This window comes from Rhodoblastus sphagnicola (assembly GCF_002937075.1).
Classification (GTDB): domain Bacteria; phylum Pseudomonadota; class Alphaproteobacteria; order Rhizobiales; family Beijerinckiaceae; genus Rhodoblastus; species Rhodoblastus sphagnicola.
Map to the genome: position 1 here is coordinate 1 of NZ_NHSJ01000060.1, position 45000 is coordinate 45000.

Consider the following 45000-nt stretch of genomic DNA (forward strand, 5'->3'; position numbering starts at 1 on the left):
AGGATGCCTCACGCATTCGCAAGAACCCGGACATCGCCGCCCGCCTGCGATCTTTCGCGTACAACCTGCTCAGGGCCGCTGGGTGCGACAACATCAAAAACGCCCGCTGGCGCGCCGCACTCGATCTCAATCTAATCCTCGCTATGCCTCAACTGTATTGAGAACTGAACAGCCCTGCCCCAACCCCTCGCCGTGAGGCCTCCAAATCGATTTAGTAAATTCCGTACGCATCTTTAGTGCGCGATTACGGTGGTCGAAGTGGTGGTGGTGATCGGCGTCGGCGTCGTGATCACGGTAGACGATCCCGTCCCGCGTATGGCGGAACTCAGCGCAAAGCCGTTCGTCGCGTAAATCACGGGATCGTTCACTGTCGCTAGAGTCGTGCGCACGAACGTGAGAAATTTCGTGGCTTCCACGGAGGTGGCGTTGGCGCAGTAGATGACATCCTTGTTGCGCATGGGGAATTTCTGCGCGAGGAAGTAGCCTGAGGGGTCGCGGAGATCAATTTTGTAGATCACGGGGATGACGCGATCCTCGAATCTGTCAACGTCCACGCCGAGTTGGCGGGCGGCCTCCCGGGTTTCACCCCGATAAAGGAACACGGCGGAGGGATTGGCCTGTGCGTCGTTTAGCCCGCCTTGTTTCGCAAGTGCTTCGGCCAGTGAAAGGCGCCAAGCGTCGAACCTGAACTGCCCCTGGATCCCGCTGGCTCCGAAGGCGACGAAAGTCTGCGGCTCCTGGTAGACGAAGACGATGTCGTTTGGCAGCAGATAAATATTGTTCGAAGCATCGTCCATGAGCGCGCCCATCGGGATGCTGACCCGGCGGCCGTTGCGCTCGAGCGCGACATTGACGTCGTAGCCCTGGCTCCCCGGTCCGCCCGCGCGGGCGATGCCGTCGAGGATGCTTTCTCCGGAAGGGCTTGCGGGAAACCGGCCGGCCGCGCGAACATCGCCGAGGACGCTGTAAAGCGAAGTCCGCTGTTCGGCGAGCGAGACCACGACCTGGGGTTCGAGAGCGCGCGACTTGAGACGCTCGACGATCTCGGTCTGGATCTCGGAAGGAGTCCGCCCTTTGGCCCGTATCGATCCACTGAAGGGAACGGAAATATTGCCCCGATCGTCGACAGCCTGATTCGGAACCGTGACGAAATTCCCTGCCCGAACGCCCGCGCTCGAAGTGAAGAGCCCGCCTGCGGCGGCCTCGAATATGGTTATGCTGACGATGTCGCCGACCCCGAAGCGAAAGACCTTGGGTGGTGTATGTCTGGCGAAGGCGGTTGACAGCCTCGGAGTCAGGCGCCCGAGAACATCGACGGTTGCGGGTGTGACAGGAACGACAGCGTATGCAAGCATCGCCGGGTTCAAGCTGTCCTGGGTTCCTCCGGCGTCCACATCCGACGCCTGAGGACCGCTCACAGGCGTGATCGCGCATCCGCCGCAGCAAGACAGCGCGAGAACGCTGGCGCAAAGCATTGCTCGCTTATCTGAAAACAGGCTGATCAGCATGGCTCTATTCTTAAAATGAAATTCTCACAGAGACTCGCATGAACGAAATGAGTCTTCCAGCAAAGAAATTCAGAAGACGGACTTTAACGCCGGATGTTGCTGGATTGCCACGAAGTGAGCCCGGATGGCGGGCTCGAAGAAAGACAAGTCAACTAGACTTCCCCAAAGGAGTCATCGGAATGATAACGGGTGTAATGCCTTATGTCGTAATAGTCCCGGCAGTTTTGATCGTAGTCCGCCATCAGCTCGGTGTCAGCCTTGTTGAGCACAGCGCCGACGATGTTTTCATAGACGTTAGGCGCCGAATGAAGGGCCTGCTTTACAACCTCGATCTTCGTTCGTCCCCATTCGATCACGAGAAGATGGCAATCCGTGAACGAGGCTGTCGCGCGCGCGTCGACCAGAGGTATCAGCGGCGGCATATCGACGATGACAAAATCATAGGACGCGCGCAGCCGTTCGAACAGCCTTCTCGTCGCCTCGGAAGCAAGCAGTTCGCTGGTATGAAACAGGGGCGCGCGCCGGACCACGGGGAGGAAAGCGAAATTGGTCTTGGGATCCCGCCAGATCGCCTGCTCCAGCGGCGTCCTGCCGGTAACGACCTCTACGAGGCCGCACGCGGCGTTGGGACTCAGCCGGGCGGAAAGCGACGGACGCTTGAGATCGCAGTCGACGATGATGACGCGCTGGCCGGAATGCGCGATGAGCCGCGCGAGAGAAGCCGCGATCGTCGTCTTGCCCTCGTCCGGCAGCGACGAGGTGATGCCGATGATTTTGTTAAGAGACTTGCTCGGGTTCAGGTCGATTCCGATCTTGGCGTACCTGATGGCTTCCGCGAAGCGTGACATGGGCATGCCGACGACGATGGAATCCACGGAGTGCGGCGTGGGCACCGCGCGGGTGGGATGACTGTCCGACTCCGCCGCTTCTTCGCGCGGCCCGGAGGTCGCATGCGCCGGCATGCGCGGCACGACCGAAAAACACGGAAGTCGCAGGCAGGTTTCGACTTGCGCCGGCGTCCGGAAGGTCCGGTCCATCATGTCCCTCAACAGACCGATCGCGGCGCCAAGCGCCAGGCCGCCGAACGCGCCGACCAACAGGATGAGTTTCGACTTTGGCTTGCTTTTGCTCGCCGGCGGCAGCGCCGGATCGACCACGCGGGCTTCCAATATTGGAAATGACTCCTGCTGGACCGCGGCCATGTAGCGCTGCTGGAAAGTTTCATAGAGAGACCGATAGGTCTTCGCGTCGCTCTCCATTTTCCGCAGGGTGATCTCCGCGGGACTGTTGACATGGGTAGTCGAAACGACGTTGTTGAGCTGCTTTTCGAGCTCCTGCTGCCGCTTCTTGGCCAATTCGTAATCGCTCCGGCTTGTCTCGGCCAGACGGCGCACTTCATCGTTGATTGACTTGCGGATGTTGCGCATTTGTATGCGCAACTCTGAAATGGCCGCGTGAGTCTCGCCGTAGCGGGGAACCCATTCGCTCTCTCGCCTCTGCAACTCCAGATATTGGGAGCGAAGGGTGTTGATGATTGGATTGGCGAGGGCGTCCGACGCGGCGACGCCCAACGAATCCAAGTTCTCCGCATTGGATAGCGATACGGACTCGTACTGGTTCAGGCGGGCAAGTTTGTCTGCGGTTTGCGCGCGCGCTTCCATCAGGCGCGCATTGAATTCCGCGATCTGCTGCTCGTCGATCGACTTTCCGCCGCTTGAAACGATTTTGTGCTGCATCTTGTATGCGTCGACCGCCTGTTCGGCCGCTCCGGCTTGCTCTCCCAGTTCGCGCAGCCTGTCCTGAAGCCAGGCGATCGCGCGGTGGTTGGCCTCGAGCTTGGAGTTCAGCTGATCGTTGATGTACGCGGCCGCCACCGCATTGGCGATCTCGGCTGCGCGCGACGGGCTGCTTGAAGAAAAACTGACTTCGAGGATGTTGCTGAATCCGGCGCGGTGCGCGTCCACCCGGCCATCGAACGCGCCAATCAGAAACTCGGTCGATTCTGTGGCGCCAGCCTCGGTCTTCGCCGGATCCGGGGGCGAGAAATACTTGAGAAGCGTCCGCAGGTGCGACGCCAAAGCCGATTCGGCGCCGACGAAATCGGGATCTGCGGCGAGATTCAGCTCCTTGATGACGGCGATCGCGATCGCCGATGATTTCAACACTTGTATCTGCGTCTCGATTTCGGTGGGCGTGAGAACGGGATCTGCGAGAACGAATTCTTCCTTGACGAATTGCGCCTTCGAATTTTTCAACAGGATTTGCGCCTGCGCGGTGTAGGTCGGCGGCGTGAACCACAGATAGGCGCCGGCCAATGTCAGCGCGATGGCGACCGACGCGAGCATGAGCTTGTACTGGCGTCGCAAGAGTCCAAGCACGAAATTCACGATTTCGCCGATCCCGCCCTCGCCGGCGGCGTCGGCGGGTTGAAGTCGAGCCGCTCGCGGCAGATCGCTCTGAAGCATCCGACGCCTCTCCATAGTTCTCATCACCCGGCGTTGCGGGAGGTCCGCCTGGACGCCGCTTCGCGCATGATGTTACCGGCGATATTTAAATCATTATATCGATTTGAATCCAGCTGTCCAACTCAAATATGAACGCTTTCATAATGGCGCGCAGACCGAGAAGATGATCTAATAACCTTATGCAAATCAACATAAACGGCCTTCGGTCGGACGTTATGGAAAGTGTGGTTGCCGGCGGCTTGTTAATGTGATTAATTGATAATATGATTTAATATGATAACGCCGAGCTTGCTGGCTGTTCCTGCGTCGGAGGGGAGTCCGTCATGTTCAGGGAAAACGCGATCGAAGTGCGTTTCGGCGCCAGAATCGACGCTATGACCGAGGTGGACCAACGCGCCGAAAGGCGGCGACGGCGTTCATCGCCGGGCCGGCGATGCCGTTAAGGTCGACGCTCCAGCCAGGCGGGAACTCCGGCGGGATGAAATTTCGCTCCGCGATCTCGCGAAGGCTGACCCATCAACGGAGCGCGCGATGAACATAAAGTCCGACGAATTTACGCAGCCGGAGCGCGGGACGGAAACCCGCGAGGCGCGCAACAATTCCCGCCTGGTGGACTACGCCCTGCGCGGCCTTGACGCCTGCTGGCTTCCCGAACAGGGGTGCTGGTCGCACATCCACCATCTCGACGGGCGCAGCCCGCCCAACGAATCCGTTCCGCACAGCGACGTGTTTTACACGCTCAACGTGTTGCTCGGCATGTCGCGCGTCGCCAATCTCCCTGACAGTCTCGACTTGTCCGCGATCTACGAGCGAAACGCCCGGCGACTGCCCCACCTGCCTGTTCGCAAATATGCATATGGCATGGCGCTGTGGGCGGCGGCGGAACTCGGCTTCGACATTCCCGAAGAGGTTGCGCGCGAGGTCCACGGCATCCTGACGGACGAGGCGGCCTGGCGCGCGTTCCATGCCCAGGACCTCGGCATGCTGCTCACGGGAGTCGCGGCCCAGGTCCGTGCGGGTCATGCGGAGTGGGGATCATTCGCGGCGTCGCTGTTTCGATACCTGAAGGAGGATTTCCGCAGCGATTCAGGCCTGTTCCACGACACGCCGGGCGGGCTGCGGCGTCGCTTCGCTTCGTTCGCCACACAAGTCTACCTGTCGATCGCCTGCTTCCAGCATGGAGAACTCGCAGGCGATCCGGAGGCGATCGCGCTGGGCGTCGCTTGCGTCAAGAAATTGATCGCGCTGCAGGGGCCGCAGGGCGAGTGGCCATGGTTCTTCGACGCGGCGACGGGTCGTGTGCTCGATTTCTACGAAGTCTATTCCGTCCACCAGTACGGCATGGCGCCGGCGCTGCTGGAATGGGCGGAGCGCCACGATGTCGCCGGCGCTACCGAGGCGCTGGTCCGCGGCTTCAGATGGGTGCTCGGCGACAACCAACTCGGGTGTTCGATGCTCACGCCGGATGGCTTGACCATACGGTCGCAGATCCGCGAGGGCGAACGCGAGACCAAGGCGCCGCGCATGCTGCGCGCGGTCGCGAATATGGCGCTTGGACGCTCGTCGCGTCTGATCGACAGCAGCGGCGTCGCGCTGCGCCTCGAATGCCGCAGCTATGAACTCGGCTGGATCTTGTGGTCATTCGGACGCCGCGCCGACCTGCCGCAACTCACGGATCACGCCGCGTTCAAAGCGCCGCAAGCGCGCGCCGGCCATCATGATCCACAGCGCTAGAGGAGATCGAGATGACGAATATCAAGAAGACGCTCGGCTCCTTGATTCCCTATCCCGCCATCCTCGCCGGCCGGAAGGTGTTCCATTACGGGCGGCGGCGTTGCCTGGTCTGCGCGTCGCACTACAGGTCGCGTCTCGACAGTGGCTATGGCTTTCCTGTCCTCGAGCAATTGCACGTTGCCGGCGGATTGATGCGCCGGGCCGACGTCTGCCCGATCTGCCATTCCGGTTCGCGCGAGCGGCTGATTTGGTTCTATCTCACCAAGGAATGGAAACTGTCGGACGACGCCCGGGGCCGGTTGCGCGTGGCGCATTTCGCGCCCGAGAAGGGGCTGTCCCAGCGCTTGCAGCAACAGTTCCCGGACACCTACCGAGCCTATGATTTCGCCCCGCAGCGGTACCGACACCTGCGCAACGTCGAATTCCAGGACATTCAGCAACTCTCGCTTGCGAGCGCCTCCGTGGACCTGTTGATCTGCAACCACGTTTTGGAGCACGTGTTTGATCTCTCTGCGGCCCTGCATGAGGTGCGCCGGGTCCTGTCGGCCAACGGACGGGCGATCATGCAGACGCCAATCGCCCTCAAGCTGGATCAGATGCGTGACGGCGGGCAGCGTGCAAGCCCGGCCGAACGAATCGCGCTTTTCGGCCAGCATGACCACGTCCGGCTGTTTACCAGGCAGGGCTACATCGATGCGTTAAACGCCGCCGGGCTTTCCGTCACGGCCTACGAACCGTTTCAGGAGCGTAGCGAGGAAGCGACCGCCTGGGAGCTCGACCCGTTCGAGACGTTGTTCGTCATAAGCATCTAGATGCGTGAATATTTGTTTCACTGGTGGCGCACAGCCAATCAGAAATGTAATGCGAGCTGTTCATGAGCGCGTCTGCCTCCGCTGATATATCTCCTGATCTCAGCGTCTTTATCGTTGCGTACAATTCCTGGCATCACGTCGATACATGTTTGTATTCGTTGCAGAAATATTGCACGCGTGACGATATCGAGATCATTCTCGTTGACAACGGGCAGGATGGCTCCGGCGAGCGGGCGGCGGCGAATTATCCGAAGGTTAAAGTGCTGCCGCCCATCGGCAATGTTGGTTTCGGCGCAGGCAACAATTACGCATTTCGACATTCGAAGGGTGAGTATATCTTGTTGCTCAATCCCGACACGGAGATATGCGACAACTCGATCCTTGTGCTGTTGAACTTTCTCAAACAGGTCTCGGGTGACGTGATCGTCGGCGGTCGGACCACGTTCAACGACCGGCTCGACAACGGGAACCAACTGCGCTTGCCGAGTATAGCGGTCTTGTTCAAGGAAATGCTCGGCGCGTCGAAGACCCATCTGAAGATCGCCAAGCGGCCCGGCCAGACTGAGCCCTATCGCGTTGAGGTCGTCTCCGGCGCCTTTCTGATGACGCGGCGGACGACATGGAAAAAGCTCGGAGGGTTCGACGAAGGCTTTTTTCTGTATTTCGAGGAAGTTGATCTTTGCAAGCGGTTGGCGGCGGTTGGCGGCGCAGCCTGGGTCAAGCCCGATTGCATGGTGCGGCACGATGTCGGGTCGGGCGAGAAGGTTGGCGAAACCCGCATCATGCTCCAGTTGGCCGGTGAAATGCATTATATCCGCAAGCACTTCCCGCGCGGCCGCGCGGCCGTGGCCTTCGTTTTCGTCTATTTGACCGTCCTTCGTCGCTTCCTCAAATACGCGCTGTTGAGCGCGGTTGATCGCGGGTGTCACGCGGGGCGGCGCGCGTTCGCCAAGGCCTTGACGAACCCTTCCGCATGGCGTTTCGGCTATGCGCTGAAGGAGCGGGATTAATCGACCAGGCTCGATTTAACATTGAATAAAAATTAATCGCGACAAAGCGTTCGCTCATGATGCGACTCGCGCTTGAACAATCCCGCCGGCCCGGCTAGCGCTCAGCTAATACATTGCTTAAAAAGATATTTCTCCGAAGATCGCTCGATCCGTGATTGCCGCGGAATAACCGTGCGAACTTTTTATTGGATTTGATTGTAAATTTTATTGGATTTGATTGTGAAGCGGTATTTAATGTAAAACAAAGCGCAGGCGGCGCCGCAGTCCCGTGGGGTCGATTCCGTCACCTCGGGCAAGGCCGCCGGCCAGACGACCGCCGACGATCAGATGAAGGTTCCTCAAGAAGCGAGCTGCGATTGGCGTGTTCGGCGATCAAAATGGCTAATCGAGACCGTGGAGACTCGTTATGAATCAGATTTCAAAGATTGAAATAGACGACACGTCAATTCGCGAGCCGATTCGCAACTTTCTGCTCGATAATTTCCTGCTCGGATCAGGGGCGGAGCTGGAGGATGACACTCCGCTGATGGAGGCTGGAATATTGGATTCGACGGGCGTCGTCGAATTGGTCTCTTTTATTGAGGATACATTCGAAATTATGATCAGCGATCATGAAATAACCGCTGATAATTTCAACTCCATTTCGAAGATGGCGAATTTCGTGTGGAATATTTCGAAATGACGCAGCGCGGGAGGCTTTTGTTCGAGTATTTGCGCGACTCTGCGGCGCAGTTCCCAGGCAAGCCTGCCGTTATTGTCGGCGACCAGGCGCATAGCTTCAGGGAAATCGACGAGGACAGCGACCGTGTGGCCGAAGCGTTGCAGCGCCTGGGCGTGAGGCGGGGCGACCGGGTAGGAGCCATCCTCGAAAACTCGATCGAGTTGGTGGTGGCAATGTGGGCGACGCTCAAAGCCGGAGCGGTGTTCATTCCAATCAGTCCGCAGGTCAAGGCCGAGAAGCTCGGCTTCATGCTCGCCGACTCGGGCGCCACCGCCTTGTTCGCGACCGCATCGTTGGTTAGGCGCGTCGAGGAGGCCGTTGCAAGCATCTCTTTTCCCGGCGTGATCGTCTGGGTGGGCGACAAGGTCGCGACGACCGGGGTCCAATGGATTGAAGTCTTGACCGGCCTCCCGCACCCCCTGGCGGATCCCCAGCTCATAGATCAGGACCTGTGCTTGATCATCTATACCTCGGGCTCGACCGGCAGCCCGAAGGGCGTGATGATGACCCACCGGAATATTTGTAACAACGTCTGGTCGATCTCGACTTATTTGCGCAATCAGCCGGAAGACGTCGTTTTGTGCGTGTTGCCGCTATCGTTCGACTACGGCTTGTTTCAGATCCTGACTGGGGCCCGCGTCGGCTTTACGGTCGTGCTCGAGCGGTCGTTTGCTTTTCCCTACGACGTCCTCAAGCGCATCGGCGCGTATCGCGTGACCGGCTTGCCGGGCGTGCCGACCATTTTCGCCAAGATCCTGGAGTTCGCGCCGTTCGATCGCCTCGACCTCACGTCGCTGCGTTACTTGTCGAACACCGCGGCGGCCTTTCCCGCCGCGCACATCCGCGCGCTGCGGACGCTTCTGCCACAGGCGACGATCTTTTCAATGTACGGTCTCACTGAGTGCACACGGGTCTCCTATCTCGATCCGTCGCGACTCGACGCGAAAATCACCTCCGTCGGGCGGGCGATGCCGAACTCCGAGACCTACATCGTCGATGAACACGCAAGGCGTTGCGGTCCGAGGGAGATCGGCGAACTCGTCGTAAGAGGCGCCAGCGTCATGCGCGGCTATTGGCGGCGTCCCGAAGAAACCGCCAGGACTTTGCGCGACGGCGACATCGCTGGCGAGAAGGTGTTGTTCACCGGCGATTTGTTCTGGATGGACGAGGAGGGCGACCTCTACTTCGTCGGGCGCCGCGATGATGTCTTCAAGTGTCGTGGCGAGAAGGTGAGCCCGCGGGAAGTGGAAGCCTGCCTGTATGAGCTTGACTGGGTCGCGGAGGTCTCGGTCGTCGGCGTGCCGCACCCGAGCGACGGCATGGCGATCAAGGCGCATGTGGTGGCGCGCGCGGGGCGAGCCGCGTCCGAGGACCAGTTGCGGAAACACTGCATGCGTCGGCTTGAGCCGCTCCTCGTTCCGAGATTTTTCGAGGTGGCGGAAGCGCTCCCCAAGACCGATTCGGGGAAGATCAAGACGGCCGAGTTACGGCGAAAGGGTTGACCGGATATGTGCGGCATTGGAGGCGTCATGTCATCCGCCGCCGAGGCGGCTCCGACCTTCGGCGAAATGCGGCGCATGGTCGCCATGTTGTCGCACCGCGGGCCCGACGGCTACGGGCTTTATCGCGATGACCAAGTTGGCCTCGTCCATTCCCGGTTGAGCATCATCGATCTCGCGGGCGGCGCCCAGCCGCTGTCCAACGAGGACGGTTCTGTGTGGCTGACCTTCAACGGCGAAATCTTCAATTACATCGAGTTGCGCCAGAACCTCGCCGAGTTGGGCCATCGCTTTTCCACCAGCGGGGACAGCGAAGTCATCGTCCATTGCTACGAAAGATACGGCTCGCGCGCCTGGGAGATGCTGAACGGCCAGTTTGCCTTTGCGCTATGGGATTCCCGACGTCGCCTGTTGTGGCTGGTGCGCGATCGGCTTGGCATACTCCCTCTGCATTACGCGCGCGCGCGCGGTCACGTTGTGTTCGCCTCCGAAGCCAAAGCCATTTTCGCAGGCGGCCGGATCGCGCCGCGCGTCGATCCCGAGGGATTGTGCCAGGCCTTCACCACCTGGTCGGCGATGGCGCCGCGCAGCGCGTTTCAGGACATCCGCCAGGTTCCTCCGGCCACCGCGCTTTGCTTCGATTCCGCGCTTTGCGCGCGCGAACAGACCTACTGGCGCGTTCACCCGGCCCGGCCCTCCTTTGCCAAGGGCTCGGCGGACGACGCCCTCGAGGCGCAGTTGAAGCGATCGGTCGCGCTGCGTCTGCGCGCGGACGTGCCGGTCGGCGCCTATGTCAGCGGCGGGCTGGATTCTTCGGTCATCACCAGCCTGGCGGCGGAAGCTCGTGGCCATGTCGAGACTTTCGGCATCCGATTCGCAGATCCGCGTTTCGACGAAACCAGGGAACAGCGCCTCGTCGCCAAACATCTTGGCGTCCATCACCACGAGTTGCTTTGCAGCGCCAGCGACATTCGCGACGCCCTGCCTGAGACGGTTTGGCATTGCGAGACGCCCCTGTTGAGGACGTCGCCCGTGCCCCTGTTTCTTCTGTCGCAAGCGGTGAAGGCGGCGGGCGTCAAGACCGTGCTGACGGGGGAAGGCGCAGACGAGCTGTTGTGCGGCTACACGATCTTCAAAGAGGATCAGATTCGGCGGTTTTGGGCGCGTTCGCCCCAGTCGACCATGCGGCCCGCCCTTCTGCAGCGGATCCATCATTACGTCGGCGCGGAGGGCGCCCGTCAGAATGCGGTGTGGCAGAGCTTTTTTAGCCACAAGCTGCTCGAAACCGCGCATCCGTTCTATTCGCACTTGATCCGTTGGCGTAACACCGCCTGGACCTTGCGACTTCTCGCGCCCGAAATACGTAACAGCTTGCCGCTCGAGTCGATGTTCGCGGACATGGCGGCCGAATTGCCTCCGGACTGGAGCGCCTGGGACCCGGTCACGCGAGCGCAATATATCGAGATCCAGGGATTCATGTCGTCCTACCTGCTCTCTTGCCAGGGCGACCGGGTGGCGATGGCCCACGGCGTCGAAGCGCGTTATCCGTTCCTCGATCCCGATTTCGTCGATTTCTGCTTTACCCTGGAAACGACCGACAAGATGATCGGAACCCGCGACAAGATCGCGCTTCGTCGGGTCGCCCGGCGGCGTTTGCCGCCAGAAATCTCGGGCCGGCGAAAGCAGCCGTTCCGGGCGCCGATTGCCGCCGCCCTTTTCGACCGGGACGAGGCAACGTTCGAGGACGCGCTCTCACCGTCGAATCTCGCCGCCAGCGGGTATTTCGATACGACCGCCGTCACCCAATTGCTTGCGAGGGCGCGCGCGCGCGGCCGCAGTCTCGGCGAGCGGGAAGAAATGGGCCTGATCGGCGTGTTGACTCTGCAGCTGCTGAACGACGCGTTCGGACCGCAATTCCGGCAGCGCGCGCTTGAAGCCGAAGCGCTCTTGGCGGGCATGCGCTGCGACGTGTGGGTCGACCGGGCGATCGACAAGCCCTCCATCCCGCCTCCTCACTCTGTGTTGTCGGCGTTTGAAGTCAGGCATTAGCAAATGGATGACCACGTGAACGAGAATAAGCCAACAGCGCCACATCAGAGCGCCTTGGCGATCGACTGCGCCTCGGAGGCGGATCGCATTGGCGCATTCATCGTGGCGACCCTGCGCAAGCTTAACCGCCGTGGTTGCGTGCTGGGTGTCAGCGGCGGCGTCGATTCCGCAGTCTGCGCCCATCTGGCCGCTCGCGCCGTCGGATCGGACCGCGTCCTGGCCCTCCTCATGCCGGAACGGGATTCGACGAAGGAGGCCGGAGCCCGCGCGCGACGTCTCTGCGACAGCCTGGGCATTCCGCATGTGGAGGAGGACATCACGGACCCACTCGAGGCGATCGGCTGTTACCGCAGGCGCGACGAGGCGATCCGGAAACAATTTCCCGACTATGGCGCGGGATGGCGGCAAAAGATCGCGATCGTCGCCGGAAAGACTTGGATGCCGCAATTCAACCTGATCGTCCAAAGTCCCGACGGACAAATATTTGAGCGCAGATTGCCGGTCGACGCCTATCTGCAGATCGTCGCAGCGACGAATTTCAAGCAGCGCCTTCGCAAGTCCATGGAATATTATCATGCGGAACGATTGAACTACGGAGTGCTGGGCACGCCCAACAAGCTCGAATACGATCTCGGTTTTTTCGTGCGCGGCGGAGACGGATTGGCGGATTTCAAGCCGATAGCCCATCTTTACAAGACTCAAGTCTATGCCTTGGCCGAACATCTCGGCGTTCCCGATGAAATTCGCCGTGAGCCGCCGAGTACGGACACCTACAGCCTGACGCAGAGCCAGGAAGAATTCTATTTTGCGCTCTCCTGGTCGGACGCTGACCGTGTGCTGCATGGGATGTCCGAAAAGCTCAGCGCCGCCGAAATCGCCATAGCCGTCGGGCGCGACCGGAGCACGGTCGCACGCGCCATACAAGAGTTCCAGGGCAAGCGCCGCGCCGCCTCCCGCGCCCTGGCGCAGGCTTACGTTCTCGGCGGGGGAGCGTCGTAGTCAACGGTCTCGACCAAGATGATCCCGCCAGTTGGTGCGGCCTTGCAATTTTTCCTCTGAAGGTAAATTTCCCAAAGCTAACGTTCAAAAATGAACGCCTGCGCGCAGGCGCCAGTTGTCGAAGCCGGCTATCGCAACGATTTCCAGGACAAAGAAGATTGGCCCGCCTTTTGCTTAACCCGGGTTAGGGTTGCGTGACAAAGGCCGGCGGGAGCGATCGAAACCGGCGCGCGCCAAAGCGCCTCGCTCGTTCGGGCGTCACGTGCATTATCGCGAAGACTCGAACGCCCGGCCCGGGCTGACGTTTTCGCCCGACGCATATGCGTCCGACGCGGCATGAGCCGTTTCCGAGAATGAAACGTCAGGAGACCGCCATGCGTGCAGAAACAATTCTCAACACCTGCGTCGCCGCCATGCGCCTGGAAGGCTGCGGCTCGGAGGCCATCGCCTTCATGCTTGTGGAAAGCGCAGTCGATGCGCTGACAGCGACGGGTCTGCGTCCGGACTCGCTCGATCGCGGCGTCCAACATCTGATCGACGCCATGCAGGACCGCGCCGCCGATCTGCGCGCCGTGCGCAACACGCCGAACCTGATGCTGGTGGCGGCGCAAGCAAGCGCCTGACGGGCGGGCGAACGCGAAGCAACGGGATCCGGCCGGACATTACGTCCGGCCGGATCTGGAAAGCGCCGAACGCGCCGCTATTTGAGCTCCGCCTCGCTCAACATGCGCAAGAATACCCGAGGTCCGCGGCATTGGCGAGGAAGCGGTCGGCGCGGGCCGCGCGCGGCACGGGGCCTTCCGCCGCCACGCTCGGCCGTGCGTCCAGCGCGGCGACATAGGCGTCGGGCAGACCGTGCGCGCGCGCGGCGCTCGCGATGCGGGCGAGGTTTGGCGCGCTGGGCGGGTTGGTGAAGCCAAGCTCCGTCTTGCGATAGGCCAGCGCCGCAATCGTTTCGCCGTCCGCCGTCGTCACATTGACGGGCGAGTGGAAATAGGCGCCGGTTCCGTCGAGCCTCACCCCCTGCCAGGCGTCGAGCCGGTCGAAAGCGCGCGCTGGAACCTTCCACACCACGCCCCAAACGTGTGCGCCGACTTGGCGCAAAATCGTCTCCTCGCCGCCGTCCCAGCGTTCGTCGCGGCCGAAAAAGCCCAGCGCGTAATCGGCAAGGCGGGCGGGCGCGATTTTCTCCGGCATGAGGCCGCAGCGCCCGGAGATTTGCGCGGGATCCATGGCGCCGCCATAGGCGAAGAACAGCACGGATTCGCGGCTGGAGAGGTCCGCGCCGACGTCATTGATCTCAGGCATGAGAGTCAGCCTTTCGCGATTGGGATGACAAGGGCGCGCACGCCGGCGCCGCGTGGCGTGATCTCCGCCGCCAGACCGAGCGCCGCGATTTTGGCCGAAAACCAGCGCGGCAGGTGATCGCATAAAATTTCCAGACTGGAGAAGCGGCGCGCCTCCAGCAGCGGCGCCAGCACATCCACCGAATTGGCGTCGCGGTAGCGCGCGAACACGGCTTCAAGATCGATCCGGAGCCGGCCGTCGGGCAGCGATTCCGCCAGCCTGTGCACGGCGTCGATGGCCTCGGGCGTGAGGTGGCGGCGCGTCGGGCCGCCTTCGCCGGCGCTACAGCCGCCGGGCGAGCAGAACAGCGCGGCGAAGGCGCGCTCCCGCGCTTCCGTTTCGCGGTCGCGCGCCAGTTCCGCGTCGCGTTGCGCGAAGGCGTCGAGATCGAGCGCGGCGAGCGGCCCGCGCGCCTTCCAGACGCGGAAGCCCTCCTCTTGCAACAGCGAATAGACCAGCCCCCGGTTCCCCCCGGACACGAAGGCGTGGCCCGCGCCGAACCGCTCGATCACGCCGCGCAAGAGTTTTTGGATCGAGGCGAGATTGGCTTGTGCTGAAATGGCGAAGGCCGCTTCGTCCACGACGCGCCAGCCGTCAGCGGCCCTTTCGAACAGGCGCAAGGTTCCGGGCGTCTGGACATCGGCGATCTCGTCGCGCGCATCGACATGGGCGATAATCTTCATGACGGTTTTCCTGAATCGGGAGGCGGGCGCGCCGCGCCCGCCCATCGTTGGTCACCACACGTTGAGCAGCCATTCCTTGCGCTTCTTGTGCTCCATGTCCGTGAACAGCGCATTGGCCATCTGCTCGGCCAGCCAGGTCGCGCCGCCATAGCCGACCACCGGATAACGATAGAGTCCGGCGCGGTCGTAGGTGGGGAAGCCGACGCGCACCATGGGGATGTCGTAGTCGATCGAGACGAAACGGCCCTTGGAATGACCGAGGATCAGGTCGAGTTCGAGACCCTTGTTCTTGATGCGGTCTTCCAGATCCCAGAAGTCGGCGTTGGTGACGATCTCCATGGGATAGTCGACATGCTCCTGCAACGCCTTGATGCGGGGGTCGTTGACGTAAGCCGAATTGTCGTCGCCGAGCAGCAGCAGTTGCGGCTTCATTTCCAGGTCGAGACAGAATTCGGCCAGACCAATCACCAGATCGGCGTTGCCGTAGATCGCGACCTTCTTGTCGGCGAGGAACATATGCGCGAGATCGGTGATGGCGTCGAGCGCGACGCCGCGCTTGCGCACCAGCGAGGCCGGGATCGGCTTGCCCGTCGCTTCCGACAGTTTCTTCAACAGCGCGTCGGTGTTGCGGATGCCGATCGGCGTCGGCCCGACGATGGAGGGAATCTTGAACTTCTTTTCGAGGAACTGGGCCGCCTTGCCGCCCTCATAGCGGTTGAGCGCGAAAGTGTGGGTCGCCGAACCCGTGGACACCAGATCCTCGATGGTGGTGTTGCCGTGCGAGACTTCGCTGCCGTCGGGCATGATCGGGGAATCGAAACTCTCGATCTCGAACAGCACGGTGGCGTCGATCTGCATCTCCGCCAGCAGCGATTTCAGCTCGGTGACATCGCCGGGATTGACCCAGCCGGTGATGAAATTTATCTTGCCGTTCGACGGCCCCTTGCGCGCAAACTTTTTGACGAAGTCACGCACGGCGACGTCATAGCCCGACACCATCGAGCCGACGAAGGACGGCGTGTGGATCGGCAGCAGATGCACTTCCCGGTCGGGGTATTTTTCTGCGAGCAGCCCCTCTTCCAGCTTGGTGATGACGCCGTCGATATCGTCGCCGATCACTTCCGTCGAACAGGTGGAGATGATCGGAATGACCTTGAGATGCGGATAGCGCGCCAGCAGCACGTCCACGCCTTCCTCGACGCGCCCGCAGGCGCCGAACACCGCGCCGTCCTCGTGCAGCGAGGACGAGGCGATTTCAAAGCTCTCCTTGAGATGCTGGGAGATCAGCAGGCGCACGAACATCACGCAACCCTGGCCGCCGTGGACCAGGCCGATGCAATCCTTGACGCCGATCGAGACATATTGCGCGCCGGCGGGCTGGCAGGTGAAAATCGGATTGATCGTGCCGATCCGGTCCTTGACTTTGACTTCGCAGTTCATGGCAAAAATCCTCAATAATTCTGGACCGTCAGCTCTTCATTGAGCGAGCCGTCGATGGTGAGCCAGTCGATGCGGGCGTGCAGGATTTTCAGCAGGGCGAGCACCTCGTCCTTGCCCATGCCGGCGAGCCAGACGCAGTGTTCGCGGAAGGCGCGGGACAGCAGCACCGCATCGACCCAGTAGCACTTGTCCAGCGGCGTTTCGTTTTGCACCTCTTCGCCGACGAGCAGTTGCGCAGTCTTGCCGAGAATGCCCTCGTTCTGCTTGCGGCGGTCCCAGCCGCGCGAATTGAACTGCCACAGGCAGTTCTTCATGATGTAAGTCTCCATTTCGGAGACTTTTTCGCGCGTCGCGGCGTCGAACCCGGCGAGCGGATCGGAGGCGTGCAGCTTGGGATAATTCGCCCGCGCCGAGGGTTTTTCCTTCTTGAAACCGGCCATGTCAAAACTCCTCACTCGGCGGCTTGGGTGGAGGTCTTGCGCGCGAACTCCGGATAGTCCGCTTCGGTCTTGGCGCGCAGGGCGGCGATGGGATCGAACTTCCCGGTGTAGCCGGTCAGGGGCGAAGCGCGGTCGGCTTCGGGCAGGGTGGCGTCGGAGAGCATGCGGCGCGTGACAAAGCCCTTGTCGGTGGCGTAATCGTCCTTGGAAATGTCGATGCCCGACAGTTGGTGCATCGGCGAATAGACCGCGTTGTAGATGTCGCGGGCGAAGCGCACCCAGCCTTCAAAACCCTTGTAGGGGCCGTTGTGATAGGCGTGGGCGTTGAGATAGGGCACGCGCATTTTCTTGGCGACTTCGCCGGGACGCTTGCCGGTGAAGATCACGTCGGGCTTCAGCCGCAGCAGCGCCTCCTGGCCCTCAAGCTCGTTGGGATCGTCGATGGCGAGCGTGCCGACGCCGGCGCGGGCGATGCCTTTTTCCATGTCGCCCTGGTGGCCGAACTTGGTGTAAACCGAGACGACCTTGACGCCCATTTCCTCCTGGATGGCGTTGGCCCAGTGCCACAGTTTCGAGCCGCCCGGCCACAGGCAGACGCGCTTGCCTTGCAGGCGCGCGGCGTAAAAGTCGAGTTCGGGTTTCCAGCGCGCGGTCTCCGCCGCGATGATCGCCTCGGCGCGGTCCTCGATGCCGAAGAACAGGCCGATCTTGCGCAGGGAATCGCCGAGCGCTTTAAAACCGAAGCCGTCAATGTCGAGGCGCGGAATGCCGTAGCGGGCGCGCAATTCGTCGCAGATATATTCGGCCGAGCGCGCGCATTCCAGCACGTTGAGATGGGCGCGGTGCATCCCGCGCAACTCGTCATAGGAGCCGTTGCCGGTGAAGGTCGACAGCACCTGGATGCCCATGCGCTTGAAGTAGTCCTGCATCACCTCCTGGTCGCCCTGGATGTTGTATTCGCCGACATAGTTGATGACGTAATCGGAGGTGATTTCCGGCTCGACGGTGCCGACTTTCTGGTTGAGCCAGGCGATGTTGATCTTGTGGTGGCCGCCCGATTGCGACGGGCCGGCGAAGCCCGGCGAATTGCACACGAAAATATCGACGTCGGGCCGCTCGGCCATCACCTCGTCGGCGACGGCGTTGATGTCGTCGCCGATCAGCGCGGTGGCGCAGGTCTGATAGATGGTCATGCGCTTGATTTCGGGGAAGGCGTCGAACGCCTCGTGGATGTTCTGCTTGAGCAGGCTCTCGGCGCCGAACACGATGTGCTTTTCCTTCACATCGGTGGCAAACGTGTATTTGAGCTGGAAATTGTTGTTGTCGGAGATGTAGCGCTTGGTCTGCCAGGTGTCGTAGGTGCAGCCGACGGGGCCGTGGCTGATGTGGATCACGTCCTTCATCGGCGTGCCGATGACGTGCTTGGCGCCGCAATAGGCGCAGCCGCGCTCGGAGATCGAGCCGGGAATGGTGTTGAGATAGCCTTTCGGCAAGCAGGAGGTGAGATCCTCGCCCTCGCCCTTGACGACGGCGTGCTGTTTGCGTTCCGGGATCACCTTGGAACAGTCGAATTCATGATGAGGCATGACGTCTCCTTTTTTCACGCGCGAGGTCGGGCGCTGTGGTTCGGCTTTTGGGGAAAGGGAAGCCGGAGCTTCCCTCGTGGCGACGTCAGTCGCAGATGCCGTATTTCACGACCATGGCTTCGAGTTCGTGCATGGCGAGCGGGGTCGGAATGACGAAGTCGTCGTTCTCCAGGATCTTGCGGCCGAGTTCCTGGTATTCATTGGCCTGATTGACCTGGGGGTCGAATTCCGTGACGGTCTTCTTGTTGAACTCGGCCTTCTGCACGATGTTGTCGCGCGGCACGAAATGGATCATCTTGGTGCCGATCGCCGAGGTGAATTCCTGCAGGAATTCCTTCTCGCCATCGACATTGCGGCTGTTGCAGATGATGCCGCCCAGGCGCACGCCGGACTGCTTGGCGTATTTCACCAGGCCCTTGCAGATGTTGTTGGCGGCGTAGATCGCCATCATTTCGCCGGAGGCGACGATATAGACCTCCTGCGCCTTGCCGTCGCGGATCGGCATGGCGAAGCCGCCGCAGACCACGTCGCCGAGCACGTCGAAGAAGACGAAATCCAGATCCTCGGTATAGGCGTCGTTTTCCTCCATCAGATCGATGGCGGTGATGACGCCGCGCCCGGCGCAGCCCACGCCCGGCTCGGGGCCGCCGGATTCGACGCAGCGGATGTCCTGAAAGCCGGTCTTGACCACGGTGTCGAGCGTGACCTTTTCCGCGCCATGGATGCGCAGCGTATCCATCACGGTTTCCTGCATCTGCCCGCCGAGAATGAGGCGGGTGGAATCGGCCTTGGGATCGCAGCCGTGGATGAAAATCTTCTGGTTGTGGAAATAGGCGAGCGCCGCCGCCGTGTTCTGGGTGGTGGTGGACTTGCCGATGCCACCCTTGCCGTAAATCGCAACCTTGCGGGTCATGAGGAACTCCTTTCGCGCCTGGCGATCGTCGCCATCGCATGACCCGTTATCGCAACCGATGTGCCAGTGTTCGTCTAATATTCGTTATGAGGGCGAGAATTATGCAGAAGTCGCGCGTTAGGATTTAAGTATTTGATTTAAAAGTATTTTATATACTGCCGCGCTGGCGGAACAGCCCTGGAAATTCGCTGCGAATGTGAATCCCCGCACGGATTTACACGAAGGTAAAAAGTCGTCGCGCCGCGTCTTTGGAGAGGGAATCTCCCTGAAGGTAAATTCTGGAAGATTTTACCTTTGGGTTTATTTTGCGCCTTCGCGCGCGCAAAGAAAAACCGCCGGCGCGAGGCCGGCGGTTCATCGAGGAGAAATCAGATTTGCTGCGGTCAGTTCGGACCGTCGTCTCCGCCGGCGCCCGCCGCGCGAAACATCTTGTAGTTGACGCCGTAGCGCTCCATGCGCTTGCCCATCATGCGCCGGGTCAGGCCCAGTTCGCGGGCGGCGTCGCCGATATGGCCGGACGAGTTTTTCAGCGCCTCCACGATCATCTCATATTCGACCGAATGCAGTTTGGATTCGAGGCTGACGCCGAAGGTCGTGCCGCTCTCCTTCGACGTCTGCAACGACGGCGGCAGGGTGTAGGCGTGGATGACCTCGTCCTCGCACAGGATGACCGCGCGCTCCATGATGTTTTCGAGTTCGCGCACATTGCCCGGCCAATGATAGCTCATCAGCATGTTGAGCGCGGGCGTGGAAATCCGCTTGACCGCCTTGTTGTTCTCGGCGGCGAAGGCGGTGACGAAATGATCGGCCAGCGTGATGACGTCGCTGCCGCGCTCGCGCAGCGGCGGCACAGTGATCGGAAACACGTTGAGGCGATAATAGAGATCCTCGCGAAAAAGCCCTTTCTCGACCATCTCCGCGAGATCGCGGTTGGTGGCGGCGATGATGCGCACATCGACCTTGATCGACTTGGAGCCGCCGACCCGCTCGAAGGTGCGCTCTTGCAGGATGCGCAGCAGTTTCGCCTGGATCGGCAAGCTCAACTCGCCGACCTCGTCGAGAAAGATCGTGCCGCCGTCGGCCAGTTCGAAACTGCCCTTTCGCAAGCTCAGCGCGCCGGTGAAGGCGCCGCGTTCGTGGCCGAACAATTCGCTTTCGGCGAGTCCCTCGGGCAGGGCGGCGCAGTTCGACTTGATGAACGGACCTTCGGCCGCCGCGCTGTTGAAATGGATGGCGTTGGCGATCAACTCCTTGCCCACGCCGCTTTCGCCGAGAATGAGCACCGTGGCCTTGGTCGCCGCGACCTTTTCGACGAGATCGTAGACGTCCTGCATCGGCTTGGACGCGCCGATCATGTTGTCGGGCCTGAACCGCTGCCCGAGCGTGTTGCGCAGCCGCCGGTTCTCCTGCTCCAGTCGGGCCTTTTCCAGGGTTTCGAGCAGGTAGAGTTCGGCCGCCGGCGCGATCATCGCCGCGATCATGGTGAGGATTTCGACGTCCTGCACGCGCAGCCGCGCATTCAGATAGCTCCGTTCGGCGGCCAGGGCGCCGACCACTTTTTGCGCGTGGATGATCGGGATGCAGATGAAGGCGGTTTCGGCGCGGCTTTTCCTCTCCTTGTCGAAAATTGTTTTCGCGCCGCGCCGGCTGCGCGCGATCAGGGTTTTGCCTGATGCGACCACCTTGTCGATGACGCCCTCGCCGGGCAGAACGGCCCCGCGCGCCTTCTCCTCCTCGGACAGCCCAAAACTGTCATGGACGAAGATGGTTTCGCTGGCGCGGTCGTAAAGCGTGAGCATGCCGCGCCGCATCTTGAGTTGCTGACGCATGACCGCGAGGATCAGCGGCAGCGAGCCCGCGAGATCGGCGCTGTCGGTGATGATCCTGCTGATCTGGGACAGGGTTTGCAGCACGCCGACGCGGCATTCGCCCGTGAAGCAATGGCTGAATTCGTCGACGAAATTGTTGATGTCGATGTCCGCGGCTTCGCGGTCTTCAAGGCGCATGGCTGTTCCCGCCTCAGCCGGGTGAGTCCGGCCGTGAGGATGTCTCAGCAAGTGCGAGGCCAGACGCTCATCTTTTTCCGGACGGGCGCGCGGGCGCGAATTCTGGCCGATTCCACCGGGGCGCGCGAGGTCGCGCGCGCCGCCTTGAGCTGGTCTGAAATATACCGATTAAGTACATTGTACCTTTTTGTCGAATTTTCGAGTCCGCTCCGCCGTTCGGTGCGCGCGACTCGTCGGTGGGGGGGGGACTCGGGCGAATTCACCGCGCGGGCCAATTCGCCCGGAAAGTTACCGTGCGGGACCGGTCTGTTTTCGCGCTTGCGCCGGCTTCGCCCTTCATTTCCTCGACGGACGCCATGGCGCGGCTCTTGCGATGATCAGATCAACGCGCGTCGGGCGTCGACGCGGATTTCCAAGGGAATTTTCATGCGCCAGGATCAGACTTTCTCCAAGCCGGCCAGCGAAAGCGAACGCGCGCGCATCATCGCCGAGACGCTCGAAGCCTTGCGTGAAAAGTTTCGCGCCGATGGCGGCGACATCGCGCTGGTCTCCATCGACGGCCCGCGCGTAAAAGTGCGGCTCGCCGGAGCCTGCGTCGGCTGCGGCGCGGCAAACGAGACGCTGGGCTTCGTGCGCAAGCAGCTTTCGCTTGCCCTGGGCGGCGGGCCCGTGTCCGTCATTCCGGCGCTGGACGCGGAGCCCGCCTGATCAGGGTAGCGTTTTCAAGCGAAGTGGAGTCCGGTTCGCGTTAAGAAAACGCGCAAAGACTAAAAATTCAGAGCGCGGCGAACAGGTTGTCGTTCAGCCGCCGCGCCGCCGCCAAAAAGGCCGGCAACCGGCGCGCGGCCTCGGTTTCAAGGCTGGCCGCCGCCGGCCCCAGCGCCGCTTCCAGGCTCGCGGCATAGGCCGGAATCGCCTTCCATTCCGCGACCGTCTTCGACGTGATTTCGACGTGGTATTGAAAGCCCCAGGCGTGACGGCCGTAGCGCATCGCCTGGATCGGCGCGGCGGCGTTTTTCGCCAGCGCCACCGCGCCCGCCGGCAGGCTCTTCACCTCGGCGCCGTGCCATTGAAAAGCTTCCATACGCTCGGGAAAGCCTGAGAAAATCGGGTCGGCGCGGCCTTCGGGCGTCAATTCGACTTCGACAAAGCCGACCTCTGCCGCCGCCATCGGCCCGACCGGCGCGCCAAGCGCGCAGGCCAGCAATTGATGGCCGAGGCAGATGCCGAGATAGGGGCGGCCGAGATCGACCACGAAATGGGCGATCGCCGCCTTCTCGGCGATCAGCCAGGGCAGGTCGCCTTCCTGCCAGACGTCCATCGGACCGCCCATCGCGACCAGAAAATCGAAATCTTCAAGCGGTGGAATCGCCTCGCCCTCGTCGAGTTCGACGGTCGTGACATCGTGGCCGGCTTCCCGCCAGAAATCGGCGAGCGTGCCGGGATGTTCGACGGAAAGGTGCTGGAAAACCAGAATGCGCATGGCGTCACCCAATTGAATAGCCGGAGAGATCGGGCGCGGCGACGCCGGGAGAATTGCGCGGATCAGGCTCGGGCGCGCCGACGGTCAGGCGGATCGGCAGCACGCCCGCCCAGACCGGATGGGCGTAATCGGATTCGTTGTCTTCCGGCGGCCCGCTGCGAACTTTTGCCGAGGCCTCCTCGATCTTCAGCGACAGGATGGCCGTGGCCGTGATCTCGCTTTCCGTCGCCGGGCGCAGCTTGTCCCATTGGTCCGGCGCGAAGCCGTTGACAAGCCGCGTCAACAGCCGGATTTTTTCCTTGGGATCGGTGACCGCCTCGGCCTTGCCGAACAGCATCGCCGAGCGATGATTGACGTTGAAATTGAAAGCGGAGCGCGCCAGCACCAGACCGTCGAGGATTGAAACCGTCAGGCAGACGTCGGCGCCTTCGGTGGCGCGCATCATGCGGCCTTTCGCCGCGCCGTGCCAGTAGACGCGATCGCCCTCGCGCCATTGCAGCGTGGGGGTGACAATCGGCTGTCCCTCGTGAAGATAGGCGATGTGGGCGACGGGCATGGCGTCGAGAATGGCGTCGATGGTCTCACGGTCGTAATGGGCGAGGTGGCGATAACGCTTGACGAGGGTTCTGGCGCTCGGGGCGCCGGCGTCATTGGACGAAGTCATGGAAAAAGTCCTGGGAAAAGGTCCTGAAAGGAAGATGGAACGCAAACAGCAAAGCATAAAGCGAGCCACGCGCCCGGCGCGGCTCCGGGGCCGTGGTCGTGGCGAGCGCTGACATGACCCCACCGTTCGGCCCCAACATCGTCGGACTGCCGGCTGCGTTCATCGCCTCCGCCGATTACGCCCGCGCGCCGCGTGAGCTGCGCATCGCCGGCGTGCGCGAGATGAACGCGCCGCTGTTCGAGATGCTCGGCTTGGCCCGCGACATCGCGGAGGCGAGCGAGGCGCTGGCGAAATACATGAGCGCGATCTTCGGGCTGGAGCCGCGGCAATGGCGCGACGCGCCGAGGAAGAACGCAGCGTCGTTCCGGCATTCGTTCGTGCGCCTGCTGCTTGGCTGGGAGCACGACAGCTCCTCACGCGAAGCGGCGGTGCTGAAGGGGTGGGTGCACAGCCGCTTTGGCCTTCCGCCCGCACACCATGGGGAGAAGATCGCCGACATGTGCGATCCGTCCTGGACGGCCTATGTCGCGGACAACATGGGGAGCGGCTATCACGCCAATTCCATCTACGCCCAGCTCGATCTGCTCTACGAATATGTGCAGTGGGCGCTGCGCACGCTCGTCTGGCCGGGCCAAACCCATCTGCGGCTCTATCGCGGCGTCGACAGGTTCGGCGAGCAGATCATGCGGCGAGAGACCCTGCTGCAGTTACGGGTGAACAGTCTGTCCTCCTTCACCACCGACCGCGCGACCGCCGACTGCTTCGGCTCGATGGTTGTCTCGGTGCAAGCGCCGCTGACAAAAATCCTGTTCGCCAACACGCTGCTCGCCTTCTTTCCGTTCCGCGCCGAGCGCGAAGTTCTTCTGATCGGCGGCGACTATCCGGTGGAGATCGAACCGCCAACGGTGTGACCGTTCTCGCCACCGACAGGCCGCGCCGTCAATTGAGACGGAACGGGATGACCGTGCTGGTTGAAAACCGCCCGCCGGGTTGGGGGCGGCGTGTGAATCGAAACCATGATGGCGTGCGTGGCGCCGTCGAGAACGCCGGAGCCGGACGACAGGGTGACGGACCGGCTGAGGCGACGCGACGAAATAAACGCTGCGCTTACGGGCGCCGTCTTCTTGCGCGGAGCGATGACGTAATTCCATTCCGGATGGAACGGATCGAGGGTGATGTTGAGGGCGCGCATCTCGTCGTCGCTCACCTTCACGCCTACGATTCAGTTGTTTCGTCGCGTCGCCTAACGGCGACCGGCAGGCCGCCTGAAAACATCAAAGTCAGGGGACGGAAACCCGAAGGGTCGCAGCAATCGCCTGCGCGTTCGGTTCGCGACAGCCGTCAGCGTCAGCGGGACACCCATTCAGCGCGCCTTCGAATAATAAATAGAAGGTCAAGCAGCAAAATTTTGTGTTTTTCTGTCGGTTGTGCGTATAGTATGTGCCTATGATTCTGAGCGTGTAGCAATAAAGTTATAACCGCGGCGCGGGTTCTTTTTTTGTGGCGACTTCTTGAACTGGATCATGCGCCTCAATAAATCCGTGGTTAGTATAAATAAATATTTTCATGCCCAACTCATGAGACACAAATCGGGTGTTGGCATGTAACTTGTCCGAGCCTTGTTCCTCGTAAACGAGGAGCGTATCGCGCTCGAGAAGTTGAGAGGCGCCTCTCAAGGCGGCTTCTTCGACGCCTTCGACGTCCAGTTTCAACACAATCCGAGGGCTGCGTTGTAGTAGCGGTGAGCGCGATAGCAGCCCGTCAAGGCTCACGCGCGGAGCGCGTTCGGCATTTGGACCCGCTTGGGCGGCGTCGACGATCGCAAGCCCTTCGTGGGTCGGGCTTTCGAGCCACCAGGGCGGTGGCGATCTCGTTCGCCTTGGCTTCGTCGTCGATTGGCGTCTGGACGATGCAGAATGCGCTCAAAGCCATCCGGTCGTTTCCCTGCGAACGACATCCTCAAGGACGTCAATCGCCGCCGCGCCATCGTTCAGGCAGGGCACGAGGGCGAAATTCTCTCCGCCGGCCTGAAGAAAGGCATTCTGGTTTTCCACGCCCAGTTCTTCCAGGGTTTCCAGGCAATCCGCGAAAAAGCCGGGCGCGATCACCATGATATTCTTGGCGCCTTCGGCCGGCAGGCCTTCGACCGTTTCAAGCGTATAGGGCTGTAGCCACTCCTTCGGGCCGAACTGCGACTGAAAGGTCATGAGCATCTTGTCGCCAAGACCCGTCGCTTCGCCGAGCAGGCGGGTGGTCTTGGCGCAGTGGCAGTAATAGGGATCGCCCCTGTCCGAATAATCCTTGGGAATTCCGTGCCAGGACACGATGATCCGGTCGGGCGAAAACGCTGCTTTCGCCATCCGGTCGCGCAGGGTGGAGGCCAGAGCCTCGATATAGACCGGGCGCTCGTAAAAGGGGGCGGCGATGCGCAGGGTGGGCTGCCAGCGCATTTTCTTCAGCGCGTCGAACGTTTTGTCGGCGACGGTGGCGGAGGTGGCGGCGCAATATTGGGGGTAGAGCGGCACAACCAGAAGGCGGTCGCAGCCTTTGGCCTGAAGCGCGAGGATTTTTTCCGCGATGGCCGGTTTGCCGTAGCGCATGGCCCAATCGACCACGATTGTGTCGCCTGCGTCGGAAAGTCGCGCCGCGAGCTTTTCCGTTTGCGCCCTTGTTACTGTTTTCAAAGGACCTTCGTCGAGTTCGCGATTCCAGATCGCCTCGTAATCCTTTCCCTTCTGCGTGGGTCGTTTCGACAGAACCATCAGATGGAGCACGGGGAGCCAAAGCACGGGCGACGTCTCGATCACGCGCCTGTCCGACAGGAATTCCGCGAGATAGCGCCGCATCGGCCAATAGGACGTACCCTCGGGCGTGCCGAGATTGACCAGCAGGACGCCGATCTTTCCGTAAGGAGGCGGGTGGTTTGTCGAAGGGATCATGGCTAACTTGTGATTTTTCGTTTATTGTTCATCCGATAATGCGGCGTGGAAAGCAATGGATCAGCCGAACTGGCGTTTGATCCTCGTCAAGGAGCGCCCGGTTGATCTGTGTCAAAGAGGGAACATGAGCAGTCTTTCGTCCAGTCTGGTCCTAGCCGAAAAGTCGGTCCCTCGCTATACGAGCTATCCGACCGCCCCCCATTTTTCCGACGCCGTGGGCGCGGAAACGGCAGAATCGTGGTTGCGCGCGCTCGACCCGCGGTCGCGGCTGTCGATCTACGTCCACGTTCCCTATTGCCGGGAACTATGCACGTACTGCGGTTGCCACACCAAGGCGACCCTGAAGCCCGAACCCCTCGACGCCTATGCCGCGACGCTTGAGCGCGAAATCGGCCTGATCGCGGATGCGACGCCTGCGCGCACCGTGACGCACGCCCATTGGGGCGGCGGCACGCCCAGTCTGCTTGGCGGCGCCCGTCTGCTGGCGCTGACGGACGCCTTGCGCAGCCGATTCGCCTTCGCGCCCGGCGCCGAAATTTCGATCGAACTCGATCCGCGCCATGTCGATCGCGAATTGACCGATTCTTTGGCTGCGGCCGGCTTCAACCGCGTCAGTCTCGGCGTGCAGGATCTCAACGATCACGTGCAGCAGGCGATCGGCCGCGTCCAGCCTTTCGAGGTGGTCGAGCAATGCGTGGCTCATCTGCGCGCCAGCGGTTTTCGCGCAATCAATCTCGACCTTATGTACGGCCTGCCGCTCCAGACCGAAGAGGACGTGATCCGCACCGCCGAATTGGCCGCTTCGCTGAACCCCAGCCGTCTCGCGATCTTCGGTTACGCCCATGCGCCCTGGTTCGCCAAGCGGCAGCAGTTGATTGACGCCGCCTCCCTGCCTGGCGCCGCCGAGCGCCTTCGTCAGGCTGCGATCACGCATGAGACCCTGGTCTCCAAGGGTTATCAGAGCATCGGCCTCGACCATTTCGCCCTGCCGTCGGACCCGATGGCGATCGCCGCGCGCAATGGAACGCTGCACCGCAATTTCCAGGGTTATACGGTCGATCAGGCCGACGCCTTGCTTCCTTTCGGCGCGTCTTCGATCGGCAAGCTGCCGCAGGGCTACATCCAGAACGCCCCCGATGTCGGCTCCTGGCGCCGCGCCATTGAGGCTGGCCAGTTCAGTGTGGTCAAGGGCGTCGCCTTCACCCGTGAAGACATCGCCCGCGCGGCGGTGATCGAACGGCTGATGTGTGATTTTAAGGTTGATTATGGCGCGATAGCGCAGGACATGCTCGGGAATGCTTCGGCCTTCGATAAGGCTGAAGAGGAATTGTCGCAGCTGGTCCGGGAGGGTGTTGCGACGCGGGAGGGGCGGTCGGTGTCGCTGACCGACGCCGGTCGTCCCTTCATGCGTCTCGTCGCTGCGGCCTTTGATTCTTATCTGCATGCGCGGGCGGCGAAGCACAGCGTCGCCGTCTAAGGCAATCACCCAACTCAGGGCTGGCTGCGATTCGATGGGATCGCAGCCAGCCCTAGCCGCCGCGCGCAAAACCGACATAATGGCCGGCGAATCTCTGTTGCATCGACGGAGCGCTTAAGGCCGCATGACCCTCACCGATAAACTCGTCTTCTCCCGCCGCGCCATCCTCGCCGCCGCCGCGACCTTTCCGTTGCTTCGGGGCGCGCACGCGCAACAGGCGCGTCTGCCTCACCGCAGTCACGGCCTTTCGTCTTTCGGCGATCTGGCGCTGCCGGCCGATTTCTCCGCCTTTCCCTACGCGCGGCCCGACGCGCCCAAGGGCGGTCAGTTGATCCTTGAGGCCGGCGGAACGTCCTACGATTCGCTCAACGGCTTCATACTCCAGGGCAATCCGGCGCAGGGCGTGAGCCTCATCTACGACACGCTGATGGCTGGCAGCCTCGACGAGGACAATGCCGTTTACGGACTCGTCGCCGAAGCCGTGGAATATTCCGACGACAAGAGGACCTATCGATTCTTCTTGCGAAAGCAGGCGCGCTTTCACGACGGATCGCCCTTGACCGCAGCGGATGTGGTGTTTTCGCTGAATGTTCTTCGCGACAAGGGCCACCCGCTGATCCGGCAATTCCTGCGCGATCTCGATCGCGTCGAAGCCGAGGCCGCCGACCGCGTTCTGGTGGTTCTAAAAGAGGGGTTTGGCCGCGACTCCATCCTCAATATCGTGGGTCAGCCGATCTTTTCCGCCGCCTATTACGCAAAGCGCGATTTCGGCCGCGCCGGGCTGGAGCCTCCGCTGGGCTCCAGCGCTTACAAGATCGGAGCTTTCGAACAGGGCCGCTACATTTCCTATGAGCGGGTCAAGGACTATTGGGCCAGGGACTTGGCCGTCAATCGTGGGCAGGGCAATTTCGACCTGATCCGCTACGACTATTTCGGCGAGCGCGCCGTCGGTTTCGAAGCCTTCAAGTCGGGCGCGGTCAATCTGCACGAGAGTTTTACCGCGTCGGAATGGGCGACCGGCTACGATTTCCCGGCCGTGCGCGACGGACGGGTGAAAAAGCAGGAGTTTCCGGACCGGCGCAGCCCCGGTTTTCAAGGATTCTTCTTCAATATGCGCCGCCCGCTGTTCAAGGACGCCCGCATCCGCGAGGCTTTGGGCCTCTGCCTCGATTTCGAATGGTCCAACCGCAATCTGTTTTACGGCGCCTATACGCGCACCGTGAGCTATTTCGAGAACACGGAAATGAAGGCGGTCGAGCCGCCCTCGCAGGAAGAATTGGCGATCCTCGAACCCCTGCGCGGCAAAATTCCGGCGGAAGTGTTCGGAGCGCCGTTCGTTCCGCCGACATCCGACGGTTCGGGGCAGGACCGGGCGCTGCTACAGCGCGCCAACACGCTTTTGAAGGAGGCCGGGTGCCAGCGCAAGGGTTCGCAACTCCTGCTGCCGGATGGCGCGCCGTTCGCCTTTGAAGTGCTGGAATTCAACAACGCGCTCGACAAGGTCGAACAGCCCATGTTCAAGGTCATGCGCCTGCTCGGCATAGAGGCGAACCTGCGCGTGGTGGATTCGGCGCAATACAAGCAGCGCCTCGACAATTACGATTTTGACATGATCACCGACCGCAAGATGACCGGCGGCGTCCCCGGCGACGAGCTTTTGGCTTATTTCGGCTCGTCCTCCGGCAAGTCGCCGGGCGGCATGAATCTAGCGGGCATCGACGATCCTGCCGTGGATGCTCTGGTGGAGCAGGCGCTCAAGGCTAAGTCGCGCGCCGAGCTGATTGTGACTTGCCGCGCCCTCGACCGCGTGCTGCGCGCCGGCCGCTACTGGATCCCGCACTGGCATGCGCTATCGCGCCGCGTCGCCGCCTGGGATTGTTTTGGCCATCCCGAAACGACGCCGCGCCTCGATCTCGCCTATTCCTCGCTGTGGTGGTGGGACGCGGAAAAAGCCGCCGCGGCCAAGGCCAAGGGCTGATGGCGGCTTATATTGCGCGCCGCCTGCTGCTGATGATCCCGACGCTGTTTGGGATTCTGGCCCTGTCTTTTCTCATCGTGCAATTCGCGCCCGGCGGACCGGTGGAGCGCGTCATCGCGCAGATGCAGGGGCAGGATTCCGGCGCCACATCGCGGTTCGGCGGCGGCGCGCAATCCACGCTGGCTGGGGCGAGGGCCGGCGCGGGCGCGGAATTCTCCGGAAAATATCGCGGCGCGCAAGGACTCGACCCCAAATTCATCGCCGAGCTGGAAAAACAGTTTGGCTTCGACAAGCCGCCGCTGGAGCGGTTCTGGCTGATGATCCGCCATTACGCGTTGTTTGATTTCGGGCGGTCCTATTTTCGCGACGCGCCGGTGCTGCAATTGATCCGCGACAAGCTGCCGGTCTCGATGTCGCTGGGTCTGTGGATGACCCTGCTGTCCTACGCCATTTCCATCCCGCTGGGCATCGCCAAGGCGCGGCGCGAAGGCGAGCGCCTGGACACCTGGACCTCTGCCGTCATCATCGTCGGCTACGCCATTCCAAGTTTTTTGTTCGCGATCCTGCTGATCGTTCTGTTCGCGGGCGGCTCGTTCTGGCAAGTCTTTCCGTTGCGCGGGCTGACCTCCGACGATTTCTCCCAGCTTTCGCTGTTTGGCAAGATCAAGGATTATCTCTGGCACATCGTCCTGCCGGTGTCGGCGCTGGCGCTCGGCAGTTTCGCGACGACCACCTTTCTCACCAAAAACGCCTTCCTTGAGGAAATCCGCAAGCAATATGTCACCACGGCGCGGATGAAGGGTTTGACGGAAAGCCGCGTGCTCTATGGCCATGTGTTCCGAAACGCAATGCTGATCGTCATCTCCGGCTTTCCCGGCGCATTCCTTTCCGCGTTCTTCACCGGTTCGCTGCTGATCGAGACGATATTTTCCCTCGACGGCCTCGGCCTGCTGTCGTTTGAATCGACGCTCAATCGCGACTATCCCGTCGTCTTCGCCAATCTCTACATTTTCGCCTTGCTCGGCTTGTTCATCAATCTGCTCTCCGACCTCACCTATGCCTGGATCGATCCGCGCATCGATTTCGAGACGCGGGAGACGTGATGTTCAAGCTCACGCCGATCACGCGCCGGCGCCTGCGGGCCTTCGCCCACAATCGTCGCGGTTATTGGTCGCTCTGGCTGTTCCTGCTCGCCTTCATCGTCTCGCTCGGCGCGGAATTCATCGCCAACGACCGTCCGATCCTCGCCTGGTACAAGGGCGAAGTGCTGTTTCCGGCCGTCCGCGACTATCCGGAGGAGAAATTCGGCGGCTTCCTCGCCGAAACCGATTATCGCGACCCCGTCATCTCCAAGGAAATCGAGGCCAATGGCTGGATGATCTGGCCGCCGATCCGCTATTCCTACAACACCCACAATCTCAGCTTGCCGACGCCGGCGCCCGCCGCCCCGACCTGGATGCTCACGGACGCGCAATGCGTCCACGGCAAGACTTTTGGCGGCGGTCCCGCGCAAAACTGCCGCGACATCGAATGGAACTGGCTCGGCACCGACGATCAGGGTCGGGATGTGGTGGCGCGGTTGATCTACGGCTTTCGCATTTCCGTGCTGTTCGGGCTGCTGCTCGCTTCGATCTCCTCGGTTGTCGGCGTGGCCGCCGGCGCGGTGCAGGGCTATTTCGGCGGCTGGACCGATCTGCTGATGCAGCGGTTCATCGAAGTCTGGTCGTCGCTGCCGAGCCTTTATCTGCTGATCATCCTGTCGGCCATCGTCACGCCCAGCTTCTTTGTGCTGCTCGGCATTCTCCTGGCTTTTTCCTGGGTCAATCTCGTAAGTGTCGTGCGCGCCGAGTTTTTGCGCGCGCGCAATTTCGATTATGTGCGGGCGGCGCGGGCGCTGGGGCTGAGCAACAGCAAGATCATGATCAAGCATGTGCTGCCCAACGCCATGACCGCGACGCTCACCTTCCTGCCTTTCATCCTGAGCGCCTCGATCACGACGCTGACGTCGCTGGATTTCCTCGGGTTCGGCTTGCCGCCGGGTTCGCCTTCGCTGGGCGAACTGCTGCTCCAGGGGAAAAGCAACCTGCAAGCGCCCTGGCTTGGCCTTTCCGGCTTCGCCGTCATCGCCGTGACCCTGTCGCTGCTGGTCTTCATCGGCGAGGCGCTGCGCGATGCCTATGATCCACGAAAAGGGCTTTGATGGACGCGCCCCTGCTTCGCGTAAAAAATCTCTCTGTCTCGTTCGGCGATGTTCCGGCGGTGCGGGAGGCCTCGCTCACGCTGGCGCGCGGCAAGACGCTCGGTATTGTCGGCGAATCCGGCTCCGGAAAATCGGTCACGGCTCTGGCGATCGTGCGGCTGTTGGCGCCCGGCGCGCGGATTGTCGGCGGTTCGATCGATTTTGACGGACAGGAATTGACCACGGCGCCGGAAAACGCGCTGCGCGATTTGCGCGGCGTGCGCATCGGCATGGTGTTTCAGGAGCCGATGACCTCGCTCAATCCGCTGCATGTGATCGAAAAGCAGATCGGCGAAGCCCTTGAGGTGCATGGCATGGCCTCGCGGGAGCGCCGCCGCGCCCGCGTGCTCGAACTGCTGAAGGAAGTCGGTCTGCAAAACGCCGAGGCGCGCATGGGCGCCTATCCTCATGAATTGTCGGGCGGGCAGCGCCAGCGCGTGATGATCGCCATGGCGCTCGCCAACAACCCCGACCTGCTGATCGCCGACGAACCGACAACGGCGCTGGACGTGACGGTGCAGGCGCAGATCCTCGACCTGCTGCGCGACCTGCAGGCCCGCCACGGCATGGCCATTCTGTTCATCACCCATGATTTGGGATTGGTGAAGAAGATGGCCGACGAGGTCGTGGTGATGAATGGGGGGCGTGTGGTTGAATCCGGCGCCACGGCCGAAATTTTCGCCGCGCCGCGGCACCAATATACCAAAATGCTGCTGGCCGCCGAACCCCAGGGCGATCCGCCGCCCGCCGACCTTTCCGCGCCTGACGTGCTTTGCGCGGAAAATCTGCGCGTCTGGTTTCCGGTCAAGACCGGCCTGTTGCGCCGCGTCACCTCCTATGTGAAGGCCGTGGATGGCGTGTCCGTCCGACTGCGCAAGGGACAGACTCTCGCCGTGGTCGGCGAATCCGGCTCGGGCAAGACCACACTGGGGCTGGCTCTGCTGCGATTGATCCGTTCCGAGGGGCCGATCGTCTTCCTCGGCCAGAACATTGACTCGTTCAGCGCGAGGAAGATGCGACCGTTGCGGAAAAAGTTGCAGGTCGTGTTCCAGGATCCTTACGGCTCGCTGTCGCCGCGTCTTTCCGTGGCCGAGATCGTCGAAGAAGGGCTGATTGTTCAAGACAGAGGTCTGTCAGCCGACGAACGGCGCAAGCTCGTCGCCCGCGCGCTGGCCGACACCGGGCTCGATCCGAAGACAATGGATCGCTATCCCCATGAATTTTCCGGCGGCCAGCGGCAGCGCATCGCCATCGCCCGCGCCCTGGCGCTCGATCCGCAGGTCATCGTACTGGACGAACCCACCTCGGCGCTCGACCGTTCGGTCCAAGCCCAGATCGTGGAGCTTTTGCGCGCGATTCAGGACAGGCGCGGCCTGTCCTACCTGTTCATCAGCCACGATCTCAAGGTGGTGAAGGCGCTCGCGTCCGAGATCGTCGTGCTGCGCGACGGCAAAGCGATCGAGCAGGGCGCGGCGGCGGATATATTCGCCAACCCGCGCGAAAAATATACGCAGGATCTGTTCGCCGCCGCCTTCGACATCGACAATCATCAGGCGAAATCCTGATCCAGGGCTGCGTAACAGGTCGAGCTGATCGGGTTTGACGCGCCTCATCAAGACCTTCAGGAGATCGACGCCCCGTCGTTCGATAGGGCCATGGGTTGCCCCGCGCGTGTTCGCAACAGCGGAACACAACAGGGCGACCTGGACATTGCGCGCTTGGACGCGCGAGGGTGTCATAAATCTTTTTTGTGAGAGTCTTATCTGTCAAACGTCCGTCGGGCGGTGACGATATAGACCTCTGCCTGAATTAAAGCCGGACCGCGATATCGGATAGCCGGATGCGCCGCTTGCCCACATTTGCTGGTATCTCCACCAAACTTCACTGGCCGCCGCGCGGAATCAAGCGCTTCAGGACGATGTCAGACGCCGGTCTCGGACCGTCCGTGGGATGGTCGGGCGCGCTTGAGTTGCGGATTGCCGTGAAGAAGTCCGAAATCCGCAAGGCGCAAAAACTTCGATACAAGATTTTCTTCGAGGAAGGCGGCGCGACGCCAGATCCCAAGGCCGCCCTTACGCGACGGGACATTTGTCGCTTCGACAAGATTTGCGATCATCTTATCGTCATCGATCACATGGCGCGCAACCGCTTCGGCCAGAACAAGCCGCGCGTTGTCGGCGCATATCGCCTGCTTCGGCAGGAAGTCGCGCAGGCGCATTTCGGTTTTTACAGCGCGCAGGAATTCGATATCGGACCGTTGCTGGCGCGGCATCCGCAATCTCGATTTCTTGAATTGGGTCGGTCATGCGTGCTCGCCGAATATCGCGGCAAGAAAACGATCGAAATGCTGTGGCGCGGCATATGGGCTTACGTGAAACACCATCGCATCGACGCGATGATTGGATGCGCAAGCATTGAGGGAACAGACGTATCGTTGATCGCGAACCAACTGAGTTTTCTGTATCATTTTTCGCAGGCGGCGCCAGAGTGGCAGACTTCGCCCTTGGCGCGCCGTCATACCGAGATGAATCGTGTCTCCAAGGGCGACGTCGATGTGAAGAAAGCGCTGGCGTCCCTTCCGCCGCTCATCAAAGGCTACATGCGGGTTGGAGCGAAATTCGGCAATGGCGCTGTCGTCGATCGGCAATTTGGCGTCACCGATGTCTTTGTCGTCATGCCGATCAGCGAGATAGAAACGCGTTACATCGAATATTTCGACGAAGATGCGGCTGCGATCGTCAAGGCTGCGTGAACGAGAGTCCGCAGGGATCGCGGCCATTTTCGCGTCGGGTCAATCCTCGGGGTCGACGTCCGGCACGAGAAGGCGTCTCAACGGAATGATCTTTCGGAATTTTGGATCGAGTCCGTCATAATATTTTTCGATCAGGCTCACGAATTCGGCGCCGTCGATGAGCCTGAAATTTGCTTTGCTTCGAGCGAAGTCACGCGCCGCCGCCGTATAGCCGCCTGTCGTGATGAAAATGCCGACATTGCGCTCGTGGATCATGGCGTAGAACGACTTGACCAGATCCGCGCCGATGTTCGCCTCGTGCGCCTTGACCTGAATCTTCAGGATTGGCGGCTCGATGCCCAATTCGTCGCGATGCGCGATGACATCGATGCCGTCGTCGCGCGAGGCGCGCGTCGCATGGGCGTTATAGCCCATGGCGCGAAACAGGTCGGCGACAAAGGGCTCCATCGGGGCGCCCTTCAACTCGCTCTTGAGTTTTTTCGAAATGAAGTCCTTCGTCGTCTCGACAATGTCGCGCGCGACCACCGCCTGCGTGTCGTCCTCGGCGAGCACGCTCGCGAATTCGCCCGCTCCGGCTGGCGGTTCAAAGCGGCGCACAAATTCTCCGATGAAATTGCGAATTTCGAAAATCGTCAGCGTGGCGCCCAGTTCGTAAAGAGCCCCCTGGGAAAATTCGTCGCGGCCGAGCGACTTCAGCCAGCGCACGCCGCGGCGATGGGGGAAGTCAGGATTGGTTGAGGGATCATAGAGATAAGGCGTGGAAATTTCGCCCCATAACAAGGTGCGATCGATCTTGCGCGGATAGATCACACGGTCGCCGATTTTCATTTCGTGAACGAAGCGAAACAATTGCCCCGCTTGAATTGGAATTGCGCCCGGCTTCCGGTCGCCAACGCCTTCGGCGAACGCATCCTTGAATGCGGCGCGTTGGGCCGGCAGAGCGCTGACATCGCGATTGACGCTTAGGAAGCTGACGGCCAGAAGGCCGCCTTCGATGAAGAGCGGGTCGGCTTCGCTCTCGCCGCCGGCGCGAATGGCCCAGACCCGGTAGCTCATCATCCGTCCATGGAAAAGACGGCCAGGGGGCAGGCCGTCAGCCCTGAGCGCGTCCAACGTGCTGTTTGGGCGCTCGATTGGCGAAGCTTACGCGCCGACGGCAAGGGACGCCAGCGGGCTTCGATGCAAGATGATATCGCCGATCCCGCGCTTTCCTGCAAGAGACCGGCGAACTGTTGAGGCGCGACCGTGCGGTCAAGACATCAGCTGACCGCCATTCGCGGAAATGGTCGATCCGGTCATGAACCCGGCGTCATCAGCGACGAGGAAGACAACCGCGCGGGCGATTTCCTCCGGCTCGCCAAGACGGCCGATCGGAATAAGAGGAAGGATCGCCTTTTCCAACACCGCCGGATCGATGGCGCGAACCATTTCGGTGCCGATATAGCCGGGGCAGACCGCGTTCACGGTAATGCCCGCGCGGGCGCCTTCCTGCGCCAGCGCCTTGACGAAACCGATATCGCCGGCCTTGGCCGCCGAATAGTTCACCTGGCCCATCTGGCCCTTCTGGCCGTTGACCGAGGAAATGCAGACGACGCGGCCGAATTTTCGCGCGCGCATGCCTTCCCAGACCGGGCGGGTCATGTTGAACAGCGAGTTCAGATTGGTGTTGATGACCCCGTACCACTGGTCCTTGGTCATCTTGTGGAACATGCCGTCCTTGGTGATGCCGGCATTGTTCACCAGCACGTCCACCGGGCCGAGATCCGCTTCGACCTTGGCGATGCCGGCGACGCAGGCGTCGTAATCGGAGACGTCCCACTTGTAGACGTTGATGCCGGTTTCGGTCTTGAATTTCTCCGCGGCTTCATCATTGCCCGCATAGGACGCCGCGACCTTGTAGCCAGCCGCCTTCAGCGCCTTGGAAATGGCGGCGCCGATCCCGCGCGTGCCGCCGGTGACGATTGCAACTCGAGACATTTCTTTTCTCCCCCCACTTTTTAAAAAAAGTCTTTTGTAGAAACGCGCCGGTGTGGACGCTCCGGCGCGTCAAGAATGCAGCTGTCAGCGCTCGACGGTCAGCGCGATGCCCATGCCGCCGCCGATGCACAGCGTCGCCAGGCCCTTCTTGGCGTCGCGCTTGAGCATTTCATGCAGCAGGGTGACGAGAATGCGTCCTCCGGACGCGCCGATCGGATGGCCAATGGCGATGGCGCCGCCGTTGACGTTGACCTTGGACGTATCCCAGCCGAGATCCTTGTTGACCGAAATCGCCTGGGCGGCGAAGGCCTCGTTGGCCTCGATCAGGTCGAGGTCCTGGATATTCCAGCCGGCCTTGGCCAGCGCCTTGCGCGAGGCAGGGATGGGGCCGGTGCCCATGATGGCGGGATCGACGCCGGCCGTCGCCCATGAGGCGATGCGCGCGAGCGGGGTGAGGCCGCGTTTGGCGGCTTCGGCCGCGGTCATCAGGACGATGGCGGCGGCGCCGTCATTGATGCCCGAGGCGTTGCCGGCGGTCACCGTGCCTTCCTTGTTGAAGGCCGGACGAAGCTTGGCGAGGGCGTCATAGGTCACGCCGTCGCGGATGAATTCGTCGGTGTCCACGACGATATCGCCCTTTTTGGTCGAGATCGTGTACGGAATGATCTCGTCCTTGAACCTGCCGGCCTTTTTGGCGGCTTCCGCCTTGTTCTGGGACGCGGTGGCGAACTGGTCCTGTTCCTCGCGGGTGATCTGGAATTTGGTGGCGATGTTTTCCGCTGTCACGCCCATGTGGTAGCCATGGAAGGCGTCGGTCAGGCCGTCGCGCAGCAAGGTGTCCAGAAACTTGAGCTCGCCCATCTTGACGCCCGAGCGCATGTAGGCGGCGTGCTGCGACTGCGACATGCTCTCCATGCCGCCGGCGACGATGATGCTGGCGTCGCCACTGGCGATCTGCTGCAGCCCGAGCGCCACGGTGCGCAAGCCGGAGCCGCACAGCTGGTTGATGCCGAAAGCGGTCTTCTCGTCGGGAAGACCCGCCTTGCGCGCGGCCTGGCGCGCCGGGTTCTGGCCCTCGCCCGCAGACAAAATCTGGCCGAGAATGACTTCGTCGACGTCCGCGGCCTCGACCTTGGCGCGCGTGAGCGCGCCCTTGATGGCGGCCGCGCCCAGTTCATGGGCCGGGACGGTGGCGAAAGCTCCGCTGAAAGAGCCCACCGCCGTGCGTACGGCAGAAACGATCACGACATCAGTCGACATGCAGAATCCTCCGGAAAGTCGCCGGGGTCCTGTTGGACGCGCATTTATCGGCGACTTGAGGCTAGTTTGATCATTTCGCCCACCGCAAGGTCAAGGCGCATGGCGTATCGACCCATGGTCTTTTGGTTGTAGAGCCGGAGGACTTCACAAATCCGCGCCAGACCCGAAATTATAACCGACGGCGATGCAGTCCGCGCGAGAACTTGTCGAGCGAACAAGGAAATCCATTGGGGTCTCCGCCAGAACTCGGCTTGCTAATTTCGCGGAAGAGGGCTTTGCTTGCGACAACGCAATGATCATCCGGCCATTGGCCGAACGGGACCGGGAAATGACCAACGAAAAGCAACCTGTCACAATAAAGAAATATGCGAACCGTCGCCTCTACAACACCGGCGCGAGCGCTTATGTGACTTTGGACGATCTCGCGGAAATGGTGAAGGCGGGCAATGATTTCGTCGTTTACGACGCCAAGAGCGGCGAAGACATCACGCGCTCGGTTCTCGCCCAGATCATTTTCGAGCAGGAAGGCAAGGCGGGCCAGAATCTCCTGCCGATCCGCTTCCTTCGCCAATTGATTCGCTACTATGGCGATTCCATGCAGATGCTCGTTCCCAGCTATCTGGAGTTTTCGATCGATCGACTGGCGTCCGACAGCCAGAAGTTCCGCGATCAGTTCGATGCGGCCTTTACCGCCAACCCATTGGCCAACCCATTGGCCAATCCGACGCGACAGATGTTCCAGACCATGGAAGAGCAGGCGCGCAAGAACATGGCGATGTTCCGCGAAGCCCTCGACATGTTTTCCCCCTTCGGCGCGAACGCCGCCGATCCAGCCAAGACCGCCGCGTCGCAGGAATTGAATGAGATGCGCGCCCAACTGGCGGACATGAAGAAGCGCATCGACAACTTGACCCAGAAGGAATGAGGACTCGACGGGCCGAACAAGGTCAGTTCCGGGCGGCGGGTCGCCGATCCAATTCGGGCACCGTCGCGGCGGCGAAATAGTCGCCCTGCAAGTAATCCACGCCCCAATCGCTGAGGATTTTCGCCGTTTCCGCGTCTTCGACCCATTCCGCGACGACGGGCAGGCCGACATGACGGGCGAGGTCCACCAGTGTCTTCACGAAGAACCGATCGTCGGCGGATCGGGAGAGATTCTGAACGAACGCGCCGTCGATCTTGACCAGGTCGAAAGCGAAGCGGCGCAGGTTCTTGAACGACGTGTGGCCGGCGCCGAAGTCATCCATCGCGACCTTCGCGCCGCATTTCTTGATCTCGGCGATGGCGCGCACGGTCGCCTCAATGTCCTCGATGGCGCAAGTTTCCGTGAATTCGATCATCAGGCGTCGCGCCAGTTCCGGGAAGGGCCCGAGATGCGCGCGCAGGCGGGAAATGAAGTCCGGGTCGCGCACGGTCAGGCCAGACACGTTGACCGACAAGCGCAGGCTGGGATCTTCGATGAGTTTTTTCAAGCCCAGTTCGAGGATCCTATGGTCGACCATCTGGATCAGTCCGGATTTTTCCGCTGTCGGCAAGATCGAGGACGGGGACACCAGCGCGCCGTCCTTTCGGCGCAAGCGCATGAGTCCTTCGTAAAGCGCCGGCGCGCCTGTGCGCGTGTCGATCAGGGGTTGCATGGCCAAAACGATGCGTCCGTCGGTCAAGGCCGAAACGATCTCGTCGGAAACCTTGAGCGCCTTCATGCGCGAGTCTTCCCGCGCCAACGACGGTTCGTAGGCGACCAGACGCGCCGCTCCCGGTTGGCGCGCGAGATCGAGCGCCTCCTCGGCGTGCTGAAACAGCAAATGAACAGCGCGGCCGTTGCGCGGCGCGACGGCGCCGCCGATGCGCAAGCCCGCAGGTACGGGGCCGGCTGTCGTCTCGAATGGCGAGCCTCCAACCACTTCGATCAATCGTTCGGCGGCGGCGGTCATTTCGGCCGTGTCGCAGTTTTCGAGCACCATCGCGAACTTGTTGCCGGCGTAGCGCGCGACAAGATCGCGCTCACGGCAATTGGTCCGCAGCCGCTGGGCGATTCCGGCGATCACCTGATCGGCGATGTCATAGCCATAGGTGCGATTGAGCAGGAAGACATTGTCGATCGCCACCAGAAGGGCGGCGAAACTTTGCTTTTTCTTGGCCGCCTGGGCGTAGAATTGGACGATCTGTTCAAGCAGGCTGGCGCGGTTGAGCACGCCGGTCAGCGTGTCGAAGCGCGACTTGAACGCAAGCCGGCGCTCCTGCTTGTAGCGTTCGGTGATCACGCGCACCAGGCCGTGCGCGCGCGTGGGCCGACCGTCGGAGCCCGCGAACCAGCGGCCCGTATCCTCGATCCAGACGGTCGCCTCGCGCGGACTGTCGGGAGGAATCAGACCGTAGCAAATCTGGAACGGCACGCCTTTTCCGCTATCCGTCGCGGTTGATCGCGCTATGGCTTCGTAGCGCGAACTTTCGCTGTCGTGAGACAGGCATTCGGCGAAGGCGCGGCCCGTCGCGATCGGCGCCACGTTGGAAATGCCAAAAACCGATGCGGCATTCGGTCCCCAATTGATGGCGTCGCTGCGCAGATCCCAATCGTAAACGACTTCGCCGATGGAATCGAGGATGCGCCGGGGATCGGGCGCAACCGTCGGACGCGAGGAGAGCGCGGGCGCCGCCTCGGTCGGAGGCGCTGGCGCGAGGATCGGTCGGGGAGGGGGCGCCAATGGAGGCTGGCTGGCCAGAGAGCTTTCAGGCTCCAGACGCCGCTCGGCCTTCGACACGTTCTCGCGGAGGATGTCGGCGTCAGTTTCGGCCGCGATTTTTTTTGGCGCGCGAGCGGCCAGATAGCGAAGTTGCACGGGCATGGTTCCGAAAGTTCAGATGCGCTTTAGACTTGCCGTGGTTCAGTTAACGGCGCGTATAAGAAATTGCGGCGGTTTGAGCGTTTGGCGCGAAGGTCAGGGCGCATTCTTGCCTTAGGTCACGCCAAGACCCCAACGATTGCGCGTCAGGCGCGCGAGAGAGGTCGAGAACCGTCAAAAACGGTTTTTCCTCTCACGCAGTTCCGCAAAAACGTCGACGCTGTCCGCTTTCTCCATGCCCAGGCTTTTTCGCAGATCCGAATCGTCAGCCCGCAGGAAGGGATTGGTCGCGCGTTCGCGGCCGAGGGTCGTGGGGAGCGTGAAGGCGTTCGCAGCCCGCAAGCGCTCCGCCTCCGCCGCGCGCGCCTGCAACGCGGGATTGTCGGGATCGACCGTCATCGCGAAGCGCGCGTTGGCCAGGGTATATTCGTGACCGCAGTACGCCAGGGTCTCCGAAGGGAGGGCGGCGAGTCGCGCGAGGCTTGTATACATCTGGAGCATGGTCCCTTCCATGACCCGACCGCAGCCGAGCGAAAACAGCGTATCGCCGGTGACGACCACGGCCTCGTCCGGGAGGTGATAGACGACATGGCCGAGCGTGTGGCCCGGCGTTTCAAGCACGCGCGCGGCGCAACGCCCAAAAGAGATCACGTCGCCTTCGGCGACCGAAAGGTCGAGGCGCGGCAATCTTTGCGCGTCTTTGCGCGCCCCGATGACGCGCACATCCGGGAAGCGCGCCCTGAGCGCGTCCACGCCGCCAATATGATCGTGATGATGGTGCGTGATCGCGATGTCGGTCAGCCGCCAATCCTTGGCCTCCAGGGCGGCGGCGATCTGGTTCGCGTCCGGCGCGTCGAAACAGACCGTTGATCCTGTTTCCGGATCATGCGCCAGCAGGCCGAAATTGTCGCTCAAACATTGAAACAGATGAAACTGGGCCGCCATGGACAGCGCTCCGAAGGGGTGACGTCGGCAGATTACCAACGCCAGACGCAAAGGGAATGACCTCGCGCTGTTTTTTCCGCCGCCGCAATAGGCCTTGCGTCCACAAGGATTTTGTGTCGATCCTACCCGCATGGCGCTCGATGTCACTGATCTCCGCGGTTTTTACGCCTCCTCGCTCGGGAAGACCGCAAACCACTTGGTCTGCGCGCATCTCGCGCGTCGCTGGGACAATCTCGCCGGACTTTCTGTTCTGGGGCTCGGCTATGCGACGCCCTATCTGGACCGTTTTCGTGGCCAGGCTCTGCGTTTGCTCGCCATGATGCCTGCCGAGCAGGGCGTCGTGAACTGGCCCTCCGAGGGCGCCTCGGCCTCGGCCTTGATCGACGACACCATGCTGCCGCTGCCCGATTCCTGCATCGACAGGGTTCTGCTCGCCCACGCTCTTGAAACGGCTGAGCATCCGAGGGAACTGCTGGAGGAGGTCTGGCGGGTTCTCACGCCCGGCGGACGGTTGATCGTCGTCGCGCCAAATCGTTCCGGACTCTGGGCGCGCCTCGATTCGACGCCGTTCGGGCACGGACGACCTTTTTCACGCGGCCAGCTGCACGACCTTATGCGCGAAACGCTGTTCTCGCCGATTTATTGGAGCGAAGCGCTCTACACGCCGCCGCTCAATCGGGCGATGGTGTTGCGTCTGGCTCCAGCCATCGAGGGCGTTTCGGCGAAACTGTCGCTTCCCGGCGCGGGCGTGATTGTCGTTGAAGCCACCAAGCAATTGTATCGACTGGTTGGCGCCCGTCGCGCACGCCGGAGTTTTCCCGAACTGGCCCCGGCTCTGACGCCGTCGCTGTCGCCGCGTCCCCTCGGATCCGGCCGGGACTTGCGCTGAGCTATTTGCCCGCGACTTGCGAACTGTTCGGCGCTTTCGCCATCAAGCCGTCGATCCGATCGCGCTCCTTCCTGAAGTCGACGAGCAGTTTGCCTTCAAACTGGCGCGTTTTCGCCAGTCTTACGCGCAACGGATCGACGAAATGCCCGTTGACGATGACCTCATAATGAAGATGAGGCCCCGTCGCGAGTCCAGACGCGCCGAGATAGCCGACGATCTGGCCCTGTTTGACCCGGTCTCCCTCACGCAAGCCGCGCGCGAACGCGGACATGTGGTTGTAGGTCGTCACGTATCCGTTATTGTGCTCGATCTCCACGCGACGGCCATAGCCCGAATCCCAACCCGCCTTGATGATCGTTCCGTTGCCGGCGGCAAAGATCGGCGTGCCGATCGGCGCCGCCCAGTCCACCCCGTTATGCGGGCGTGAGTAGTGCAGGATGGGGTGAAAGCGCATGCCAAAGCCGGAGCGCAATTCGCCTGAAGCAATGGGCTTCCGCACCAGGAATTTTCGGGTCGATTTGCCCGCCGGATCGAAATAGTCGACGCTCTGATCGTCAGGCGATTGAAAACGATAATATTTGTAGGTCTCGCCGCGGGCCGTGATCGACGCATAGAGCAGATCGGCGTGCTCGCCGTCGTCGCCATTGTCGAAAAACGCATCGATGGAATCGCCTGCGGCGACCGGACGTTGAAAGTCGACATCATTGCTGAATGTGCGAACCATCTGATCGATGATCGGACGCGGAAGATCCTGCTTAAGCGCTGTTTCGTAAAGCGAGTTGTAAAGCCGCATGCCATCGGAATCCTGGTCGTTTTCCGAGTCGGAGTCACCCTCCTGCGACTTGCGCGAGGCGGCCTTGGCGTCTGATGGTTCGGAATTCTCGAGCAAGAGATACCGACCGCTGTCGGCCAAGGCGACTGACGCCAGAATGCGTTCGTCATCATAAACCGTCAGACGCGCGAGTTGAAGGGCGACGGAATTATCGGATTCCGCGAATGACAGCTTGATCCGACGCCCTTCCGACACCGCATCATTGGCGCGGCGCGAACTGAACGCTTGCTTCACCGCCGCTATGGTGGGCTTCGGCACGCCGGCCGCAGCCAAGACATCGTCGAGCCCCTCACTCCGGCGGATGACCACAAGTTTGTCCTTGGCGGCTCGCGCCTCGGAATCACTGACAGGATTGGTGGTGCGCGGCGCCAGCGTCACATTCTCCGGAACCATTCGCACCTCGATCGATGAGAACGGCGAACTGACGTTGACATTGCCAGGCGTCGCGTAGGCGAGGCCAGCGCCATTGGCGTCAAACGACGCGCGGCTAGTCTTCATCAGCAGCAATTGCGGAGGAAGCGTCGGTGACGCCTTCGACCCCCCCGTTTGTGCGTGCTTGAGGGTTTCGGTGATCTGCGCGCGCACTTCGTCCAGCGACAACGCTCCATTTGGCGCGCTGAATTGGCTGGCGGACAGATCGGTGGCGGTGAAACTGACTTCAGCGACGTCAGGAGCAGGCGCGGCTTCGGGCGCCTCGGGCGAGGGATTGCTCGAGTCGGAAAGCAGCTTGAGCGGATTGAATTCGGGCACGTCGGCGCCCAGTCCGGTGTCCGAGAGCGCCAGCGTCGTAGAAACACGCGTGAAGGACCTGTTTTTGATGACCTCACGGTCGCCGACCTTGGTCGCGGTCGGGGTCTTGTACGTCTGTTTCGCGGCGACGATGTCGATCGATTTTATAAGGCGGTCGCCCTTCGCGGGATTGACCTTTACGCTTTCACCCTGGTCTTTCCTGTTCAACAAGGCGCGCGTGGGCGCTTCCGCGAAATTCGCCTCTCGATCGAAGGCTGCATAGATGGCGCCGCCGAGCAAGCCCGCGCCGATGAGACCGGTCAATCCCGACCCAGCCAGCCAACGCAACGAAACGCGTCGCGCAGATCCTCTCATTTGCCGTTCGCCACGAGCGTCGAGTGGCGGTTCTGCGCCGGCCGGCGACGGGAACATCGTGCGCCGGGCGATGGCCGAGCGGAATGCGACGAAATTGACCGAAGTCGCCAAGAAACGGCCTCCAAGAACATGAGCACAAGAGATAGCCTCAAAATGCGGCTCTGTCTCCTATCGCCCCTATGCGGAGGCGCTGCCTTATACATCGGCGAAGGTGGCTCAAATGCGGCGTTGGGGCGGCTGGAGGGTTTGGTAGTCCAAGGGCTTGAAGTGGTGTGTTTTTTCAAATTTTCTTATTTTTTATGTTTGGAGCGCTTGACGGTTCCGGTTTGGAGGTCCTATACAGCGGCCATCGACGGCGTCGCCGCGGACTTGCGGCGGGCGCTGACGCGTCTTCAGATGAACCTTT

At 61.6% G+C, this 45000-nt stretch carries 38 protein-coding genes; 18 read left to right on the forward strand and 20 right to left on the reverse strand.

What is annotated here, in order from left to right; all coding sequences use genetic code 11:
• Positions 1-233: 233 nt before the first annotated feature.
• Together CCR94_RS09585 and CCR94_RS09590 are read right to left on the reverse strand one after the other, a co-directional pair.
• On the reverse strand, positions 234-1508 hold the full coding sequence (locus CCR94_RS09585) for a polysaccharide biosynthesis/export family protein (protein ID WP_244594010.1): 1275 nt from the start codon (positions 1506-1508) through the stop codon (positions 234-236).
• A 152-nt stretch (positions 1509-1660) separates the two neighbouring features.
• A complete protein-coding gene (locus tag CCR94_RS09590) occupies positions 1661-3997 on the reverse strand; it encodes an AAA family ATPase (protein ID WP_338052981.1) in 2337 nt (778 codons plus the stop codon).
• Between the two features lie 507 nt (positions 3998-4504).
• Here CCR94_RS09590 and CCR94_RS09595 point away from each other — a divergent pair.
• The 8 genes from CCR94_RS09595 (at position 4505) to CCR94_RS09630 (ending at position 13420) form a co-directional block, all read left to right on the forward strand.
• Complete coding sequence (locus tag CCR94_RS09595; RefSeq protein WP_244594011.1) at positions 4505-5707, forward strand: hypothetical protein; 1203 nt, start codon at positions 4505-4507, stop codon at positions 5705-5707.
• 11 nt (positions 5708-5718) lie between these two features.
• Positions 5719-6519: a class I SAM-dependent methyltransferase gene (locus CCR94_RS09600; RefSeq protein WP_104507654.1), complete on the forward strand. Its 801-nt coding sequence runs from the start codon at positions 5719-5721 to the stop codon at positions 6517-6519.
• A gap of 62 nt (positions 6520-6581) precedes the next feature.
• The gene (locus CCR94_RS09605; RefSeq protein ID WP_104507655.1) at positions 6582-7529 is read left to right on the forward strand and encodes a glycosyltransferase family 2 protein; all 948 of its coding nucleotides are present in this window, start codon (positions 6582-6584) and stop codon (positions 7527-7529) included.
• A gap of 406 nt (positions 7530-7935) precedes the next feature.
• A complete protein-coding gene (locus tag CCR94_RS09610; RefSeq protein ID WP_104507656.1) occupies positions 7936-8211 on the forward strand; it encodes an acyl carrier protein in 276 nt (91 codons plus the stop codon).
• Positions 8193-9752, forward strand: a complete 1560-nt coding sequence (locus CCR94_RS09615; protein WP_244594013.1) for a class I adenylate-forming enzyme family protein — start codon at positions 8193-8195, stop codon at positions 9750-9752. The genes CCR94_RS09610 and CCR94_RS09615 overlap by 19 nt, the downstream gene beginning before the upstream one ends.
• Positions 9753-9818: 66 nt before the next feature.
• A complete protein-coding gene (asnB, locus tag CCR94_RS09620; RefSeq protein ID WP_244594017.1) occupies positions 9819-11798 on the forward strand; it encodes an asparagine synthase (glutamine-hydrolyzing) in 1980 nt (659 codons plus the stop codon).
• Positions 11799-11813: 15 nt separating this feature from the next.
• Entirely contained in the window at positions 11814-12797 is a 984-nt protein-coding gene (nadE, locus tag CCR94_RS09625) for an NAD(+) synthase (protein ID WP_244594014.1), read from the forward strand.
• Between the two features lie 374 nt (positions 12798-13171).
• Positions 13172-13420, forward strand: a complete 249-nt coding sequence (locus tag CCR94_RS09630; RefSeq protein WP_104507659.1) for a hypothetical protein — start codon at positions 13172-13174, stop codon at positions 13418-13420.
• A gap of 97 nt (positions 13421-13517) precedes the next feature.
• On the opposite strand, the gene CCR94_RS09635 is transcribed toward CCR94_RS09630, so the two are convergent.
• The 7 genes from CCR94_RS09635 to CCR94_RS09665 form a co-directional block, all read right to left on the reverse strand.
• Entirely contained in the window at positions 13518-14105 is a 588-nt protein-coding gene (locus tag CCR94_RS09635; RefSeq protein WP_104507660.1) for a gamma-glutamylcyclotransferase, read from the reverse strand.
• Between the two features lie 5 nt (positions 14106-14110).
• Positions 14111-14827 (reverse strand): Fe-only nitrogenase accessory protein AnfO, encoded by a 717-nt coding sequence (gene anfO / locus CCR94_RS09640; RefSeq protein ID WP_158254692.1) that lies wholly within the window; start codon positions 14825-14827, stop codon positions 14111-14113.
• Positions 14828-14878: 51 nt separating this feature from the next.
• Positions 14879-16267 carry a Fe-only nitrogenase subunit beta gene (anfK, locus tag CCR94_RS09645; protein WP_104507662.1) on the reverse strand — a complete coding sequence of 463 codons (1389 nt, stop codon included), beginning with the start codon at positions 16265-16267 and terminating at the stop codon, positions 14879-14881.
• 11 nt (positions 16268-16278) lie between these two features.
• Positions 16279-16707: a Fe-only nitrogenase subunit delta gene (anfG, locus tag CCR94_RS09650; RefSeq protein ID WP_104507663.1), complete on the reverse strand. Its 429-nt coding sequence runs from the start codon at positions 16705-16707 to the stop codon at positions 16279-16281.
• 11 nt (positions 16708-16718) lie between these two features.
• Positions 16719-18293 (reverse strand): nitrogenase iron-iron protein, alpha chain, encoded by a 1575-nt coding sequence (anfD, locus tag CCR94_RS09655; protein ID WP_104507664.1) that lies wholly within the window; start codon positions 18291-18293, stop codon positions 16719-16721.
• Between the two features lie 85 nt (positions 18294-18378).
• Positions 18379-19206: a nitrogenase iron protein gene (gene nifH, locus CCR94_RS09660; RefSeq protein WP_104507665.1), complete on the reverse strand. Its 828-nt coding sequence runs from the start codon at positions 19204-19206 to the stop codon at positions 18379-18381.
• A 383-nt stretch (positions 19207-19589) separates the two neighbouring features.
• Positions 19590-21212, reverse strand: a complete 1623-nt coding sequence (locus CCR94_RS09665; protein ID WP_104507666.1) for a sigma-54 interaction domain-containing protein — start codon at positions 21210-21212, stop codon at positions 19590-19592.
• 426 nt (positions 21213-21638) lie between these two features.
• On the opposite strand from CCR94_RS09665, the gene CCR94_RS09670 reads away from it, so the two are divergent.
• Positions 21639-21920 (forward strand): NifU family protein, encoded by a 282-nt coding sequence (locus CCR94_RS09670; RefSeq protein WP_104507685.1) that lies wholly within the window; start codon positions 21639-21641, stop codon positions 21918-21920.
• 67 nt (positions 21921-21987) lie between these two features.
• Here the strand turns inward: CCR94_RS09670 and CCR94_RS09675 are convergent, their stop codons facing one another.
• Together CCR94_RS09675 and CCR94_RS09680 are read right to left on the reverse strand one after the other, a co-directional pair.
• Positions 21988-22695, reverse strand: coding sequence for a type 1 glutamine amidotransferase (locus tag CCR94_RS09675; protein WP_104507667.1), 708 nt, complete (start codon positions 22693-22695; stop codon positions 21988-21990).
• Positions 22696-22699: 4 nt separating this feature from the next.
• Positions 22700-23359 (reverse strand): pyridoxamine 5'-phosphate oxidase family protein, encoded by a 660-nt coding sequence (locus CCR94_RS09680; protein WP_104507686.1) that lies wholly within the window; start codon positions 23357-23359, stop codon positions 22700-22702.
• A gap of 113 nt (positions 23360-23472) precedes the next feature.
• Between CCR94_RS09680 and CCR94_RS09685 the strand changes: the two genes are divergently transcribed.
• A complete protein-coding gene (locus tag CCR94_RS09685; protein WP_104507668.1) occupies positions 23473-24270 on the forward strand; it encodes an NAD(+)--dinitrogen-reductase ADP-D-ribosyltransferase in 798 nt (265 codons plus the stop codon).
• Here the strand turns inward: CCR94_RS09685 and CCR94_RS09690 are convergent.
• The 3 genes from CCR94_RS09690 to hemH form a co-directional block, all read right to left on the reverse strand.
• Complete coding sequence (locus CCR94_RS09690; protein ID WP_146089936.1) at positions 24237-24566, reverse strand: hypothetical protein; 330 nt, start codon at positions 24564-24566, stop codon at positions 24237-24239. The two genes, CCR94_RS09685 and CCR94_RS09690, sit on opposite strands and share 34 nt — an antisense overlap.
• A 265-nt stretch (positions 24567-24831) precedes the next feature.
• Positions 24832-25071, reverse strand: coding sequence for a hypothetical protein (locus CCR94_RS24505; RefSeq protein WP_146089937.1), 240 nt, complete (start codon positions 25069-25071; stop codon positions 24832-24834).
• A 210-nt stretch (positions 25072-25281) separates the two neighbouring features.
• Positions 25282-26298 (reverse strand): ferrochelatase, encoded by a 1017-nt coding sequence (gene hemH, locus CCR94_RS09695; protein ID WP_104507670.1) that lies wholly within the window; start codon positions 26296-26298, stop codon positions 25282-25284.
• 124 nt (positions 26299-26422) lie between these two features.
• Here hemH and hemN point away from each other — a divergent pair, with 124 nt between their 5' ends.
• The 6 genes from hemN (at position 26423) to olsB (ending at position 34744) form a co-directional block, all read left to right on the forward strand.
• Positions 26423-27775 carry an oxygen-independent coproporphyrinogen III oxidase gene (gene hemN, locus CCR94_RS09700; RefSeq protein ID WP_104507687.1) on the forward strand — a complete coding sequence of 451 codons (1353 nt, stop codon included), beginning with the start codon at positions 26423-26425 and terminating at the stop codon, positions 27773-27775.
• A gap of 124 nt (positions 27776-27899) precedes the next feature.
• Complete coding sequence (locus CCR94_RS09705; protein WP_104507671.1) at positions 27900-29753, forward strand: extracellular solute-binding protein; 1854 nt, start codon at positions 27900-27902, stop codon at positions 29751-29753.
• The gene (locus CCR94_RS09710; protein ID WP_104507672.1) at positions 29753-30856 is read left to right on the forward strand and encodes a microcin C ABC transporter permease YejB; all 1104 of its coding nucleotides are present in this window, start codon (positions 29753-29755) and stop codon (positions 30854-30856) included. Before CCR94_RS09705 ends, CCR94_RS09710 begins: the two co-directional genes overlap by 1 nt.
• Positions 30856-31953, forward strand: coding sequence for an ABC transporter permease (locus tag CCR94_RS09715; protein WP_104507673.1), 1098 nt, complete (start codon positions 30856-30858; stop codon positions 31951-31953). Before CCR94_RS09710 ends, CCR94_RS09715 begins: the two co-directional genes overlap by 1 nt.
• Entirely contained in the window at positions 31953-33557 is a 1605-nt protein-coding gene (locus CCR94_RS09720) for an ABC transporter ATP-binding protein (RefSeq protein ID WP_104507674.1), read from the forward strand. Before CCR94_RS09715 ends, CCR94_RS09720 begins: the two co-directional genes overlap by 1 nt.
• Before the next feature lie 353 nt (positions 33558-33910).
• A complete protein-coding gene (gene olsB / locus CCR94_RS09725; RefSeq protein ID WP_244594015.1) occupies positions 33911-34744 on the forward strand; it encodes a l-ornithine N(alpha)-acyltransferase in 834 nt (277 codons plus the stop codon).
• Positions 34745-34783: 39 nt separating this feature from the next.
• Here the strand turns inward: olsB and CCR94_RS09730 are convergent, their stop codons facing one another.
• The 3 genes from CCR94_RS09730 to CCR94_RS09740 form a co-directional block, all read right to left on the reverse strand.
• Positions 34784-35800 (reverse strand): restriction endonuclease, encoded by a 1017-nt coding sequence (locus CCR94_RS09730; protein WP_158254693.1) that lies wholly within the window; start codon positions 35798-35800, stop codon positions 34784-34786.
• A gap of 195 nt (positions 35801-35995) precedes the next feature.
• Positions 35996-36721 (reverse strand): acetoacetyl-CoA reductase, encoded by a 726-nt coding sequence (gene phbB / locus CCR94_RS09735; RefSeq protein ID WP_104507677.1) that lies wholly within the window; start codon positions 36719-36721, stop codon positions 35996-35998.
• A gap of 84 nt (positions 36722-36805) precedes the next feature.
• Entirely contained in the window at positions 36806-37981 is a 1176-nt protein-coding gene (locus CCR94_RS09740) for an acetyl-CoA C-acetyltransferase (protein ID WP_104507678.1), read from the reverse strand.
• Positions 37982-38309: 328 nt separating this feature from the next.
• Here CCR94_RS09740 and phaR point away from each other — a divergent pair, with 328 nt between their 5' ends.
• Complete coding sequence (phaR, locus tag CCR94_RS09745) at positions 38310-38906, forward strand: polyhydroxyalkanoate synthesis repressor PhaR (RefSeq protein ID WP_104507688.1); 597 nt, start codon at positions 38310-38312, stop codon at positions 38904-38906.
• A 22-nt stretch (positions 38907-38928) separates the two neighbouring features.
• Here phaR and CCR94_RS09750 read toward each other — a convergent pair whose 3' ends face one another.
• Together CCR94_RS09750 and gloB are read right to left on the reverse strand one after the other, a co-directional pair.
• Entirely contained in the window at positions 38929-40821 is a 1893-nt protein-coding gene (locus tag CCR94_RS09750) for a putative bifunctional diguanylate cyclase/phosphodiesterase (protein WP_158254694.1), read from the reverse strand.
• Positions 40822-40998: 177 nt separating this feature from the next.
• Complete coding sequence (gene gloB, locus CCR94_RS09755; RefSeq protein WP_104507680.1) at positions 40999-41769, reverse strand: hydroxyacylglutathione hydrolase; 771 nt, start codon at positions 41767-41769, stop codon at positions 40999-41001.
• Positions 41770-41899: 130 nt separating this feature from the next.
• On the opposite strand from gloB, the gene CCR94_RS09760 reads away from it, so the two are divergent.
• On the forward strand, positions 41900-42658 hold the full coding sequence (locus CCR94_RS09760; RefSeq protein ID WP_104507681.1) for a class I SAM-dependent methyltransferase: 759 nt from the start codon (positions 41900-41902) through the stop codon (positions 42656-42658).
• Position 42659: 1 nt separating this feature from the next.
• On the opposite strand, the gene CCR94_RS09765 is transcribed toward CCR94_RS09760, so the two are convergent.
• Complete coding sequence (locus CCR94_RS09765) at positions 42660-44543, reverse strand: M23 family metallopeptidase (RefSeq protein ID WP_244594016.1); 1884 nt, start codon at positions 44541-44543, stop codon at positions 42660-42662.
• Positions 44544-45000: the final 457 nt, after the last annotated feature.

Bases quoted from the DNA above. Each gene is read 5' to 3' on its own strand.
- CCR94_RS09585 (WP_244594010.1), bottom strand. From the start codon at position 1,508: ATGCTGATCAGCCTGTTTTCAGATAAGCGAGCAATGCTTTGCGCCAGC.
- CCR94_RS09590 (WP_338052981.1), bottom strand. From the start codon at position 3,997: ATGAGAACTATGGAGAGGCGTCGGATGCTTCAGAGCGATCTGCCGCGA.
- CCR94_RS09595 (WP_244594011.1), top strand. From the start codon at position 4,505: ATGAACATAAAGTCCGACGAATTTACGCAGCCGGAGCGCGGGACGGAA.
- CCR94_RS09600 (WP_104507654.1), top strand. From the start codon at position 5,719: ATGACGAATATCAAGAAGACGCTCGGCTCCTTGATTCCCTATCCCGCC.
- CCR94_RS09605 (WP_104507655.1), top strand. From the start codon at position 6,582: ATGAGCGCGTCTGCCTCCGCTGATATATCTCCTGATCTCAGCGTCTTT.
- CCR94_RS09610 (WP_104507656.1), top strand. From the start codon at position 7,936: ATGAATCAGATTTCAAAGATTGAAATAGACGACACGTCAATTCGCGAG.
- asnB (WP_244594017.1), top strand. From the start codon at position 9,819: ATGCGGCGCATGGTCGCCATGTTGTCGCACCGCGGGCCCGACGGCTAC.
- CCR94_RS09630 (WP_104507659.1), top strand. From the start codon at position 13,172: ATGCGTGCAGAAACAATTCTCAACACCTGCGTCGCCGCCATGCGCCTG.
- CCR94_RS09635 (WP_104507660.1), bottom strand. From the start codon at position 14,105: ATGCCTGAGATCAATGACGTCGGCGCGGACCTCTCCAGCCGCGAATCC.
- anfO (WP_158254692.1), bottom strand. From the start codon at position 14,827: ATGAAGATTATCGCCCATGTCGATGCGCGCGACGAGATCGCCGATGTC.
- anfK (WP_104507662.1), bottom strand. From the start codon at position 16,267: ATGAACTGCGAAGTCAAAGTCAAGGACCGGATCGGCACGATCAATCCG.
- anfG (WP_104507663.1), bottom strand. From the start codon at position 16,707: ATGGCCGGTTTCAAGAAGGAAAAACCCTCGGCGCGGGCGAATTATCCC.
- anfD (WP_104507664.1), bottom strand. From the start codon at position 18,293: ATGCCTCATCATGAATTCGACTGTTCCAAGGTGATCCCGGAACGCAAA.
- nifH (WP_104507665.1), bottom strand. From the start codon at position 19,206: ATGACCCGCAAGGTTGCGATTTACGGCAAGGGTGGCATCGGCAAGTCC.
- CCR94_RS09665 (WP_104507666.1), bottom strand. From the start codon at position 21,212: ATGCGCCTTGAAGACCGCGAAGCCGCGGACATCGACATCAACAATTTC.
- CCR94_RS09670 (WP_104507685.1), top strand. From the start codon at position 21,639: ATGCGCCAGGATCAGACTTTCTCCAAGCCGGCCAGCGAAAGCGAACGC.
- CCR94_RS09675 (WP_104507667.1), bottom strand. From the start codon at position 22,695: ATGCGCATTCTGGTTTTCCAGCACCTTTCCGTCGAACATCCCGGCACG.
- CCR94_RS09680 (WP_104507686.1), bottom strand. From the start codon at position 23,359: ATGACTTCGTCCAATGACGCCGGCGCCCCGAGCGCCAGAACCCTCGTC.
- CCR94_RS09685 (WP_104507668.1), top strand. From the start codon at position 23,473: ATGACCCCACCGTTCGGCCCCAACATCGTCGGACTGCCGGCTGCGTTC.
- hemH (WP_104507670.1), bottom strand. From the start codon at position 26,298: ATGATCCCTTCGACAAACCACCCGCCTCCTTACGGAAAGATCGGCGTC.
- hemN (WP_104507687.1), top strand. From the start codon at position 26,423: ATGAGCAGTCTTTCGTCCAGTCTGGTCCTAGCCGAAAAGTCGGTCCCT.
- CCR94_RS09705 (WP_104507671.1), top strand. From the start codon at position 27,900: ATGACCCTCACCGATAAACTCGTCTTCTCCCGCCGCGCCATCCTCGCC.
- CCR94_RS09710 (WP_104507672.1), top strand. From the start codon at position 29,753: ATGGCGGCTTATATTGCGCGCCGCCTGCTGCTGATGATCCCGACGCTG.
- CCR94_RS09715 (WP_104507673.1), top strand. From the start codon at position 30,856: ATGTTCAAGCTCACGCCGATCACGCGCCGGCGCCTGCGGGCCTTCGCC.
- CCR94_RS09720 (WP_104507674.1), top strand. From the start codon at position 31,953: ATGGACGCGCCCCTGCTTCGCGTAAAAAATCTCTCTGTCTCGTTCGGC.
- olsB (WP_244594015.1), top strand. From the start codon at position 33,911: ATGTCAGACGCCGGTCTCGGACCGTCCGTGGGATGGTCGGGCGCGCTT.
- CCR94_RS09730 (WP_158254693.1), bottom strand. From the start codon at position 35,800: ATGAGCTACCGGGTCTGGGCCATTCGCGCCGGCGGCGAGAGCGAAGCC.
- phbB (WP_104507677.1), bottom strand. From the start codon at position 36,721: ATGTCTCGAGTTGCAATCGTCACCGGCGGCACGCGCGGGATCGGCGCC.
- CCR94_RS09740 (WP_104507678.1), bottom strand. From the start codon at position 37,981: ATGTCGACTGATGTCGTGATCGTTTCTGCCGTACGCACGGCGGTGGGC.
- phaR (WP_104507688.1), top strand. From the start codon at position 38,310: ATGACCAACGAAAAGCAACCTGTCACAATAAAGAAATATGCGAACCGT.
- gloB (WP_104507680.1), bottom strand. From the start codon at position 41,769: ATGGCGGCCCAGTTTCATCTGTTTCAATGTTTGAGCGACAATTTCGGC.
- CCR94_RS09760 (WP_104507681.1), top strand. From the start codon at position 41,900: ATGGCGCTCGATGTCACTGATCTCCGCGGTTTTTACGCCTCCTCGCTC.